The organism is Paracoccus onubensis, assembly GCF_003591515.1.
Classification (GTDB): domain Bacteria; phylum Pseudomonadota; class Alphaproteobacteria; order Rhodobacterales; family Rhodobacteraceae; genus Paracoccus; species Paracoccus onubensis.
The window spans coordinates 1-55,890 of sequence record NZ_QZCG01000004.1 but is presented as its reverse complement, the minus strand read 5'-3'; the positions used below and the strand labels follow the sequence as shown (position 1 = coordinate 55,890).

59 protein-coding genes and 1 tRNA gene (1 of these 60 only partly in view) are annotated in these 55,890 nt (G+C 58.2%); 29 read left to right on the top strand and 31 right to left on the bottom strand.

Annotation, left to right across the window (positions count from 1 at the left end):
* Positions 1 to 444, bottom strand: the 5' portion of a protein-coding gene (locus D3P04_RS06875; RefSeq protein ID WP_119747249.1) for an Hcp family type VI secretion system effector. 54 nt of this gene lie to the left of the window's left edge; only the first 444 of its 498 coding nucleotides appear in the window; it begins with the start codon at positions 442 to 444; the stop codon falls past the left edge of the window.
* A 337-nt stretch (positions 445 to 781) separates the two neighbouring features.
* On the opposite strand from D3P04_RS06875, the gene D3P04_RS06870 reads away from it, so the two are divergent.
* From D3P04_RS06870 to derI, 3 genes are read left to right on the top strand one after another with little or no spacing between them, the layout of a single operon-like run.
* Complete coding sequence (locus D3P04_RS06870; protein ID WP_119747247.1) at positions 782 to 1,546, top strand: DeoR/GlpR family DNA-binding transcription regulator; 765 nt, start codon at positions 782 to 784, stop codon at positions 1,544 to 1,546.
* Positions 1,547 to 1,550: 4 nt separating this feature from the next.
* Entirely contained in the window at positions 1,551 to 2,312 is a 762-nt protein-coding gene (locus D3P04_RS06865) for a triose-phosphate isomerase (protein WP_119747245.1), read from the top strand.
* Positions 2,313 to 2,323: 11 nt separating this feature from the next.
* A complete protein-coding gene (derI, locus tag D3P04_RS06860) occupies positions 2,324 to 2,785 on the top strand; it encodes a D-erythrulose-4-phosphate isomerase (RefSeq protein ID WP_119747243.1) in 462 nt (153 codons plus the stop codon).
* Positions 2,786 to 2,915: 130 nt separating this feature from the next.
* Here the strand turns inward: derI and D3P04_RS06855 are convergent, their stop codons facing one another.
* From D3P04_RS06855 to D3P04_RS06825, 7 genes are all read right to left on the bottom strand, one after another.
* Complete coding sequence (locus tag D3P04_RS06855; protein ID WP_119747241.1) at positions 2,916 to 3,581, bottom strand: YjbF family lipoprotein; 666 nt, start codon at positions 3,579 to 3,581, stop codon at positions 2,916 to 2,918.
* Positions 3,578 to 5,761: a YjbH domain-containing protein gene (locus D3P04_RS06850; protein ID WP_119747239.1), complete on the bottom strand. Its 2,184-nt coding sequence runs from the start codon at positions 5,759 to 5,761 to the stop codon at positions 3,578 to 3,580. The genes D3P04_RS06855 and D3P04_RS06850 overlap by 4 nt, the downstream gene beginning before the upstream one ends.
* 124 nt (positions 5,762 to 5,885) lie before the next feature.
* The gene (locus D3P04_RS06845) at positions 5,886 to 6,416 is read right to left on the bottom strand and encodes a COG3650 family protein (protein ID WP_119747237.1); all 531 of its coding nucleotides are present in this window, start codon (positions 6,414 to 6,416) and stop codon (positions 5,886 to 5,888) included.
* 144 nt (positions 6,417 to 6,560) lie between these two features.
* Entirely contained in the window at positions 6,561 to 6,983 is a 423-nt protein-coding gene (locus D3P04_RS06840) for an NUDIX hydrolase (protein ID WP_119747235.1), read from the bottom strand.
* A gap of 32 nt (positions 6,984 to 7,015) precedes the next feature.
* Positions 7,016 to 7,285, bottom strand: a complete 270-nt coding sequence (locus D3P04_RS06835) for an NfeD family protein (RefSeq protein ID WP_119747233.1) — start codon at positions 7,283 to 7,285, stop codon at positions 7,016 to 7,018.
* Entirely contained in the window at positions 7,282 to 8,181 is a 900-nt protein-coding gene (locus tag D3P04_RS06830) for an SPFH domain-containing protein (RefSeq protein WP_119747231.1), read from the bottom strand. Before D3P04_RS06830 ends, D3P04_RS06835 begins: the two co-directional genes overlap by 4 nt.
* A 31-nt stretch (positions 8,182 to 8,212) precedes the next feature.
* Complete coding sequence (locus D3P04_RS06825; protein WP_119747229.1) at positions 8,213 to 9,064, bottom strand: N-formylglutamate amidohydrolase; 852 nt, start codon at positions 9,062 to 9,064, stop codon at positions 8,213 to 8,215.
* Positions 9,065 to 9,240: 176 nt separating this feature from the next.
* Here D3P04_RS06825 and D3P04_RS06820 point away from each other — a divergent pair.
* The 3 genes from D3P04_RS06820 to D3P04_RS06810 all read left to right on the top strand — a co-directional run bounded on the left by D3P04_RS06820 (position 9,241) and on the right by D3P04_RS06810 (position 10,094).
* Positions 9,241 to 9,315: transfer RNA gene (locus D3P04_RS06820), tRNA-Val, on the top strand.
* 81 nt (positions 9,316 to 9,396) lie between these two features.
* A complete protein-coding gene (gene ykgO / locus D3P04_RS06815; protein ID WP_119747228.1) occupies positions 9,397 to 9,522 on the top strand; it encodes a type B 50S ribosomal protein L36 in 126 nt (41 codons plus the stop codon).
* A 68-nt stretch (positions 9,523 to 9,590) separates the two neighbouring features.
* A complete protein-coding gene (locus tag D3P04_RS06810; protein ID WP_119747226.1) occupies positions 9,591 to 10,094 on the top strand; it encodes a DUF1643 domain-containing protein in 504 nt (167 codons plus the stop codon).
* Positions 10,095 to 10,160: 66 nt separating this feature from the next.
* Here D3P04_RS06810 and D3P04_RS06805 read toward each other — a convergent pair whose 3' ends face one another.
* Both D3P04_RS06805 and D3P04_RS06800 read right to left on the bottom strand, forming a co-directional pair.
* Complete coding sequence (locus tag D3P04_RS06805; RefSeq protein WP_119747631.1) at positions 10,161 to 10,961, bottom strand: oxepin-CoA hydrolase, alternative type; 801 nt, start codon at positions 10,959 to 10,961, stop codon at positions 10,161 to 10,163.
* 46 nt (positions 10,962 to 11,007) lie between these two features.
* Positions 11,008 to 11,766, bottom strand: coding sequence for an IclR family transcriptional regulator (locus tag D3P04_RS06800; protein WP_182912761.1), 759 nt, complete (start codon positions 11,764 to 11,766; stop codon positions 11,008 to 11,010).
* A 187-nt stretch (positions 11,767 to 11,953) separates the two neighbouring features.
* Between D3P04_RS06800 and D3P04_RS06795 the strand changes: the two genes are divergently transcribed.
* The 8 genes from D3P04_RS06795 (at position 11,954) to D3P04_RS06760 (ending at position 20,380) form a co-directional block, all read left to right on the top strand.
* A complete protein-coding gene (locus D3P04_RS06795) occupies positions 11,954 to 13,198 on the top strand; it encodes a CaiB/BaiF CoA transferase family protein (protein ID WP_119747222.1) in 1,245 nt (414 codons plus the stop codon).
* A 3-nt stretch (positions 13,199 to 13,201) separates the two neighbouring features.
* Positions 13,202 to 14,377, top strand: a complete 1,176-nt coding sequence (locus D3P04_RS06790; protein ID WP_119747220.1) for an acyl-CoA dehydrogenase family protein — start codon at positions 13,202 to 13,204, stop codon at positions 14,375 to 14,377.
* A 28-nt stretch (positions 14,378 to 14,405) separates the two neighbouring features.
* Positions 14,406 to 15,689, top strand: a complete 1,284-nt coding sequence (locus D3P04_RS06785) for an acetyl-CoA hydrolase/transferase family protein (protein ID WP_119747218.1) — start codon at positions 14,406 to 14,408, stop codon at positions 15,687 to 15,689.
* Between the two features lie 10 nt (positions 15,690 to 15,699).
* Complete coding sequence (locus D3P04_RS06780) at positions 15,700 to 16,854, top strand: CaiB/BaiF CoA transferase family protein (protein WP_232844915.1); 1,155 nt, start codon at positions 15,700 to 15,702, stop codon at positions 16,852 to 16,854.
* A 68-nt stretch (positions 16,855 to 16,922) separates the two neighbouring features.
* A complete protein-coding gene (locus D3P04_RS06775) occupies positions 16,923 to 17,489 on the top strand; it encodes a TRAP transporter small permease (protein ID WP_119747216.1) in 567 nt (188 codons plus the stop codon).
* 5 nt (positions 17,490 to 17,494) lie between these two features.
* Positions 17,495 to 18,778, top strand: a complete 1,284-nt coding sequence (locus tag D3P04_RS06770) for a TRAP transporter large permease (protein ID WP_119747214.1) — start codon at positions 17,495 to 17,497, stop codon at positions 18,776 to 18,778.
* Positions 18,779 to 18,813: 35 nt separating this feature from the next.
* Positions 18,814 to 19,854 carry a TRAP transporter substrate-binding protein gene (locus tag D3P04_RS06765; protein WP_119747212.1) on the top strand — a complete coding sequence of 347 codons (1,041 nt, stop codon included), beginning with the start codon at positions 18,814 to 18,816 and terminating at the stop codon, positions 19,852 to 19,854.
* A gap of 52 nt (positions 19,855 to 19,906) precedes the next feature.
* Complete coding sequence (locus tag D3P04_RS06760; RefSeq protein ID WP_119747210.1) at positions 19,907 to 20,380, top strand: MaoC family dehydratase; 474 nt, start codon at positions 19,907 to 19,909, stop codon at positions 20,378 to 20,380.
* 13 nt (positions 20,381 to 20,393) lie between these two features.
* Here the strand turns inward: D3P04_RS06760 and D3P04_RS06755 are convergent, their stop codons facing one another.
* Positions 20,394 to 22,547 (bottom strand): malate synthase G, encoded by a 2,154-nt coding sequence (locus D3P04_RS06755; RefSeq protein ID WP_119747208.1) that lies wholly within the window; start codon positions 22,545 to 22,547, stop codon positions 20,394 to 20,396.
* A gap of 260 nt (positions 22,548 to 22,807) precedes the next feature.
* On the opposite strand from D3P04_RS06755, the gene D3P04_RS06750 reads away from it, so the two are divergent.
* Positions 22,808 to 24,052, top strand: coding sequence for a glycerate kinase type-2 family protein (locus tag D3P04_RS06750; protein ID WP_119747627.1), 1,245 nt, complete (start codon positions 22,808 to 22,810; stop codon positions 24,050 to 24,052).
* A gap of 97 nt (positions 24,053 to 24,149) precedes the next feature.
* On the opposite strand, the gene D3P04_RS06745 is transcribed toward D3P04_RS06750, so the two are convergent.
* From D3P04_RS06745 to radA, 8 genes are all read right to left on the bottom strand, one after another.
* The gene (locus D3P04_RS06745; RefSeq protein ID WP_119747206.1) at positions 24,150 to 24,746 is read right to left on the bottom strand and encodes an Isoquinoline 1-oxidoreductase subunit; all 597 of its coding nucleotides are present in this window, start codon (positions 24,744 to 24,746) and stop codon (positions 24,150 to 24,152) included.
* 14 nt (positions 24,747 to 24,760) lie between these two features.
* Entirely contained in the window at positions 24,761 to 26,899 is a 2,139-nt protein-coding gene (locus D3P04_RS06740) for a xanthine dehydrogenase family protein molybdopterin-binding subunit (RefSeq protein WP_119747204.1), read from the bottom strand.
* A gap of 3 nt (positions 26,900 to 26,902) precedes the next feature.
* Positions 26,903 to 27,364 carry a (2Fe-2S)-binding protein gene (locus D3P04_RS06735; protein WP_119747202.1) on the bottom strand — a complete coding sequence of 154 codons (462 nt, stop codon included), beginning with the start codon at positions 27,362 to 27,364 and terminating at the stop codon, positions 26,903 to 26,905.
* 102 nt (positions 27,365 to 27,466) lie between these two features.
* On the bottom strand, positions 27,467 to 28,336 hold the full coding sequence (yghU, locus tag D3P04_RS06730) for a glutathione-dependent disulfide-bond oxidoreductase (protein ID WP_119747200.1): 870 nt from the start codon (positions 28,334 to 28,336) through the stop codon (positions 27,467 to 27,469).
* Between the two features lie 79 nt (positions 28,337 to 28,415).
* A complete protein-coding gene (locus D3P04_RS06725; RefSeq protein WP_119747625.1) occupies positions 28,416 to 30,011 on the bottom strand; it encodes a peptide chain release factor 3 in 1,596 nt (531 codons plus the stop codon).
* A 165-nt stretch (positions 30,012 to 30,176) separates the two neighbouring features.
* Positions 30,177 to 31,667: an amidophosphoribosyltransferase gene (gene purF, locus D3P04_RS06720; RefSeq protein ID WP_119747198.1), complete on the bottom strand. Its 1,491-nt coding sequence runs from the start codon at positions 31,665 to 31,667 to the stop codon at positions 30,177 to 30,179.
* Positions 31,668 to 31,801: 134 nt separating this feature from the next.
* Positions 31,802 to 32,476, bottom strand: coding sequence for a CvpA family protein (locus D3P04_RS06715; protein WP_119747196.1), 675 nt, complete (start codon positions 32,474 to 32,476; stop codon positions 31,802 to 31,804).
* A gap of 41 nt (positions 32,477 to 32,517) precedes the next feature.
* Entirely contained in the window at positions 32,518 to 33,882 is a 1,365-nt protein-coding gene (gene radA / locus D3P04_RS06710; protein WP_119747194.1) for a DNA repair protein RadA, read from the bottom strand.
* 135 nt (positions 33,883 to 34,017) lie between these two features.
* On the opposite strand from radA, the gene D3P04_RS06705 reads away from it, so the two are divergent.
* From D3P04_RS06705 to D3P04_RS06695, 3 genes are read left to right on the top strand one after another with little or no spacing between them, the layout of a single operon-like run.
* Entirely contained in the window at positions 34,018 to 35,319 is a 1,302-nt protein-coding gene (locus D3P04_RS06705; protein WP_119747623.1) for a lipoprotein-releasing ABC transporter permease subunit, read from the top strand.
* On the top strand, positions 35,312 to 35,983 hold the full coding sequence (locus D3P04_RS06700) for an ABC transporter ATP-binding protein (protein ID WP_119747192.1): 672 nt from the start codon (positions 35,312 to 35,314) through the stop codon (positions 35,981 to 35,983). Before D3P04_RS06705 ends, D3P04_RS06700 begins: the two co-directional genes overlap by 8 nt.
* Before the next feature lie 11 nt (positions 35,984 to 35,994).
* Entirely contained in the window at positions 35,995 to 36,498 is a 504-nt protein-coding gene (locus D3P04_RS06695) for a phosphatase PAP2 family protein (RefSeq protein ID WP_232844914.1), read from the top strand.
* 172 nt (positions 36,499 to 36,670) lie between these two features.
* Here D3P04_RS06695 and D3P04_RS06690 read toward each other — a convergent pair whose 3' ends face one another.
* The 4 genes from D3P04_RS06690 to D3P04_RS06675 all read right to left on the bottom strand — a co-directional run bounded on the left by D3P04_RS06690 (position 36,671) and on the right by D3P04_RS06675 (position 40,491).
* A complete protein-coding gene (locus tag D3P04_RS06690; protein ID WP_119747188.1) occupies positions 36,671 to 36,874 on the bottom strand; it encodes a hypothetical protein in 204 nt (67 codons plus the stop codon).
* 403 nt (positions 36,875 to 37,277) lie between these two features.
* A complete protein-coding gene (locus tag D3P04_RS06685) occupies positions 37,278 to 37,721 on the bottom strand; it encodes a hypothetical protein (protein ID WP_119747187.1) in 444 nt (147 codons plus the stop codon).
* A 169-nt stretch (positions 37,722 to 37,890) separates the two neighbouring features.
* Complete coding sequence (locus D3P04_RS06680; protein WP_147391903.1) at positions 37,891 to 38,421, bottom strand: hypothetical protein; 531 nt, start codon at positions 38,419 to 38,421, stop codon at positions 37,891 to 37,893.
* Between the two features lie 843 nt (positions 38,422 to 39,264).
* The gene (locus tag D3P04_RS06675; RefSeq protein ID WP_119747183.1) at positions 39,265 to 40,491 is read right to left on the bottom strand and encodes a Hint domain-containing protein; all 1,227 of its coding nucleotides are present in this window, start codon (positions 40,489 to 40,491) and stop codon (positions 39,265 to 39,267) included.
* An 865-nt stretch (positions 40,492 to 41,356) separates the two neighbouring features.
* Between D3P04_RS06675 and D3P04_RS06670 the strand changes: the two genes are divergently transcribed.
* From D3P04_RS06670 to D3P04_RS06645, 7 genes are all read left to right on the top strand, one after another.
* On the top strand, positions 41,357 to 41,797 hold the full coding sequence (locus tag D3P04_RS06670; RefSeq protein WP_147391902.1) for a hypothetical protein: 441 nt from the start codon (positions 41,357 to 41,359) through the stop codon (positions 41,795 to 41,797).
* A gap of 512 nt (positions 41,798 to 42,309) precedes the next feature.
* Positions 42,310 to 43,290 (top strand): TerC family protein, encoded by a 981-nt coding sequence (locus D3P04_RS06665; RefSeq protein WP_119747179.1) that lies wholly within the window; start codon positions 42,310 to 42,312, stop codon positions 43,288 to 43,290.
* 43 nt (positions 43,291 to 43,333) lie between these two features.
* Positions 43,334 to 43,474: a hypothetical protein gene (locus D3P04_RS23300; RefSeq protein WP_182912759.1), complete on the top strand. Its 141-nt coding sequence runs from the start codon at positions 43,334 to 43,336 to the stop codon at positions 43,472 to 43,474.
* 591 nt (positions 43,475 to 44,065) lie between these two features.
* Positions 44,066 to 44,992 carry a phage Gp37/Gp68 family protein gene (locus D3P04_RS06660; RefSeq protein ID WP_119747177.1) on the top strand — a complete coding sequence of 309 codons (927 nt, stop codon included), beginning with the start codon at positions 44,066 to 44,068 and terminating at the stop codon, positions 44,990 to 44,992.
* Positions 44,985 to 45,695 carry a hypothetical protein gene (locus D3P04_RS06655; protein WP_182912758.1) on the top strand — a complete coding sequence of 237 codons (711 nt, stop codon included), beginning with the start codon at positions 44,985 to 44,987 and terminating at the stop codon, positions 45,693 to 45,695. The genes D3P04_RS06660 and D3P04_RS06655 overlap by 8 nt, the downstream gene beginning before the upstream one ends.
* On the top strand, positions 45,692 to 46,048 hold the full coding sequence (locus D3P04_RS06650) for a hypothetical protein (RefSeq protein WP_119747173.1): 357 nt from the start codon (positions 45,692 to 45,694) through the stop codon (positions 46,046 to 46,048). The genes D3P04_RS06655 and D3P04_RS06650 overlap by 4 nt, the downstream gene beginning before the upstream one ends.
* 23 nt (positions 46,049 to 46,071) lie before the next feature.
* The gene (locus D3P04_RS06645; protein WP_119747171.1) at positions 46,072 to 46,515 is read left to right on the top strand and encodes a hypothetical protein; all 444 of its coding nucleotides are present in this window, start codon (positions 46,072 to 46,074) and stop codon (positions 46,513 to 46,515) included.
* A gap of 48 nt (positions 46,516 to 46,563) precedes the next feature.
* Here D3P04_RS06645 and D3P04_RS06640 read toward each other — a convergent pair whose 3' ends face one another.
* Positions 46,564 to 46,761 (bottom strand): hypothetical protein, encoded by a 198-nt coding sequence (locus D3P04_RS06640; protein ID WP_147391901.1) that lies wholly within the window; start codon positions 46,759 to 46,761, stop codon positions 46,564 to 46,566.
* A 374-nt stretch (positions 46,762 to 47,135) separates the two neighbouring features.
* Positions 47,136 to 47,873 (bottom strand): hypothetical protein, encoded by a 738-nt coding sequence (locus D3P04_RS23070; protein ID WP_147391900.1) that lies wholly within the window; start codon positions 47,871 to 47,873, stop codon positions 47,136 to 47,138.
* Between the two features lie 523 nt (positions 47,874 to 48,396).
* On the opposite strand from D3P04_RS23070, the gene D3P04_RS06630 reads away from it, so the two are divergent.
* Genes D3P04_RS06630 through D3P04_RS06615 form a run of 4 tightly spaced genes read left to right on the top strand, consistent with a single transcriptional unit; the run spans position 48,397 to position 51,795 of the window.
* Positions 48,397 to 49,239, top strand: a complete 843-nt coding sequence (locus tag D3P04_RS06630) for a class I SAM-dependent methyltransferase (protein ID WP_147391899.1) — start codon at positions 48,397 to 48,399, stop codon at positions 49,237 to 49,239.
* Complete coding sequence (locus D3P04_RS06625) at positions 49,236 to 50,774, top strand: hypothetical protein (protein WP_119747165.1); 1,539 nt, start codon at positions 49,236 to 49,238, stop codon at positions 50,772 to 50,774. The genes D3P04_RS06630 and D3P04_RS06625 overlap by 4 nt, the downstream gene beginning before the upstream one ends.
* Positions 50,771 to 51,475 carry a hypothetical protein gene (locus D3P04_RS06620; protein WP_147391898.1) on the top strand — a complete coding sequence of 235 codons (705 nt, stop codon included), beginning with the start codon at positions 50,771 to 50,773 and terminating at the stop codon, positions 51,473 to 51,475. The genes D3P04_RS06625 and D3P04_RS06620 overlap by 4 nt, the downstream gene beginning before the upstream one ends.
* Positions 51,475 to 51,795, top strand: a complete 321-nt coding sequence (locus D3P04_RS06615) for a hypothetical protein (RefSeq protein ID WP_119747161.1) — start codon at positions 51,475 to 51,477, stop codon at positions 51,793 to 51,795. Before D3P04_RS06620 ends, D3P04_RS06615 begins: the two co-directional genes overlap by 1 nt.
* 220 nt (positions 51,796 to 52,015) lie before the next feature.
* On the opposite strand, the gene D3P04_RS23295 is transcribed toward D3P04_RS06615, so the two are convergent.
* The 6 genes from D3P04_RS23295 to D3P04_RS06590 all read right to left on the bottom strand — a co-directional run bounded on the left by D3P04_RS23295 (position 52,016) and on the right by D3P04_RS06590 (position 55,298).
* Positions 52,016 to 52,156 (bottom strand): hypothetical protein, encoded by a 141-nt coding sequence (locus tag D3P04_RS23295; protein WP_182912757.1) that lies wholly within the window; start codon positions 52,154 to 52,156, stop codon positions 52,016 to 52,018.
* A 267-nt stretch (positions 52,157 to 52,423) separates the two neighbouring features.
* Positions 52,424 to 52,780, bottom strand: coding sequence for a hypothetical protein (locus D3P04_RS06610; RefSeq protein WP_147391897.1), 357 nt, complete (start codon positions 52,778 to 52,780; stop codon positions 52,424 to 52,426).
* The gene (locus D3P04_RS06605) at positions 52,777 to 53,427 is read right to left on the bottom strand and encodes a lysozyme family protein (protein ID WP_119747157.1); all 651 of its coding nucleotides are present in this window, start codon (positions 53,425 to 53,427) and stop codon (positions 52,777 to 52,779) included. The genes D3P04_RS06610 and D3P04_RS06605 overlap by 4 nt, the downstream gene beginning before the upstream one ends.
* Before the next feature lie 88 nt (positions 53,428 to 53,515).
* Positions 53,516 to 53,782 (bottom strand): hypothetical protein, encoded by a 267-nt coding sequence (locus tag D3P04_RS06600; protein WP_119747155.1) that lies wholly within the window; start codon positions 53,780 to 53,782, stop codon positions 53,516 to 53,518.
* The gene (locus D3P04_RS06595) at positions 53,779 to 55,020 is read right to left on the bottom strand and encodes a hypothetical protein (RefSeq protein ID WP_147391896.1); all 1,242 of its coding nucleotides are present in this window, start codon (positions 55,018 to 55,020) and stop codon (positions 53,779 to 53,781) included. Before D3P04_RS06595 ends, D3P04_RS06600 begins: the two co-directional genes overlap by 4 nt.
* A gap of 56 nt (positions 55,021 to 55,076) precedes the next feature.
* Positions 55,077 to 55,298 (bottom strand): hypothetical protein, encoded by a 222-nt coding sequence (locus tag D3P04_RS06590; protein ID WP_119747151.1) that lies wholly within the window; start codon positions 55,296 to 55,298, stop codon positions 55,077 to 55,079.
* Positions 55,299 to 55,890: the final 592 nt, after the last annotated feature.

Sequence of the window (55,890 nt, the reverse complement as noted above, 5' to 3'; positions counted from 1 at the left end):
GCCGGCCGCCCCTGAATCTTCCTGCAAGGTATAGAGCACTTCGAATTTGCGGAAATTCAGCGTCAGGGTTTCTTGAATGCGATCCAGACCATCCTTGGCGCCACCGGTATTGTAGCTGGTGATCATGATGTTTTCCATCTTGATCCGGAAATACTCGACCGGTGCAGCCCCGCCCGATTTGCGGACGATCAACTCGCCATTCTCTATATGCTCGCCCGAGGTGGCGCGCTTGATCAGGTCATTGGTGGCCAGATCGACATATTTGGTCAGGGTAATGTCCTGCACATTGACCTTGCCGCCGCCGCCACCCGAGCCGATATGCGTCGTGCCGGACTGGGTCAGACCCCAGTTCCATGCCAGAACATCGATCTCGTCGCGGTGCTTGTCGTCCTGCGATTCACCTTTGATGTTATTCGAGAGCTTCAGAAAAATATCGACAGCCATGAAAATCTTCCCCGAGTTATGGCATATGATGAAAGCCGCCCGATCATCATCAGAGTCTTATCGTCCAGACAGCCTGCGAGGAAGCTATCATGTTTTGTCGCCTGCATCCATCTTGACGTTAGGGCAACTACGGGCATTTTTTGCGCTATTTCCCGCGAATGTATAGATATTGAAGTTGTGCCGCGTCGTCGGGATGCTGCGGCGTTGAAGTTGTTTCGGCAGGCCCGCTTGTCAGGCGAATTCAAATATCACAGTTTGATTAACAAAATCACATAATTTATGTTGAATTATGATGTTTTTGTGTTACAAACCGGCGGCACCACATAGGAGGCGGTTGTTGAAACGCGACGGACGCAGGCAGGCGATCATGGATTTTCTGATCGAGGCGCGGGCTGTCGGGCTGGATGAACTTGCCGATCGTTTCGGCGTCTCCAAAATGACCATTCACCGGGATCTGGACGATCTTGAACAGGCGGGCCTGCTGCGGAAGATGCGCGGCGGAGCCACCATCGAAACCGGCACCAGATTCGAAAGCGATTTCCGGATTCGCGAATTGCAGGATGCCGATGCCAAAGCCCGGATGGCGACCGCTGCGCTCGATCTGATCGAGCCGGGGATGACGGTGATGATCAATGACGGATCGATGGCGGCGGTTCTGGGCGCGCGGCTGCCCGAGAAAGCACCTCTGACGGTGATCACCAACAATGCCGCGGTCATCGACAGGTTGAAGGGTCTGCCCCGCATGACCCTGATTGCCCTGGGGGGCGAGTACAGCGCCAAATTCAACGGGTTTTTCGGAGTTGTTACGGAAACGGCATTGTCACGCTTGCGCGCCGATCTGGCCTTCATATCGACTCCTGCCGTGGCAGGGTTGCAGGCATTCCATATGGACGACGCGGCGGTACAGGCCAAACGCGCCATGATCGGGGCGGCGGGACGCTCCGTCCTGCTTGTCAATCATCGCAGATTTGGCCGTCCGGCGTTGCATCTGCTTGCCGATCTGGCCGAATTCGATGCCATCATTACCGATGCATCGCCGTCGGTCGAGAGCCGCGATGCAATCGCCGGGGCAGGGCTGCAAGTGACTATTGCAAAGGATTAGGAAAATGGCGGATTTCTGGGTTGGCACAAGCTGGAAAATGAACAAGACACTAGCCGAGGCAAGCAGCTTTGCGGAAGCCCTGGCGGCGGCGGATGCCGACCGGGATCCTCGTATCCAGAGATTTGTTATTCCCCCGTTCACCGCCATTCGCGAGGTCAAGTCGCTATTGGCGCAAACCAGCGTCAAGGTCGGAGCGCAGAATATGCATTGGGCCGATGAGGGCGCATGGACGGGCGAGGTTTCGCCGCGGATGCTGACCGATTGCGGGATGGATATCGTCGAACTCGGGCATTCCGAGCGGCGCGAGCATTTCGGAGAAACCGATGAAACCGTCGGCCTCAAGGCCGAAGCTGCCATCCGGCATGGCCTTATCCCGCTGATCTGTATCGGAGAAACCCTGGCCCAGCGGCAAGAGGGCCGTGCCAGCGAGGTGCTTGAGGCGCAAACGCGTGCGGCGCTTGGGAAACTGTCACCCGAACAGACATCCGCCGGGATCCTGCTGGCTTACGAGCCGGTCTGGGCGATTGGCGAAAACGGCATTCCCGCGACCTCGGATTATGCCGATGCAAGACAGGCCGAGATCGTCTCGGTCGCCCGCGAGGTTCTGGGCCGCCGGGTGCCCTGTCTCTATGGCGGCTCGGTCAATCCGGGAAATTGCGAGGAACTGATCGCCTGCCCGCATATCGACGGGCTGTTCATCGGGCGCTCGGCATGGAAGGTCGAAGGTTATCTCGACATTCTCGCCCGTTGCGCCGCCACATTATAAAGGAGAAAGACATGAAGCTTGCAATCGCAGGAGACAGCGCCGGTGAAGGTCTCGCCAAACTGTTGGCCGATCATCTGAAGGACAAGCACGAGGTGGCCGAGATCTCGCGCACCGATGCCGGCGCCGATCCGTTCTATGCCAATCTGTCCGACCGCGTGGCAAGTGAGGTTCTGTCGGGGGTCTATGACCGCGCCATTCTGGTCTGCGGCACCGGCATCGGCGTCTGCATCTCGGCCAACAAGGTGCCGGGTATCCGGGCCGCCTTGACCCATGATACCTACTCCGCCGAGCGCGCGGCGCTCTCTAACAACGCCCAGATCATTACTATGGGCGCACGGGTCATAGGGCCGGAACTCGCCAAGGCAATTGCCGACGCGTGGCTGGCGGAGACGATGAATTTCGACGCGAATGGCCGCTCGGCGGGTAATGTTGACGCGATAGATCAGGTTGACGCGAAATATAACAAAGCCTGACAACGGGGATAGTTTGCCGCATGTGATCCTTCAGTGACGAAAAGGTGGGGTCGAAGCGCCTCACCTTTTCTCGTGACGGTTAATGCGGCATGATTTGTGGATTTTGCATCCGGGCGCGATGCCGGCTTTGTCAGGGCCGCAATGTCTGGATGGTCACATATCCCAATGCCGGGCCAAGCCATTGGCGCGAGACCGGGATCTGCCCGCCTTGCACCATGAAGCTGTTCTGGAAGCTGATGCCGTGGCCTTCGCAGCTTTCAGCCATGACCGAAGGATTGGGCCCCGCTGCCACGGTGCAATTGAAATCGATCGGACGCTCCAGCCCGTCGCCGCTGTAGTAATGCATGACACGCCTTGCGCTGCCCGTACGGCTGGCCCGGATCAATGCCTCGGTTCCCGGTTCTGCGACCGACAGGTCGTTGCCCAATCCGCGCGTTCCCGTCACCATGCCCCCCCGCATGATCAACGCCTCTTCTGCGGGCGTCATATAGGTGCGCATTCCCCCGTTTTCCTGAGTCAATGCCATGACCTGCGTCCGGCCAAGGGATTCGAATCCGACCATGATCAACGGCCCCGGATTGACCCGCAATGCCTCGGCGGCCATCTGTTCCGGGGTTTTCGGAGGCGCTGCCGGTTCGTTATTCGCTGCGCGCCGGGCCGCGACCGCTTGCGCCGTGGTCTTGGCCGCGATCGCGAAAGGGCTGGCGTTCTGGTCATCGCCCTGATTGCCGCAAGCCGACACTATCACGGCTGCCGCACAGGCGAGGGCGGTATTTCTGATCGCTGTCTTGCTCATCTCCAGAACCTTCCCCAGCCTTCATAGAGTTTCACGGAATGGCTGTCGCGAACCTTTTCGTAAAGCCGGCCATTCACATCGACCCGCGCACCGCCATCGCGTGACAGCGACCGCAAGGTGCTGCTTGCGCGTTGACGCGAGGGCTGGCCAGTCGCCCAGGAAATCGGGATCGACATGGTGATACCCTTGTCAAAGGAACCTTCGCCGAATTCGTCTTCGCTCAGGTCGGTTTTCGTGGCGAATGCCCCGATCCGCCAGCCATTGGCGAATTCGCGCGTCAGACTGATCGTGGCGCCCTTGTCCCCGGCAAGATACTGGCCGACATCAAGCTGCGCCGTGAAGCCCTGTGCGAAACCTTCGGTGAATTCGTAATAGGCCGAGATATGGCCGGTGGTGACCTCGTAATCGCGGAAGCCGAACACATCCTCGAAATCGCGTTTGCGGACCCGGTTGATCTCGATACCGAGCGCCAGAGGCGAATTGACAGGCTTCCACAGCGCTTCAGCCGAGACGCCGCCATAGGCGCGTTCCAGAAGACCGGCGGTGACGCGGGTATAGATCGTGTCGCTGGGCCGCGCATACCATGCCAGCGTGAGTTCCGGGATGGTCGGGCTGTCGCTGCGATACATCCGCGAATCCGAGCGAACGCGTGGGACACCTTCCGGTGAAGTTTCAAGGCTTGGATCGGCCTCGTATTCCTCGGGCGTGTAATGCTCGCCGCGCTGTCCCGGGATGCCCGGACCTTTCTGGTCAATGCTGCCAAATGCGCGTTGCCGCAATGCGCCAGTCAGGATCAGCCCCGGCATGAATTCATAGCTTGCCCGTGCCTCGGCGCCGACTTCATAGCGCAGCGGCTCGCCGGGATCGAACAGGCCCAGATCGAAATAGGGGCCGATGCTCCAGCGGAAGCGCGGATACAGATCGTCGGACATCACCAGATCGCCCGGATAGGGACGGGCGTCGGTCAGCACAGCCGCATCGGCGATCTTGCCCGCCTGCGTATTCTCCAGCCGTTCGACATCGGCGCGGTTCAGCGTCACCGAGGAGGTCGGTACCCCGTCCGCGGAAGACGTGATGACCAATGTCTCGACCGAGGGCGGCAGCGCCCGGGTCATCAGCCGCGCAGTCCGGCCGATCGCTTCGGCCTGTTGAATATAACGCTTGTTCTGGATGCGCACTTCGGCCCGGTTTGCGGAAAGCGCCATGGATTCCAGAACCTGCCCTTCCTTGGCAAGCGCATCGCCAAGTGCCGTCTGAATGGCCGGCTGCGCTGTCGGATCCTGGGCCCACTGGCCCGACCAGCCTTCGGGATCGGCACTGACAGCCGGACGAGGGCGAACCGGGGCAGGGGCCTTTTCCAACCCGGAAGGATAGGGGGACCTGCGCGGGTTCAGCGAGAACGAGAATTGCGCACCGAAGGTCTCGCCGCCAAGCGAATAAAGCCCCACCTCGTAATTCTCACCAAAGCGGTAATAGGCGGCGAGATTCAGATGACCCGGATCACCGTCTTTGCCGTTCCGGGTTTCGCGCATGTAGTCGTCGTTGGAATATTCGGCGGCAAGGCTCAGCTTGTCGTTGACCTGCCACGAGATGGACGCGAATGGTTTTGCGCTGCCGGTGAACCAATCGTCGATCTGGGGCTTGCCGCCCTGATCGCCGTCTTCCAGCAGCGGGCGGGTCTTGCCTGCAAGACGCCCCCAGCCCAGACCGGCCGAGGCGCGGATCGTCGGCGTGATGTTCTTGGTTGCGACGATATATTCGCCCGAATAGACGCCGGTGCCCATGAAATCCTGCAAGCCGATCGCAACGGCAGGACGCCAGCCCGATTCATCCAGTGCCTGAAAGCGCAGATCGAAGGAACGGTCCCAGATATGGCCCAGATCGTTGTGGTCGTTGATCCCTTCGACGCGCGAATAGCGCAGCACCGTCGTCAGTCGCGGCATTGCCTGAAACACGATATTGTTGCGCTGCGAATAATCCGACCATGACAATGTCGCGCCAAGCGTCCCGTCGGGCAGAGCCTCTGCAGTGGGCGTTTCGATCCCGCCGGGCAAGCCATAGGTTGACATGTTGCGCGCAATCATCGGCTCGGCGATGGCAGTGCCCGTGACCGACCCCACCAGAAAGGCAGTAGGCAGGGTGGTCGCCATCAGGCGGCTGGTCAGACGGGAGCGTCGCATGGGCGGCATCCTTGGTAACAATGTTTCAACGCATATTAACGGGATCGGAGCAGTGGAACAGCCCATATGTTCCGATTTCGCGGCCGCGGATGTTTCCGTGCCACATCGACGGATTTATCCCCGTTCAGCCCTGAGCGGTTTCGGCTGGCGCGGCACAGCCCTGATGGGTCTTTCCTCCGACGGTGAGCGACGCGCTCATCGGGAATTTCTCGCCCGACATGCTGTCGGTGCAGTCGGTGCCGCGAACCGTCAGCTTGAAGACCAGCCCGTCCAGCGTGCCGACATATTCCACGCCCTGCGCGAAGAACAACCGGTTCACATTGACCTGCCGGCCGCTTTGGTTTTCGGGCGTTTTGTAGATCGCGGTGCTGCCGCTGGCATCGACGCTCCAGAACGGTTCATTCCCGCGGGCGGCGAATGCCTGCGTGTTCAGGGTCTCGGCATTGGCATTGGTGGCGGGAACGGCTTCGCCCGCACCCGTTTCGATCGGCACTTCAAGCGGCGATACCGCAGGCGGGCGCGGCTTGGCCGGGTCTTCCGGCTGGGTTTCCTCGGCCCCCATCCCAAGCCCTTGCCGTAAATCGGACCTTGCCGCCTCGTCACAGGCGGCGAGCGGGGGGAGCAGCAGGGCAAGAAGGGCAAAACGCGGATTCATGGGCTGGGCCTCTGGTTGAATGGATCACTGTCTTTGCAAGGGTTAACAATCGCGGGCCTCCGGGGCAAGCGCCGCGCCGGATTTTGGCGGGCTGTTGCCAGCGCGATCTTCCGGATTCCTGAACCCGCCTTGCCCTGCGCATTCCTAGGCGGAGGTCAGCATCTTCTTGACCCGTTGCCTGAAATGGGGAACGGCTTGGGGATGAGTAAGGAATTCCTCGATCGGCATCATTTGCCATTCCTGCCCCTCGTCGCCGAAACGGATCGCGGCGATCTCGACAGGGGTCAGGTCGCCCCGGAACAGCCACGAAAATTCACCCGGCCGTTGAAATGAAGGAAACCGGCGCCCGGTCAGCCGCGCCGGCGGCAGCGATATTCCAAACTCTTCCTGCAATTCCCGCAGGGCGCATTCGATCGGCGTTTCCTGTCCTTCCCGCCCGCCGCCCGGCAGATCCCAATGGGCTGGAAACGGGATATGTATGAAATCGTCCCGCAGATAGGTCAGTAAGCATCCACCTTCGGTCAGTACCAGCTTGGCGCCGTGGAAATAGGTTTCTTCGTCGTGCAAATGCTTGCTCCTGCCTTGACTGGCGGATCGGGTCAATCGTTGATGTCACGATCCCAGATCCGCACCTGACCCTTTCTGACGCCCGCGAATCTGCGCAGAAGTAACCAGACGAGCCCTGATACGATCGCGGCGACGACCAGCGTCACGGGCAGCCCCGCAGTCCAGAAACCGCTGAGCAAGAGCAATCCCATGATCCCAAGGGCTGCCGCGATGCCCATGAAAATCCAGCCCGGCGCGAACAGCTCGAATATCGCCAGGATCAGGGCCGCGACAATCCATAACCAGCCGTTCATCCAGGTCATTTTGCCCGTCCCTTCAGCAGATTGAAGGCTTCGGTGAAGGAATCGAGGGCCGCAGCGGGCAGGATAACGGTTTGCTTGCCATTACCCTTGCCGACCTCTGTCAGTGCATCCACCTGCCTGATCGCGATCTGATATTGGGCGGCTTCGAGACCGTTTGCGGCGATGGCCTCGGCGATGGCGGATGTCGCATAGGCCTCCGCTTCCGCCAGAATGCGCTTGGCCTTGGCCTGTTGCTCGGCGGCGTAAAGATCACCATCGGCGGCCAGCTCGACGGCGCGGCGTTTGCCCTCCGCCTCGGTCACCTGCGCACGGCGGGCTCGTTCCGCGTTAAGCTGCTGAAGCATGGCGGCGCGTGTCGCTTCATCCAGATTGACGTCCAGAATCTCGGCCCGTGTCACTTCGATTCCCCAATCATCGACCACGTTGACCACCGATTCCCGGATACGCTCGATCAGTTGCGCCCGGTTCGACTGGACCTGATCCAGTTCGACAGTGCCGATTTCCGAACGCACGATACCGGCGACCGTTGTCGCAATGGCGGCATCAATATCGCGGATGCGGTACACGGTCTTTTCCGGTTCGATGATGCGATAGAAAACCGAGGTTTCGACCTCGACCAGCACGTTATCGGCGGTGATCGCATCCTGCCGATGCGTGGGAAGCTGACGTTCGAGGATCGAGATCTTGTGCCGCACCCGGTCAATGAACGGGACGATGAAATTGATCCCGGGGCCAAGAACAGATCGCAGACGGCCAAATCGTTCGACGACATATTTCTCGGATTGAGGAACGATGCGGACCGCCGAGCTGATTGCCAGAAAAAGGACGATCGCCAGAACGACCAGAGCGAGGTTCTGACCAAGAAGCTTGCCCAAGATCTCCAGGATATCCTGCATGTTCAAAGCCTTTCTTTATATTTTTCGGTACCTATTCAGCGGCAATGCTTTCATCGGAATTCATGCCGGCGTCGAATGCCGACAATTTGCGGATGATGTTGCCCAACCGGTCTGCGAATATGTCAAAGCAGGGCAGCGGGCTGATCGTCGTTTCGTCCATATACAGGGAGCGGTCGATTTCGACCTGCACGACATGAATATTCCGTCCGGGACGCCCATAGGTCGAACAGATATAGGCTCCCGAGAAAGGGGAATTCCGCCGAACGGTCCAGCCTTCCGACTCGATGGTGTCCGCGACTATATCCAGCACCCGAGCCGAGGCCGACAGGCCATAACGGTTCCCCAGAACGAATTCCGGCCGGTGCCCATGCAGATGAGACAACGCATCCCGCGGCATCGAATGCATGTCGATCAGGATCGCCTGTCCGAATTTCGCGCGCGCTTCTGCGATCAATGCGCTCAGCGTCTGGTGATAGGGACGCCAATAGGCATCGATCCGGCTCTCGGCTTCGGCGCGGCTAAGCGGGCGGTTGTGAATGATCCGGCCTTGCGCGACCACACGGGGGATGACGCCAAGTCCCGCAAGGGTTCGCTGATTCAGCGGATGACGCGGAACGCCGCGCACGACCAGCGGATCGATTTCGTCGGGACCGCGATTCAGGTCGATCAGGCAGCGCGGCATTCGTGCTGATAGCGTGACGGCACCGTATTCGCGGGCACAGTCGATCAACCGGTCGACAAAGGCGTCCTCGGATGAGCGCAGGACCTTCTTCGGCAGTGAGGTGCTATCCAGAAACCAGTCGGGATATTCCTTGCCGGAATGCGGAGATGCGAATATCACGCCGCTCAGCCAGTGATCGGGGCGCTTCAAAATAAACGGCATGTCAGACTTGGTCACAAGGCGTTTCCCAATCTCGTAAGCACGATTCGGTTATAATCCACTATGTAGGTGTTCCAATAGGTCTTGAAACCCGCTTGCGCCCTATGTATAGACGCTCGCACCGAGGCGGTCACGCCTGCAATTCCCAAAAGGAATGGCGGCAGAATCACCAAGGGAACGGGCGGTTAGCTCAGCGGTAGAGCACTACGTTGACATCGTAGTGGCCACTGGTTCGATCCCAGTACCGCCCACCATTATTTCGCCGCCCCCGGCCGAAACCGGGGGCATTTCGTTTTCCTGGCGGCTGCGACGCGCCGCGATGAAGGAGAAGACCGATGAAGGTTCGTAACTCGCTCCGCTCGCTCAAGAGCCGGCATCGCGACTGCCAGGTCGTGCGCCGCAAGGGCCGTGTTTATGTGATCAACAAGACCAATCGCCGTTTCAAGGCCCGTCAGGGCTGATCGGCGGGATCACCGCAGGTACGAAATGACCCGCCCGATCCGGCGGGTTTTTTCATTTTCGAATAGTCATGATCATACGGCATCATCAGAATGAGGGAACGCGCTCCTGCGCCATGTTTTCGGATTGCGGCGGATACCGGTATTCGCTGACCCGGGAATGGGGGCCGGGTGACCGGCTGCTTTACGTGATGCTGAATCCGTCGCGGGCGGATGAGCGGCAGAACGATCCTACGGTTGAAAGATGTGAGCGTCGGGCCCGCGCAATGGGTTTCGACGCGTTCCGCGTCGCGAATATTTTCGCGTGGCGCGCCACCCGTCCCGAAGAGTTGAAGCGGGCCGCCGATCCGGTCGGTCCCGAAAATGATGCCGTGCTGCTTGAGGGGGCCGCCTGGGCGGATCGGGTGTTATGCGCCTGGGGTGCTCATGGCGCGCATCTGGGCCGGGGCGCCAAGGTCGAGCGGTTGCTGCGTCAGAACGGCGGCTGCCTGTGGCATCTGGGCCTGACGAAAGACCGGGCGCCGCGCCACCCGCTTTACGTGGCCTATGCCAGATTTCCGGTACCCTGGCTTTGACGGCAGGGCGGCGCAGGATGCCGAATCACTTATGCCGGATCGAGCACCGCTTCCACGAAGCGGCAATCAGCGGCGAAAATCCGGCTTGCGCTTTTCCAGGAAAGCGGCCAGCCCTTCGGCGGCCTCTTTCCCGAAACGCGCCGTATTGATCCCTCTTGCCTCAAGATCCAGCTGTGTCGCCAGTTCGTTGCAAGAGGCCGCTCCGATTTCCGTCTTGATGACGGCCATGGCATTCGTTGGCCCATTGGCCAGTTTCGCGGCCAGATCTTTCGCCGCCGCAAGTGCCCCATCCGCAGGAACGATTCGATTCACGATCCCGCATGAATGCAGCCGCGCCGCGTCAACGGGCTCGCCCGTCAGGCACATCTCGGTGACAAGCTGTCGCGGCAGGCCATCGCACAGGAAATGTGTCAGCCCGCCATCGGGGGAGAGGCCGATCTTGACATAAGCCGCTGTGAATTTCGCATTCTCGGCGGCTACGATCATGTCGCAGGAAAGCGCCAGCGACAGACCTGCTCCGGCGGCGCCTCCTTCGACGGCGGCAATCACTGGCTTGCGACAATTGCGTATGGCCAGAATCATCGTGTTGAGCGCGTCGGTGCCCTGCGTCGCGTCGGCCATGCTGCCCTGCGCGCTTTTCTGCAAATTCGCGATATTCCCGCCGGAAGAGAAAAACCCATGAAGCCCGGTCATCACAATGGCCCGGATATCGCTGTTTTCACCGGCATCAAGCATTTGAGCGCGGATCGCTTCATATACGGGGCGGCTGATCGAATTGCGGGTCCGGGGACCGTCAAGGGAAAGGATCAGGACATCATTGTCGCGCTCTGCGCGGATTTCGGTGACAGGGGCGGCGGATGTGGTCATGGGATGATCCTTTCCTTCAGGGATGATTTTCATGCGTCATGCCCGGTCATTCATTTTCTGGTGCCTGATCGTCAGAGCAATGCTGCCTGACCGCTTCAATCAGCCTGGCCGCAAGAATATCCAATGAAGCTTCTATCCGGAACAGGGGACCGGCGATGGTTGCCGCCAGCATCCGCCCCTTGATCGATAGCGGAACAGCGACGCCTCCAAGATCCGGACTGTATGAGGATGCGCTCATGAACCATCCTCTTTGAAGCGATTGCTCGATCAGGATCTCGACCTCCTCGGCGGACATGGGCGTGCCGGATCCGTAGCGCCGGTATTCCGCCTGCCGCAACATCGCCGCACGCCGTCTTGCGGGCATCTGGGACAGGATGGCTTGACCGGTCGCCGTCGCATGAAGCGGCACACGTTTTCCGGGTTCGGCCGTATAACGGATGGCATGCGGGGATTCGATGACCGACAGAAAGACCGCATGCATCCCCGCCGGTCCCGCAAGCCATACGGTCTCACTGCTCAGCGCGGCAAGTTCACGCAGCAGTTCCTGCAAACTGTCCGCCAGCGGTTCTGCCTGCGCGATATCCTGCGCAAGCACCTGCAGGCGTGGGGTCGGATAAAAGCCCTGACGGGGCCGCGGTTCATAAAGGAAGCCCCGCTCTGACAGCGTGACGATCAGGTTGAAGGTGCTGGATTTGGGCCAGCCGAAATGATCGGCGAGTTCGGCCAGCGTGGCGGGCCTTCCCTGTGCGGCAAAAAACTCCAGCAGATCAAGGACATTTGCAGCTTGTTTCACGATTGTCGGCATGTCGCGGCATTCTTGGCTGACAGGATGAATCACTGCACCGCTTTCGGCACCCACCCGGATTGAGGGCATGAAATTGCCCGGGAGCAATACTTGACAGAACGGAAAGCTGAAGTCTAGGGTTCATGATAATGAACTTAATGTTCAAATATATGAACTAAAATCAGCGGTAGGGAGGAAGGCATTCGACATGGGGCCACTTGACGGACTTCGCGTCATTGATCTGACTTCGGTTCTGATGGGGCCCTATGCGACGCTGACGCTTGGCGATTTCGGTGCCGATGTCATCAAGGTGGAAAGCCCGGAAGGTGATGTCGTCCGCCAGATCGGCCCGTCCCGACACGATGATATGGGACCGATCTTTCTTCATGCGAACCGCTCGAAACGATCCATCATCCTGAACCTCAAGACCACCGATGGCCGCGCCGCCCTGCTGCGGCTTTGCGAGGATGCCGATATCCTGGTCTATAATATCCGGGCGCGGGCGATGGCGCGGCTTGGGCTGTCATACGAGGACATCTCGGCGGTCAACCCGAAGATCATCTATGCCGGGATGTTCGGTTACGGTCAGACCGGGCCATATGCCGATCGTCCTGCCTATGATGATCTGATACAGGGGGCCAGCGGGCTGCCTTATCTGTTTTCCCGCGTGAACGATGGTCAGCCGCGCTATGTGCCCTCGGCCATCGTGGATCGGATCGTCGGGCTTGCCGCGGTCAATGCGATCCTTGCCGCGATGGTCGAGCGGAATCGCAGCGGGCAGGGGCAGCGGGTCGATATTCCGATGCTGGAAACGATGGTCAACCTGACCATGGGCGATCATATGGGCGGCCTGACCTATGATCCGCCGCTGGATCGGGGCGGATACCGCCGCCAGTTATCGGTGGACCGGCGGCCATACCGGACGAAAGACGGTTTCGTCTGTGCGCTGGTTTACAATGACGGGCATTGGCGGCGGTTTTTCCAGGCGATCGGACGGCCGGAGATGCCCGAAGCCGATCCCCGATATCGTAGCTTTGCAGCCCGTATGGCCCATATCGACGAGGTTTATGCCGAATTAAGCCGGATATTCGAAACCCGTAAGACTGCGGAATGGATGGCGCTTCTGGAGAAGGCCGATATTCCGGCGATGCCGATGCATGATTTCGAAGGGATGCTGAACGATCCCCATCTGACCCAAACCGGATTTTTCGAAATGATCGACCACCCGACCGAGGGTCGTATCCGGCAGATGGCCGTTCCCGCCTATTGGAGCAGGACACCGGCCAGCCCCGGCCGTCCGGCGCCGAAACCGGGTGAGCACGGGACGGAAATTCTGTGTGCTGCCGGATTTTCCGAGGAAGAAATTAACGGGATGCTGCGTACGGGCGCATTGGTGGCACCCGCCCATGCCCAAAATGCCAAAGAGCAAGACCGCCACCGGAAAAGAGAGTGACGCATGGATTTTTCCTTGACCGAAGAACAGGATTCCATCCGTGACGCAGTCGCGGCGATCTGCAACAGGTTCGATGACAGCTACTGGCTGAAGCTGGATGCATCGGGCGAATATCCGCATGAATTATATACGGCGCTCGCGAAAGACGGCTGGCTGGGGATCTGTACGCAGGAAGCCTATGGCGGCTCGGGTCTTGGGATCAGCGAAGCGGCGATCATGATGCGGACCATCGCTGAATCCGGTGCGGGGATGTCCGGCGCTTCCGCGGTTCATATCAATATCTTCGGCCTCAACCCCGTGGCGGTTTTCGGAACCGAGGATCAGAAACAGCGCATGATCCGCCCGATGGCAGAAGGTAAGGAAAAAGCCTGTTTCGCCGTGACCGAACCGAATACCGGCCTGAACACAACGCAGCTTAAATTGCGGGCCGTTCGTCAGGATGGCGGATATCTGGTCAATGGTCAGAAGGTCTGGATCTCGACGGCGCAGGAGGCCGACAGGATCCTGCTGCTGGCGCGCACGACGCCTTTGGACGAGGTCAAAAAGCCGACCCACGGGCTGAGCTTATTCTATACCCGTTATGACCGCGCGCGTATCAGGACCGTCGAAATCGAGAAAATGGGGCGCAAGGCCGTCGATTCGAATGAATTGTTCTTCGAGGATTTTTTCATTCCTGAGGAAGACCTGATCGGCGAAGAGGGTCGCGGTTTCGAATATATCCTTCACGGCATGAACCCCGAGCGCATCCTGATCGCAGCGGAAGCGGTCGGGCTTGGCATGGCCGCCATCAACCGCGCCGCCCGCTACGCCAATGAACGGATCGTCTTCAATCGCCCCATCGGGCAGAATCAGGGAATTCAGCATCCTCTGGCGAAATGCTGGGCCCAGCTAGAGGCCGCATGGCTGATGGTGATGTCGGCGGCGTGGAAATACGATCACGATGCGCCGCTTCCGGCGGTCGGCGCGGCTGCCAATGCCGCGAAATACCTTGCCGGAGAAGCGAGTTTCGAAGCTTGCCAGACGGCCGTGATGACGCATGGGGGCTATGGATATGCCAAGGAATATCACGTCGAAAGATATCTGCGCGAAGCCTTCGTGCCCCGGATCGCCCCGGTAAGCCCGCAACTTTGCCTGTCCTATCTGGCCGAGCGTGTGCTTGGCTTGCCGAAATCCTACTGACCGGGATCGACCTGGGAGGAGGGTCACAATGCCGGAAAACGCTGAACCTGTCGACGCGGCATCGCTGGACCTTGCCGAGTTTCTGAAGCCGGGCGATCATGTGCTGATCGCTCAGGGCGCCGGGGAACCGCTGACACTGTCCCGGCTTGCTGCCATGGCTGCGCGAACGGTGCCTGATCTGACATTCTGCGTCGGCACGATGATTTCGGATTCGTTGCAGGCATGCGGCGGTAATGCGTCATTTGAAAGCTATGGCAGAATGGGGGAACTTGCGGCGCTTCCCCGTGACAAGGTCAGGATATTTCCGGGACATTATTCCGAATATACGCGCAATCTACACAGCGGGAAGATGAAGGCGGATGTCGTGCTGATCCAGCTTTCCTTGCCGGATAAATGCGGGCGGCCCTGTCTGGGCATGGGAGATCTGTATCTTTTCGATGTTGCGCGCCGCGCCCGTCTGGTGATCGCCGAGATCAATCCGGCGACTCCGCGCGTTCCGGGCACGGGATGGCCCGACGATATTCCAATTCATCTTCGCGTGGCCGCGGCAGCCGCTCCGCCATCCTTGCCATCGGGCCAGCCCGGCCCGCGCGAGACGCGTATCGCTGCGCTTGTCGCCGGCCTGATTCCGGATCGTGCCGTGCTGCAGCTCGGCATCGGCAAGCTGCCGCTTGCCATCATCCGGGCGCTGAAAGGGCACCGTGATCTTGGTCTGCATAGCGGGGCATTGCCTGACGGGATACCGGAACTGATAGAATGCGATGCCCTGACCAATTCCTTCAAGGAGACGGACACCGGCCGGTCGGTCACTTCCATGATCATGGGCGGCCCCGGAGTCTGGGCCTGGGCGGACGGGAATGACGATATTGCCATATGCCGAACGGATTACACGCATGACACAAGGGTTATCGCCGGGCTGTCGCGTTTCACGGCGATCAACTCGGCTGTCGAGGTCGATCTGCTTGGACAGATCAATTCCGAACGAGCCGGAAATGGCGGGTCTATTATCGGCGGCATCGGTGGTCAGCTTGATTTCACGCGCGGCGCACAGATGTCGGAAGAGGGCCGCGCGATTATCGCCCTGCCTGCGACGACTTCCCGGATGACGGTTTCGCGAATCGTGCCGCGCGTGGCGGAAGTGACGATTTCCAAGGCGGATGCCGATACGGTCGTGACGGAATACGGCATTGCGGAACTGCGCGGGCAGGCGATCGATGAACGGGCAAGGCGGATGATCTCCATTGCCGCGCCGGAATTTCGCGAAGAGCTTTGCCGGGAATGGCATGACAGGGGACGGCATCTCTATGGATAGGCAGGGGCCTTTGAAGGGATTACGCATCGTCGAGATGGAGGGCATCGGGCCGCCGCCTTTTGCCGCGATGCTGTTATCGGATATGGGCGCCGAAGTGATCCGGATCGCGCGCATTGCCGATTCCGGACTTGGGATCGACAGACCGGATGAGCTCGATCTGCCGGCGCGCGGCAGGCAATCTTTGGCGATGGATCTGAAGAATCCGCAGGCGGTGGAATGTCTGCTTGACCTGATTGCATCGGCGGATGGGCTGATCGAAGGGTTCCGCCCCGGCGTCATGGAAAGGTTGGGCCTGGGGCCGGATATTTGCCTTGGGCGTAATCCACGCCTGATTTATGGGCGCCTGACCGGATGGGGGCAGGACGGGCCCATGGCGCCGCGCGCCGGTCATGACGTGAATTACCTTGCGATTACCGGGCTGCTGGACATGATCGGCCGTGAAAGGGAGCCACCGACCATTCCCGCGAATTTTCTTGCCGATTATGCCGGTGGCAGCCTGATGATGGTGATCGGCATGCTGGCGGCATTACTGCATGCGAAATCAACCGGGCAGGGGCAGATCATCGACTCGGCGATGGTCGACGGTGCTGCCTTGCTGGCAACCGCCATGGCCGGGTTTCGGGCCGCCGGGATGCATGACGGCCCGCGCGGAACGAATCTGCTTGATGGCGGCTTGCCTCAGTATTCGGTCTATGAATGTGCGGATGGGAAATATCTGTCCGTCGGTGCGCTGGAGCGTAAATTTCAGCTGATCCTGCTGGAAGGGCTTGGGCTGTGTGACGAAGACGCGCCGCTGCAAGGATCAAAGGAGGATCGGCAGCGGGCGCGGAGGGCGATCGGCCAGCGGATCAGACAGCGCAGCCGGGATGAATGGATCACGCATTTCGAAGGGAAAGATGCCTGTGTCGCGCCGGTCCTGACCTTCGAAGAGGCCACGCGGCATTCGCATAACCAGGCGCGCGGCACCTTCGTCGACATCGGCGGCGTCACGCAACCGGCCCCGGCTCCGCGGTTCTCTGCGACACCGCTGGCGATGCCGGTTCCCCCGGAGCGGCCCGGAGCAAGTGGAAGGGCGGTGTTGGAAGCCTGGGGGATAGATGCCGATCGCATCAAGGCTCTCGTGGAGGCGGGGGCGGTTCTGGATGGTGAACGGCCGGGGAAATGAGACCGGATCAACCGGTATGCGCAACCGCCGGATGCTGACGATAAAGGCCAGAAACGGGAGGATAGGCAATGACGACGACACCGGAGGATAACGCGGGGACGCGGTTTCTGTCGGCGACTGAAAGATTGTTTGCGCTTTTTTCCGGAATTGCGATCGGTGTCATCATGCTGACCGTGGTGGCGGATGTTTCGATGCGCTACCTGCTTCGGCAGCCGCTGGCATGGTCCTATGACATGATCGGCACTTACCTGATGGTCGCAGGTTTCTTTCTGGCATTGTCGGATACGTTGCGACATCACGGTCATATCGCAATCGACATGTTCACTGACAAATTGCCGCGCCCCATGCTGCACATATCGCAGGGTGTCGGCTATGCGCTGGCGGTTGCTATCCTGACGATCATCGCATTGCAGGCTGGGCATCGCATGATCGTCGCATGGCGGGGCGGAGACTTGATCAGCGCAAGTGTCTCATGGCCGACCTGGCCGTCTTATTTCCTGGCCTTTATCGGAACCGCCCTGATCGCATTGCGCTGCCTGATCCGGGCAGCTCTGCATTTTCGTTCATGCCTGACCGGAAAGGACTGGCCCGGCCTGCTTTATTCCCCTCATGAAGATCAGCCGGAAAAGGAATAGCTATAATGACGGTTACACTCGTTCTGCTGCTGTTGTTCCTGTTCCTGCTGACTGGTCTGCCGGTCGCGCTTGCGATGGCGATCTCCGGGGCGGCCGGGCTTTATATCCTTGGTGGATGGAGCTTCGTTCAGGGCATCCTGCGCACCACTCCGATTTCCACCGCCAGTTCATACGAGATCATCACGATCCCGATGTTCATCCTGATGGCCGAATTCGTGATCCTGTCCGGCGTCGCGAAAGACCTGTTCAGGGCCGCCGCCATATGGGTCGGGCGGCTGCGCGGCGGTCTGGCGATGGCGACCGCGATTGCCGGGGCGGGGTTCGGCGCGATTTCCGGTTCCAGCACGGCGGCCGCGGCAACGCTTGCCTCGACTTCGCTTCCGTCGATGATGGAGCAGGGTTACGACCCGAAGCTTGCCGGGGGCGCGGTTGCGATTTCGGGAACGCTGGCCATGCTGATCCCGCCATCGATCGCGTTGATCCTCTATGGCATCATTGCCGATCTGCCGATCGGGGAATTGCTGATCGGGGGCGTCATCCCGGGCATTATCGTGACCCTCGCGATCATCCTGACGATTGCGGTCCTGCTGCATTTCAATCCTGCCGCGGCGCCGGTCGGGCGGGCCTATACCATGCGCGAGAAATTCGCGTCGCTTAAGCATGTCGGGCCGATGTTGCTGTTGTTCCTGGCGGTGACCGGCGCGATCTATACCGGGCTTGCGACCCCGACCGAGGCGTCAGGGATCGGCGCCTTCGTCGCGATGCTTCTGGCCGGCTATGAGCGCAAACTGAATATGGAAACCCTGCTGACGGCGCTGCGAAATACCGCGCATACGACCGCGATGATCCTGTTCATCATCCTTGGCGCGCATATCTTCGGCTATTTTCTGACGCTCTCGCGGGTCACGAATGATCTGGCAAGCTGGGTCGGCGGGCTGGGCTTTGCCCCCATGGCGATCATGGCGCTGATCCTGATCGGTTATCTGATCCTTGGTTTCTTCATGGATCAGATCGCCATTCTGATCCTGACGGTGCCGGTCATTCTGCCGGTCGTCTTGCAGCTTGGTTACGATCCGATCTGGTTTGGGGTCATGGTCATCGTCACTGCCGAGGTCGGGATGGTGACGCCGCCGATGGGGATGAATGTCTTCGTCGTCGCCCGTTATACGAAACGCCCACTTGGAGAACTGTTCAGAGGGGTGATGCCGCATGTCTGGGCGCATCTGATCGTGTTGCTGCTATTGCTGCTGTTTCCCGGGCTGATCCTGTGGCTGCCATCGACGATGTGACGGTCAGAGGAACATAAATTCAACAGGAGGAGGAAATGAAAATGCATCACGGAAAATTCGCGTCTGCGGTGACGCTATCGGCGCTGCTGGCTTGTCCGTCTCTGGCGTCGGCGGAAACCCTGCGGGTCGCAGACAGTTTCCCGGTCGGCCATTACATCGCCGAAAACATGACCAAGGTCTGGATGGAGAAAGTCACGGAACTGACCGGGGGAGAGGTCGAGTTCGAATATTATCCGGCCGAGCAATTGGGAAAGTCGAAGGATCTTCTGTCGCTTGCCCAGACCAATACCGTGGATATCGGTTATGTCGGAGTGTCCTATATCGCCGATAAACTTCCGCTTTCGGCGGTTGGTGAACTGCCCGAGGCATTCAATAAATCCTGTCAGGGAACCGAGGCTTATTGGTCGATAGCCAAACCGGGCGGGATTCTTGATCAAGCCGAGCTTGCACCGCAGGGAGTCCGCATGCTGCTGGTCATGGTCCTGTCACCCTACCAGATCATGACCGCAAAGAAGGAAATCTCCGGTGTCGACAGTTTCGGTGGTCTCAAACTTCGTGCGACCGGGGGGACCAAGGAGATCGCGGTCGAACTGATGGGCGCGACACCGGTCACGATCCCGGCCCCTGAAACCCGCGAGGCTCTGACCCGTGGCACCATCGACGGTGTGCTGTTCCCGCATTCGAGCGTTCTTCCCTATGAGCTGGAACCCGCGCTGGCCTATGGGACCGAAGATATGAATTTCGGCTCTTTCGTCGCCAGCTATGTCATCAGCGAAGATCGCTGGAACCGGCTTGATCCCACGGTGCAGCAAGCCATGACCGACGCCGCCGAAGAGGTGATCCGCTCGGCCTGCAAGATCAGCGAAGAGCTGGATCTGGAAGACAAGCAGACCATGGCGGATGCCGGAGTCGAATTCATCTCCTTTTCCGACGACGACAAGGCCGAGATAAACGAGCGGATGGGAACCATTGGCGAGAAATGGGCGGAAGAGCTTGATGCCCGCGGATTGCAGGGAACCGAGGTGCTCGAGGCATTCCGCAACGCCCTGGCCGAACAGAACGGCGCGCCAGAATGAGCTGCGATCATCACAAGATCCGCGGTCAGGCTGTTAGAAAAAAGGAAATCGAATGAAACTGGTTGGTGAAGGGTTTCACTGGGACGAATTGACGGTCGGGGACAGGTTTCGGACCTTTGGCAGGACGATCACCGAAACCGATATCGTGAATTTCGTCAATTCGGCGGGAATGCTGGAATCGCTTTTCGTCGATGCCGAATATCGTGCCGCCCATTCCGCGATTCCGGGGCGGCCCTCACCCGCGGCCCTGACGCTGTCTCTTGCGGAAGGGCTGGTGCTGAACGCGACGGCGCAGGGCACCGGGCTGGCATTCCTGCATATGGAAATGAATGTCGAAGCTCCGGTTCTGCAAGGTGACACGATCCATGTCGAGATCGAAGTCACCGAAATCCGTCCGGCGAAGAAAGGCGGTCGCGGGCTGGTGCGCACCCGCAACCGGATCGTGAATCAACGCGGCGAGACGGTTATCACCTACACGCCGCTACGCCTGATGGCGGGCAGAGGGGATGGCAGAGACGCTTCGTAAGCCGGGATAAGCCTTACCTGAGCGCCTTCGCTTCCTTGCGCCGCGCGTGCAGGGCAGGTTCGGTATAGCCCGAGGGCTGGCGCGCGCCCTCGAAAATCAGGTCGCGTGCTGCCGCAAATGCCGGGCCGTCGAAATCCGGCGCCATGGGAATATAGGCTGGATCGCCTTTGTTCTGGCGGTCCACCTTGGCGGCCATGCGACGCAGCGCGTCCTCGACCTCGTCCTGGGACACAAGGCCATGTTCCAGCCAGTTCGCCATATATTGGGCACTGATCCGGCAGGTCGCGCGATCCTCCATCAGGGCCACGTCGTCGATATCCGGCACTTTCGAGCAGCCGATGCCCTGATCGACCCAGCGCACGACATAGCCCAGGATACCCTGACAACTATTCTCGACCTCGCGCAGAATTTCGTCGCGCGCAGGCCGGTGATTGCCCATCAGGGCAGGGGTCAGCAACTGATCCAGTTCCGGCATCGAATTGCCCGCCAGTTCCTCTTGCCGTGCGGTTACATCGATCTGATGGTAATGCAGTGCGTGCAGCGTTGCGGCGGTCGGGCTGGGCACCCATGCGGTATTCGCACCGGCTTGCGGGTGGCCGATCTTGCTGTCCAGCATTTCGGCCATCGCGTCAGGCTTGGCCCACATGCCCTTGCCGATTTGCCCTCTGCCGCGCATCCCGCAAGCAAGCCCGGTCAGCACATTGCGATCCTCATAGGCGTTCAGCCAGCCCGCGGCCTTCATGTCGTCGCGCCCGACAAAGGGGCCGGCCTGCATGGAGGTGTGGATTTCGTCCCCGGTACGATCAAGGAAGCCGGTATTGATGAACACGACCCGGTTGCGGATTGCGTGAATGCAGGCCGCAAGATTTGCCGAGGTGCGGCGCTCTTCATCCATCAGCCCAAGTTTCACGGTATTTGCGGGCAGGCCCAGAACGGCCTCGACGCGGGTAAAGACACGATCGGTAAAGCCTGCCTCATCCGGCCCGTGCAGCTTCGGTTTGACCACATAGACCGATCCCAGGCGGCTGTTCCTCGGACCTTCAGTTTTCCCAAGATCATGCAATGCGCAGGCAACCGTGACAATGGCGTCCAGCAGCCCTTCGGGGGTTTCCTTGCCATTGAGCCGCACGATATCGGTGGTCATCAGCAACCCGACATTGCGGACCAGCATCAATGCGCGCCCGGGCAAGGTCAGTTTGCTGCCGTCCGGCGCCTCGATCTCGCGATCTCCGGCCAGCCTGCGGGTCATTGTCTTGCCGGCCTTTTCGAAAGTCTCGGCCAGATCGCCCTTCATCAGCCCCAGCCAGTTGGCATAGACGCCGATCTTGTCTTCGGAATCGACGGCAGCGACGCTGTCCTCGCAATCCTGAATCGCTGTCAAAGCCGCCTCGACGATGATATCGCGCAGACCAGATGGCGAAGCTGCGCCAATCGGATGGTCAGAGTTGATCACCAGCTCAACATGCAGCCCGTGATGGCGCAGCACAAAGGCGGTATCCTTGCCGTCCTGTCTGGTGCCAAGGAAGGCCGAAGCATTCGCCAAAGCGATTTCTGCGCCGTCCACGGTTGCGTGAAGCCCGTCCTGGTCGGCGCGATAATTCGTGACGGCGGCATGGCTGCCCGAGATCAGCGGAAATGTCTTGTCCAGAAATTCCGCGGCCTTCGCGACAACGGCATCACGGCGGGCGGGATCGATTCCCTTGGCGGCCGGGGGCGGCCCCATGACATCGGTGCCGTAGAACGCATCGTAAAGCGAGCCCCAACGTGCATTTGCGGCATTCAACGCGAACCGGGCATTGCTGACGGGAACGACAAGCTGCGGCCCCGCGATATTTGCAATCTCGGGATCGACCGCGCCGTTATCGACACTGAAGGGCGCAGGCTGCGGGGCGAGATAACCGATATCGGTCAGAAATCCGCGATAGGCGGCGGAGTCCCATGGCTGGTTTCCACGCTCTTTGTGCCAGTTGTCGATTGCGGCTTGCAATTCATCGCGCCGGTTCAGCAAGATCTGGTTCTCGTCGGCGAATTCATCCAGCAGGCCGGCATATCCCGACCAGAACCGGTCCGCATCGACGTTGGTGCCGGGCAGGACCTGCTCTTCAATGAATTTCACGAAGTCCGACGCGACTTCCAGGCCATGACGCTGATGATATGTGCCTTGCATGGTGACAGACCTTCCATCTCGAATCCAGTCATTGCCTTCCGCCGGATTGCTCTGCCGGAGAAAGGATTCGAGGCTCGGTATACCATTGCAGACCGAAACTCTAGCCCGAACAATTCATAGTTCCGCGATGGCTGAAGGAATGGAGGCAGGCAGCTTGGCAATATCCGGAAATTGGTGCAGCTTGGCGCGACATGTCGTGAAATTTGCAGAAGAAGGATGGCAGCTATGGCAACCGGGCCGGGAAGAAGATGGATGACGCCATGAAAGCGGTGCAACCGGCCGAATTGCTGCGCAAAATGTTCGACCGGGCCGTCGAGATGGCCGATCCGATGCGCAGCCTTGCACAGCATTTGCCCGACCGCCCGGCGACGGGCAGGGTGCTGGTGATCGGGGCGGGGAAAGCAAGCGCCCGTATGGCCGAGGCGGTAGAGGCCGTCTGGGGGCCCTGCGAGGGGCTGATCATCACGCGTTACGGTTACGAAAGGCCGCTTCAGGGGATCGAGCTCGTCTCTGCAGCGCATCCCGTTCCCGATGCCGCGGGCGTTGCCGCGACAGGGCGGATGCTGGATATGCTTCAGACAGTGGGGGAAGGCGATTTCGTTCTTGCGCTGATTTCCGGAGGCGCATCCGCCTTGCTATGCGCCCCGGCGGGGGAGATTACACTGGCCGAGAAACAGGCGGTCAATCAGGCGTTGCTGGCGTCCGGCGCTCCGATTGGTGAAATGAACATCGTCCGCAAACATCTGAGCCGTGTGAAAGGCGGACAGCTTGCCGCCGCCGCTTGGCCTGCCCGCATGCTGGCATTGATGATCTCGGACGTGCCGGGGGACGATCCGGCGCTGATCGGTTCCGGCCCCACAGTAGGAGATCCGAACGGCCCCGAGGCCGCGCAGGATCTGCTTGATCGATGGAATATCGCCGTGCCTGCATCGGTCAAGGCCGCGCTGACCGGATCGAACCGGGTCATCCCGCCTGAAGACGCAAGACTGGGCGCGGTGATCAACCGGGTTTATGCCGCCCCGCGGATGTCCCTTGAAGCTGCTGCAGAACTTGGCCGAACTGCGGGATATGAGGTTCAGCTTCTGGGCGATGCAATCGAGGGGGAAGCGCGCGAAATCGCCCGCGCTCATGCCGAGATGGCCTTGCAATCCACAGGCCCGAAGATCCTGCTTTCCGGCGGAGAACTTACCGTTACCCGACGCGGAAACGGGATCGGTGGGCCGAATGCCGAATATGCGCTTGCCTTGGCGCTGGCACTCGATGGGGCAAAGGGGATCCACGCCATGGCCTGCGATACTGACGGCGTAGACGGTGCGGCGGAAATTGCCGGGGCATGGATCGGGCCGCAAATGCTTGAACAGGCGCGCAAGGCGGGACGCGATCCGGGCAAGGCGCTGGACACGAATGATGCGCATGGGTTCTTCGAGGCTGTCGGCGGGCAGGTGATTACCGGCCCGACCCTGACGAATGTCAATGATTTCCGCGCGATCCTGATCGATCCCTGAACCCGAACAAGCAGGGCAGGGATTTCACAGGCTCGGGGCAGCGATCCGTCGCCCGGACGTGATGCGCCGGGCCGGCCGACTGGTCCGCCGTGTTATCTCACGAGGGACAGGCCGCGCCGGTGTCGATCCATGCGCGTGTCAGTTCACCGAACAGATCCTGTGAGCCCGGCGCAGGGGTGCGCCCCGCTCCCGGCTCCCATCCCCAGCCGACAAGTCCGTCCTCGGCCATATGCTCGTGCAATTCTTCCAGACTGCGCCCGCCATTCCGCTCGGGATCCTTGAGCTGAGCGCAGATTTCGCCAAGAGACAGGTCAACCCACGCCATTTCCACCGGCGCAAGGGACCAGGGTTCGTGGCCTGGGATGCTTTCGATGCCGCCGACACCGGTCGTCTCGAAATTCTCCGGGCCGTGGCAGGTCGTGCAATTCATGCCCGCCGCGCCGAAATCGGCGTCGCCACGGATCACCGGAGGTTCGTGCGGATGCATGTCGTCGCCCTGTGTGGGGCTGTCCTTGGGATGGCAGTTCAGGCAGCGCGGATGGGTCAGAACCTTGCCCATCTCTTCGAAAAGCGCCGCCGATCGTTCGGTTTCGTTCTCGATATTCTCGAAATCGGCAGGCATGCGCAGATCCTGCGCGGCAAGCGGCGCGGCGAGCGCAAGGGTCATTGCAACGGAAAGACTGAAACGTGTCATGCGGGTCTCCTTCCTCATGCAACCGGAATGATGGGCAGGCGGCGCAACGCGGTGCCGGTCATGCGCCGCCATCCGTTTGCAATTGCAGGAGCAATGGGTGGAGTGCCCGGTTCTCCCACCCCTGTAGGTTCGGCTGTCGAGGGAAGGATCGCCACCTCGATGGAGGGCATTTCGGAAATGCGCAGGATGCGGTAGCTGTCCCAGTTCCGTTGCCGGATCAGCCCGCCTTCGTCAAACGTAACCTCGCTGTGAAGCGCGGCAGAGATGCCATAGCCGATCCCGCCTTCCATCTGTGCGCGGATGACATTGGGATTGACCGCCGTCCCGCAATCGACCGCACACCAGACGCGGCGGGCATGGGGGACGCCGCCCCGATCCTCGATCTCGGCAATCTGGGCGACATAGGTGCCGAAGGATTTCACTACCGCGACTCCATAGCCGAAGTCGCCTGACTGATCGGCCATCTCGGCAACGCGCGTGAGCACCGCCTTTTCGCGGGCCTGTTCCTCGCCCAGCAGGGCCAGACGGCCTTCGACCGGATCCTTGCCGGATTTTTCCAGCAATTCGTCGATAAAGCATTCCACGGCAAAGCCGGTATGCGTATGCCCGACCGAACGCCACCACAATGTCGGAACCGGCGAGTCCATCTTGGCCCAGCGAAGGCGATGATTGGCGGTCTTGTAGCGTAATTCGTTCGCGCCCTCGAATGCGGTGAAATCGGGTCCACCCTGCAGCATTTGCTCGAACGGTGTTCCGATGACGACTGATTGCGCGGCGATGCCGTGATCCCAGGCCTCGATGCCGCCCTGTTCATTGAGGGCCGCCCGTATGTGATGGACAGTCAGGGGGCGGTAGTAGCCGCCCTGCATGTCATCCTCGCGCGTCCACATCAGCTTGATGGCGCCCTTGCCGTTGGTTTTTGCGATCTCGGCCGCTTCGGCGGCAAGATGGCAATCGGGTGTCGCGCGGCGGCCAAAGCTTCCACCCGCAAGCATGGTATGAAGATCAACCTTATCGACACCAAGGATCTTGGCGAAGATGGCCTGATCGCCGGTCTGCATCTGGCTGCCCATCCAGATTTCGGCCTCGTCGTCGCGCAATTCGACCACGGCATCCAGCGGTTCCATCGGTCCATGGGCCAGATAGGGGAAGACATAGGTGGATTCGACGATTTCCGCGCCGGTCAATGCCGCGTCGACATCGCCGGATTTCTCGACCTCCCATTCCCCTCCGGCCTTGGCGGCAGAGGTCCATTCGGCAATCATCGTTTCGGTCGAACGGGTTTCGGCTTCGCTTTCATCCCATTCCACGGTCAGAGCATCGCGCCCCTTCAACGCGGCGAATGTATTGTCGGCATAGACGGCAACGCCTGACGGGATCTGCGCCACCTTGCGCACGCCCTGCACCTGCATCGCGGCGCTGTCGTCGTAGCTGGCGACCCTGGCGCCGAATTTCGGCGGATGGGCGACCACCACGGTCAGCATCCCGTCGCGATAGACATCCAGCGTGAACAGAGCCGAGCCATCGGTTTTGGCGCTGCTGTCCACCTTTGGCAGATCGGTGCCGATCAGGGTGAAGTCGCCGGGATCCTTGACGGGAGGATCTTCGGGCGCGGTTTGCCGCGCGGCGGCCTCGGCCAGTTCACCGAAACTTGCGGATTGATCGCCCGCTTTGACGATACCCTTCTCGACGGTGATCTGATCGACGGGCACACCGAAACGTTCGGCAGCGGCGGCGACAAGCATCGCCCGCGCCCCGGCACCGGCCTTGCGCATCTGCATGAAACTGTTGGCCATGGCGGTCGAACCGCCGGTGCCCTGCATACCCATTGCGAGATTGGCATAAAGTTCGACATCGGCGGGCGCGGCGGCGGCGCGCATCTGTGACCAGTCTGCGTCCATCTCTTCGGCCACAAGTGTGGTCAGGCCGGTATATGGGCCCTGTCCGAATTCGATATGCTTGATCAGTACGGTAACGGTATTGTCGGGGGCGACGCGGATGAAGGCATTCGCCGACATTTCATCCGAACCGCCGGGGAGTTCATTAAAAAACGCGGCCGCACCGGATTTCTGCTGCGCCCGGGCAAGGCCGGGCAGGGCGACGGCAATGATCAGCCCGGTCAGGAAACGGCGGCGGGAGGTCTGGATATTCATCACTCAGCCCTCCAGCGTTTTGGCGGCGTCATGGATCGCTTGCCGGATGCGGACATAAGTCGCGCAGCGGCAGATATTCCCGGCCATGGCGTTGTCGATATCCTCGTCACTCGGAGAGGCGATCTGTTGCAACAGAGAGGTTGCCGTCATGATCTGGCCGGATTGGCAATACCCGCATTGTGGTACGTCAATCGCGCGCCATGCCGCCTGAACCGCGTCGGCCTCGGGGCCTTCAAGACCTTCGATCGTGGTGATATCCGAGCCTTCGGCCATCGAGATGGGCGTGACACAGGATCGGCGCGTCATACCGTCCAGATGGATCGTGCAGGCCCCGCATTGGGCGATCCCGCAGCCGAATTTCGTGCCGGTCAGGCGCAACTCGTCTCGCAGAACCCAAAGAAGCGGTGTGCCGGGATTGACATCGACACTGCGCTCTTCGCCGTTGACTGTAAAGCTGATCGGCATGCTGGCTCTCCCTTTGGCTGGCACCCAAAGGTTAACGCGGATTCAAGCCGATTACGAGAAGAGAGCGCGGGATTGCCGGCCTGTCCGGCAATCCTGAATATATCAGCCCTTTTTTGCCGGGGCCGGCGGAAGTTTGTCGAAATCCGAGGCATCATGGCGTTCGGGAAGCTGTTCCCATGCCTCGCCGGTCCTGCGATTGACGATCCTGCCGCGCCGCACGGCGGGCCGTTCGGCGATCTTGTCTGCCCAGCGGCGCAGATGCGTGTATTCCGAGACATTGAGGAATTCGCCCGCATCATATTGCTGGCCCATGACAAGATTGCCGTACCATGGCCAGATCACCATATCGGCGATACTGTATTCGTCGCCGCCGATAAAGGGACGCTCTGCCAATGTGTTATCCAGCAGATGCATCTGCCGCTTTGCTTCCATGGTAAAGCGGTTGATCGGATATTCCATCGGATAGGGGGCATAGGCGTAGAAATGCCCGAACCCGCCGCCGAGATAGGGCGCCGAGCCTTGCAGCCAGAACAGCCAGTTCATCGCCTCGGTTCTCGCGGCGTGATCCCTGGGCAGGAAACGCCCGAATTTCTCGGCCAGATACAGCAGGATATGCCCGGACTCGAACACGCGAACCGGCTTTTCGCCCGAACGGTCGATCATTGCCGGGATCTTCGAGTTGGGATTGGCACCGACAAAGCCCGACGAAAACTGATCGCTTTCCCCGATATCGATCAGCCAAGCGTCATATTCTGCACCGGTTTCACCGGCGGCAAGAAGCTCCTCGAACATGATCGTGACCTTCTGGCCATTGGGCGTGGCCAGCGAGTATAGCTGATATGGATGTTTGCCGACCGGCAATTCCCGCTCGAACTGAGCACCGGATGTCGGGCGGTTCACCCCGGCCCATGTCCCGCCGTTCTCGGTATCATATGTCCAGACTCGGGGCGGCTGATATTGCTTTTGGTTCATGATGAATCCTCCTGCGCGTTGACCGAGGCATAACCGAACCCGACCGGCAAGTGCAATTCGGAACCCTGTGCCGCAGGTTTCAGACCATCATTTCCTTGGTCGCGGAAAGCGTCAGATCGGGATAATCGCGCTCGACCCGGTCAATATCCCATTGCAGCCGGGTCAGGTAAACCTGATCGCCGTCGTGATCATGGGCCATATGCCCCTTATTGGCATTGATGAACGCATCGACTTTTTCTTTCGGTCCCTGCACCCAGCGGGCAGAGGTGAACTGAGACGATTCGAAGCGGACCGGAATACCGTATTCAATCTCGATCCTGCTGGCGAGAACCTCGAATTGCAATGCCCCGACCACGCCGACGATGAATCCCGAGCCGATGGCGGGCTTGAAGACCTTGGCCGCGCCCTCTTCGGCGAACTGCATGAGCGCCTTTTCCAGATGCTTGGCCTTCATCGGATCGGCCGCGCGGACCGATTGCAGCAATTCAGGCGCGAATGACGGAATACCGGTAAAGCGCAGCGCCTCGCCTTCGGTCAGGGCATCACCGATGCGGAGTTGCCCGTGGTTCGGGATGCCGATGATATCGCCTGCCCATGCCTCTTCCGCAAGCTCGCGATCAGAGGCAAGGAACAGAACCGGATTCGATACCGCCATCGGCTTTTTCGTCCGCACATGAGTCAGCTTCATCCCGCGGAGAAAATGGCCCGAGGCCATCCGCACGAATGCCACGCGGTCGCGATGCTTTGGGTCCATATTCGCCTGAACCTTGAAGACGAAGCCGGTCACGGCTTTCTCTTCGGGGGCGATTTCGCGCGATGCGGAGTTTTGCGGCTGCGGAGCCGGGCCATATGTGCTGATGCCCTTCATCAATTCGCGCACGCCAAAGCTGTTGATCGCGCTGCCAAACCAGATCGGGGTCAGATGGCCTTCCAGAAGGGACCGCTGATCGAAGGCGGGCAAAAGTTCGCGCGCCATCTCGACTTCCTCGCGCAGCTTTGCCAGCAGATTTTCCGGCACATGCTGCGCCAGTTGCGGATCGTCAAGGCCGCTGATCTTTACCGATTCCGCGACACGATTCCGATCGGTGCGGTCCATCAGTTCCAGCCGGTCGTTCAGCATGTCGTAGCAGCCAAGAAATTCGCGCCCTACGCCGATGGGCCAGCTTGCCGGAGCCACGTCGATGGCCAGGTTCTCCTGAATTTCATCGATGATCTCGAATGTGTCGCGGCTTTCGCGGTCCATCTTGTTGCAGAAGGTCAGGATGGGCAGATCGCGCAACCGGCAGACCTCGAACAGCTTACGGGTCTGGCTTTCGACACCCTTTGCCCCATCGATCACCATGATGGCGGCATCGACGGCGGTCAGGGTGCGATAGGTATCCTCGGAGAAATCGCTGTGACCGGGGGTGTCGACCAGATTGAAGCGATGCCCGTCGAAATCAAATGACATGGCCGAGGCGGAAACGGAGATGCCGCGATCCTGCTCCATCTTCATGAAGTCCGACCGCGTCCGCCGCGCTTCGCCCTTGGCACGAACCTGTCCTGCCATCTGGATGGCGCCGCCGTAAAGCAGGAATTTCTCGGTCAGCGTGGTCTTGCCCGCATCGGGATGCGAGATGATCGCGAAGGTGCGACGACGGGCGATTTCGGGCGGGAGTTCGGGGCGGTTATTCATGATGTGGCCATGTAGCGCGTGGAACTGCAGGGCGCAATCACCCTTCAACCGCATCCTTTCGTGACCAACCGTTTCGCCCCCACTTCTTCTTTGCGGCAAGTACCTCGGGGTCCGGGGCAGCGCCCCGGCCAGAGCAGGACGAAAGGTCGGGAACGACCGAAAATCCTATTCCGCCGCCTCGTTCACTGTCGATTCCGAGCCGGGTTTCATCTGGAAGCCGCGCTCAAGCTGATCGAAGGGCGCGACCGGATAATCACCCGAGAAACACGCGTCGCAATATTGTGGGCATTTGCCATTGCGCCCCTTCGCTTCGCCGACTGCACGGTAAAGACCGTTCAGCGAAACAAAAGCAAGCGAATCGACCCCGATCCATTCGCGCATTTCCTCAGGAGTCATCTGCGCGGCCAGAAGCTTGTCCCGGTCGGGCGTATCCACACCATAAAAACAGGGCCATGCGGTCGGGGGCGAGGCGATGCGGAAATGCACTTCGGCCGCGCCTGCATCGATGATCATGTCCTTGATCTTGCGGCTGGTGGTGCCGCGAACGACGCTGTCATCGACCAGAATGACCCGTTTGTCGCGGATCAGGGCGCGGTTCACGTTCAGCTTCAGTCGCACGCCCATATTGCGGATCTGATCGGTCGGTTCGATGAAGGTCCGGCCCATATACTGGTTGCGGATGATCCCCATGCCGTAGGGGATGCCCGATTCCTGTGCGAAACCGATGGCGGCGGGGGTGCCGCTGTCGGGGACGGGGCAGACCAGATCCGCCTCTACCGGGGATTCGCGGGCAAGTTCCACGCCGATCTGGCGCCGGGTTTCATAGACCGAGCGACCGCCGATGATCGAATCGGGGCGCGAGAAATAGACATGTTCGAAAATACAGAAACGGCCTTGCGACGGGCCGAAGGGGCGCGATGTCTCTACCTTGCCCTTGGAGATCACGACCATCTCGCCGGGATCGATCTCCCGCACGAATTCGGCGCCGATAATATCCAGAGCGCAGGTTTCCGAGGCCAGAACGAAGCCGTCATCACTCAGTTTGCCCAGAACCAGCGGGCGAACGCCAAGCGGGTCGCGGACACCGATCAGCTTGGTCCGGGTCATGGCGATGACGCTGAACGCGCCCTCGACGCGCCGCAATGCGTCTTTCATCCGTTCGGGAATATTGCGCTGGATCGAGCGGGCCATCAGGTGGATGATGCATTCGCTGTCCGACGAGGACTGGAAGATCGAGCCTCGCTCGATCAATTCGCGGCGCAACGCGGCGGCGTTGGTGATATTGCCGTTATGCGCAATCGCGCAGCCGCCCATCGAAAACTCGCCGAAAAACGGCTGAACATCGCGAATGGCGGTATTCGCCTTGGTACCGGCGGTTGAATAACGCACATGGCCGATGGCAAGCGGGCCGGGCAGGGTCGCCATCACATCGGTTTTCGTGAAGTTGTCACGAACATAGCCGAATCTGTGGGCGCTGTTGAAACCCTGTTCGGAATCATGCGCGACGATTCCCCCGGCTTCCTGCCCGCGATGCTGAAGGGCGTGAAGGCCAAGCGCCACGAAGTTGGAAGCGTCGGCCACGCCGATGGCACCGAAGATTCCGCATTCCTCGTGCAGGCGGTCTGAATCGAACGGATGGGCCAGGAATGGTTGCATGGGCGATCCTGAATGGCGACGGGCTATCCCCCGCTATGTAGTGCGGCAAATAGTGAAAGTCACGCCCTCGCAACCCCGCGAGGGCAGATTTCATTCATCAATCCGTCATAAAGCGTAACCCTGGCCCGTTCGGATCAGTTCGATGCCGGCGGAATCGGTGCCGGCTCAGCCTGTTCCGGCGCCGTTTCTGCCGGTGCGGTCTCGGCCGGCGCGGTTTCTGCTGGCGGGGTCTGAGTCGCGTCGACCTCTTCACCGGTTGCGGTGCAATCGCCGACCAGCTGTTCATAACGGCGAACCAGCCAGCCGGGCGCGTCGTCGGGGATTTGCTCGTTCATTTCACCGCTCAGACGCGCAAAGACCTGTGCCGAGCGCGAGTTATCGACCATCGGCGACTGCGCCGTGGAAATGACGCGCTCATAGACGATGAAGGCGATGGCCACGATCAGGATGCCGCGTGCGGCTCCGAACAGGAAGCCCATTCCCTGATCGATCCCGCCCAGCGCCGATCGCTGGACCACCGAGGAAAACAGTGGGGTGATGATCGAGAAAACGACCAGAGCAAGCGCAAACACCACCGCGAAACCCGCGATTGTGGCCAGTTCGCAACTATCGCCAAGAAACCTGTCAAGCACCGGCAGTTGCGCGATCATCGGGCGCAGGGTTGCCGCGAAGAGAAAGGCCAGAACAGCGGCGGCGATCCATCCCAATATGGCAAGCGATTCGCGGACGAAGCCGCGCGACCATGCCAGAATCGCGGAAAGAATGATGACCACGGCGACAACCGCATCAATAATCGTAAAGCCGTCCATGTCGTTCTCCCGCGCGGGTTAGCGCTGTATTTTCAGGCGATTCAGCCGGCGCCGAAAAGCTCGCCCACAAATCCTGTCAAATCGGCAATGCGCATCACGCTTATGCCGTCTAATCCCTCGACCTTTTGGCCTTCGGGTATAATCGCCTGTGAAAAACCAAGTTTTTGCGCCTCTTTCAACCTGTTTTCCACTCCGGCGACCGGCCGGAGGGCGCCAGACAGGCTGATTTCGCCGAAAAGGACCGCCTCCGGCGGAAATGCGCTGTCCTCTCGCGCCGAAAGAAGCGCGCCTGCAATGGCAAGATCGGCAGCCGGCTCGTTCACCCGCATCCCGCCGGCGACGTTCAGGAAAACATCAAGCCCCGCAAAGGGGATGCCGCAGCGGGCTTCGAGTACCGCGATAATGGTTGAAACCCTGCCGGAATCGAGCCCCACGACCGTACGCCGCGGTGAGGCAAGGGTAGAGGGGGCGACAAGTGCCTGTATCTCGGTCAGGACCGGGCGGGTTCCCTCGATTCCGGCGAAGACGGCGCTGCCGGGGACGGGCTGGCCGCGCTCAGAGAGAAAGAGCGCTGAAGGGTTGGCGACCTCGGCCAATCCGGCGCCGGTCATTTCGAACACGCCGATCTCATCGGCGGGACCAAAGCGGTTCTTGACGCTACGCAGGATGCGGAACTGATGCCCGCGTTCTCCTTCGAAATACAATACGGTATCCACCATATGCTCGACCACGCGAGGGCCGGCGATCTGGCCGTCTTTCGTCACATGGCCGACGAGAATCACCGCGACGCCCCGGCGCTTGGCGAAGGTGACCAGTTCATGGGCGGCGGCGCGAACCTGTGCCACGCTGCCCGGCGCCGCCTCGACATGATCAGCCCAGAGCGTCTGGACGGAATCGATGATCGCCAGATCGGGGCGCTCCTGATCAAGCGTGGTCAGGATGTCGCGCAGGTTGGTTTCCGCCCCCAACCGCATGGGCGCATCGCTCAGCCCAAGCCTGCGCGCGCGCATGCGGACCTGCGCACTGGCTTCTTCACCGCTGATATAGACCGCGTTCAACCCCACCCGAGCGAAGGCGGCGGCGGCCTGCAGAAGCAGCGTCGATTTGCCGATTCCCGGATCGCCGCCGACCAGTATCGCCGAACCCGGCACCAATCCGCCGCCAAGAACCCGATCGAGTTCTGCCATCCTGGATTGCGCACGGGGCAGTGCCGGTTCGTCCGATGTCAGTCCCGCCAGGGCAATGCTGCGCCCCTTGGCGGCACCCAATCCGCGTCCCGGCCCCCGCGAGAGCGGGGCTTCTTCGATAATGGTGTTCCATGCACCACAAGCATCGCAGCGCCCGGCCCATTTCTTGTGAGCGGCGCCGCAGGCAGTGCAGGTGAAGGCGGAAGAGGATTTGACCATATGTCGCTTCTCGCACCTGATGGCGGGTGCCGCAATACAGGTATTTGGACAAAGAAGAAGACCTCACGGCATTGTCGGCTTGATCTTTTCAGGCTGCGGGGTCAGGGTCTGCGCGCAAATTCAGAGGCTTCACGCATGTCCAGCCCCTCGGCTTTTTCGAGATACGAATTCCTGATCGCCTGGCGATATCTGCGCGCGCGCCGCGCCGAAGGCGGTGTCAGCGTCATGACATGGATCAGCCTGATCGGTATTGCCCTGGGGGTCATGGCGCTGATTGCCACTTTGGCGGTGCGGGCGGGATTCCGGGCCGAATTCGTGGACACGATTCTGGGCGCGAATGCGCATACCACCGTTTACATGGCTCCGCAGCGGGTCGAGAACGAATTTACCGACGATGTTTATGTCGTTCCGGGGCGGATCAAGGATTACGACGCAATGGCCGCCCGTCTTGCGGAACTGCCGGGGGTCGAGCGGACCACGCCGGTCATACGCGGACAGGTGATGGCGACGGCGCATGACTCCTCGAACGTGGCCGAAATCTTTGGGGTCACGCCCGATGCGCTCAGGGCGATGCCGCGGATTGTCGATCCCGAGACATCGCAGGGCAATATCGAGGATCTGGACAAGGGTGTTGCCATCGGCGCGGGGATTCAGCGTGAATTGAATCTGAATATTGGTGACAAGATCAAGCTGATCGCGCCCGAAGGCGCGAAGACCCCGGTGGGCACAACGCCCCGGGTCAAGTCTTACGACGTCGTATATGTCTTCAGCGCCGGTCGTTACGATATCGACCAGACGCGGATATATATGTCCATGGCCGAGGCGCAGGATTATTTCAATCGCGAAGGCGTTGCCGACGAGATAGAGGTGTTCGTATCCGATCCCGAAAAGGTGGATGACTGGACATTGCCGCTTCTTCAGGCCGCGGGCGAGGGGGCACAGATCTGGAATTGGCGGGATTCATCGGGCAGTTTTCTGGCCGCGCTCGATATGGAGGACGATGTGATGTTCGTCATCCTTTCGGTTCTGGTGCTGATCGCCTCGATGAATATCACCTCGGGCCTGATCATGCTGGTCAAGAACAAGGGCCGCGATATTGGTATTCTGCGAACCATGGGCCTGACCGAAGGGGCGGTGTTGAGGGTGTTCTTTCTTTGCGGCGCCTTTACCGGGATTATCGGAACGATCGCCGGGGTGATCCTTGGTGTGCTTCTGGCGCTTAATGTCGAAAATATCATGGCGGGGCTGAATGCGCTGACGAATGGCGGCGCATGGCAGCCCGAAGTGCGGGGCATCTATCATCTGCCTGCCGAATTGCGGGCGTGGGATATCTTTCGTGCCGTCGGCCTGTCACTTGCGCTATCCTTTATTGTCACGATTTTCCCGGCGCGACGGGCGGCGCGGATGAATCCGGTGGAGGCTCTGCGTTATGAGTGACGTTCTGAGACTTGCGGGAGTTTCTAAAACCTATGGCAAGGACGGCCCCGCGCCGGTAGAGGTGCTGCACGGGCTGGAACTGAATGTCGCCCGTGGAGAGGTGGTGGCGCTTGTCGCACCCTCGGGGGCGGGAAAATCCACGCTTCTGCATATTGCCGGGTTGCTGGATACGCCGGATTCAGGGCTGGTGGAGTTGAACGGGCGCGATATGCACGGGCTTCCCGATCGTGCCCGAACCGAGGCACGCCGGCGCGAGTTGGGCTTTGTCTATCAGTTCCACCATCTGCTGCCCGAATTCAGTGCCGCGGAAAATATCATCCTGCCTCAGCTTGCCAATGGCGTCGGGGCGGGGATGGCGGCAAAGCGGGCTGCAGAATTGCTGGACCGCGTCGGCATGGCTCATCGCGCCGATCATCGCCCGGCACAGCTGTCCGGCGGCGAGCAGCAGCGGGTGGCGTTTTGCCGGGCGCTCGCCAATGAGCCATCATTGCTTCTGGCCGATGAACCGACGGGCAACCTGGATCCCGAAACCTCTGACCGGGTCTTCGAGGTGCTGATGGGGCTGGTGCGTGAAACCGGCCTGTCGGCACTGATCGCTACGCATAACCATGCCTTGGCGGAGCGAATGGACCGGGTTATCAGACTGGGAGAGGATATTTCCTGACGGGAGACCGGATGATGAGGGCAATCATTCTGGCGGGGCTATGCGGCATGACGTCATTGCCGGTCGCGGCCGACCCGTTCGAGGATTTCGGCACGGCGATGAAATATGGCTTGCCTGCGGCAGCGGCGATTTGCGCGGCCCGTGATGACCGGCTTGAAGATTTTGCGGTTCGCGGAATATTGCAGGCTGCGGTTGTTCTTGCCCTGAAATCCTGGACGGATGGTACGCCGATGGCCCGCCGCCCTTCTGGTGAAGGCAAGGGCTTCCCCTCGGGTCATTCAGCGGCAGCGGCGTTCGGAGCCGCGGATCTGGCGGGAAAATGCTTCCGGGATGATCGTTTCGCAGGAGCAGCGGCATATGGCGCAGCCGGACTTACCGCTGCAAGCCGGGTTCACGCGGGCGAACACACGGTGGAGCAGGTCATGACCGGCGCCTTGATCGGGTTCAGTTTCGGTGCTGCAAGTTTCGGAATTGGAAGTGAAGGCGCGGCGTTCAGTATCGGAATGAAATTCTGAATAGGGCAGGGTGCATCTGCGCGCGTCAAGGTGGCGGCGATGATCGGTAAAGAAAAGCCCGCCAATGAAGGCGGGCCATTGTCATATGACAATCAAGAGCATGATCTTCTTAACGTAAATACGTTATCGGTGCTGTCGATACCGGCAGGAATAACCTGCCATGGATATCGGATCAGCTATCATCGTCATCCGCAGCAACGGCAGCAACCACACCCAGCAAAAGCAGGGCTGGAACAACCAGACCAGCGTTCGAGGATGCGGGTTCTTCTTCGACGATAATGGGTTCAGGCTCGACAACAGGAGCAACATAGCCACCGGCCAGCGCCGAAGTAGCTGACAGGCCGATAACAGCGGTCAGGGTTGCAAACTTGGTCATCAGAAAGCTCCATTACGTTTTCTACTGATACTTACAGTTAGAACGCGAACCGGGCTCATGTATAGAAACATTTGATTTCGACCCGAAAAGTGGCGAACAAGCGCTTAAGCCGTATTGGCGAAAGGGGCTTATGCTGCCGATTGAACGTGAAATACGCCAACATCAATCATATGCGCCGCTGTCAGCGACCTCCCGCCAGATCCGCCGATGTTGTCCCGTTCGGTACGGTTTTCAATACGATTCTCGGCATGCTGAAAGCTGACTTCGAAGGTCGTAGCGACCATTAATAAATACTGGTGCCAATGATGGCCGGGATTGCCCGGTCCAGAAGGAAAAAAATTGCCGAGATAAGCTTGAGACCCGGGAAAAGTCCCAGGAGGATGAGGGCGATGCTGCTCATGGGTCAGTCGTCGGTGTCGAATTCGATCATGCGGCCGTCGGCGGCGAATTCGGCATCGAATTCGCGACCATCGGCAAGACGGCCCTCGATTTCGATTCGTCCGTCGCTCTCGAACTCGATTTTCTCGAAACGGGCATCGGCGGGCCAGGATTCGTTTTCCATGATCTCGGCAGGGATAAGAGCGCGGATATCCGCCGGGGCAAAGAGATCATTCCCCCGAGCCTCGATATCCTCGATCACATCATCGCCATTGAGATCAATCTCGACGACCGAGCCGCCGGGCAGGGTGCCGTTTACGCGGCGGCCATATTCGGCATGCGGTTTTTCGCGGATCTCAATATTGGTCAGGTCAAGATCGACGACTGCCTGCGGCAGATCTTCGGCGAAACCGATGCCCGGACTGGCGAGGCAGGCCGCGAGAATAACGATCCGGAATGCGTATCTCATGCACTTCACTTTCAAGCCGACGAATTTGGCAGGGGCTGCGATTTAAATGCCCGCGCATTTGGCGAACTGTACAGCCTATCCACGCCCTTTGCGATGCGTGCAGCTTAATCCGTCAGCGGAACGTCTGCAACAATACCTGTCACCATGGGCTGGACAACGGGCAGGTTTCTCAGACGCAATCCATTGTCTTGTGTTCGTTCACCATTTCTTCGACAAGCATCATAACCGTCTCGTCAAAGCGGCTGTTAAGCTGGGTTTGCCTGATTTTCGCGAACTGAACCATGATAGCGGCCCGTATGTTGCGCGGATGAATGATCGTGCGGGTGACGAGGCGCGAGCGGAAGCGGTCCATTGATATCACTGTCGCCTGCATCATGGCTTCCAGTGTTTCGGATCGTGCGGATACGGATATGGTCGTCGGCCTGTCGAACTGTTCGATTTTTACCCGAACGGATTGAGCCTTTCGATTACGAATGAATCCGATATTCCAGCCCAGCCCTATCCCCGGCTCCCGGGCTGGGTCGATACGCGAAACGTGACCTCCGTTCCGCATTACCCTATGAGCCAGCCAGTCGAAATCCGTGATCCTGTCAAAAAACGCCTCGACCGGAACGTCCGTGTCCAAAGGTCCTGTAAGTTTCAATGGAAAAAACCGGGCGCCCCGTGGCCCTGAGAGATGACGGGAGGCTGTCGGATTCACATACCGGTATTGTACTCCTGGAGACGTATTCAACCATGTTGTCAGCATAACTTACGTCCATCCGATATGATGTTCTGGAGAGGCAAAAAAACTAAGTAACGGGGGGTAATGCTGGATTTTTTTAATCTGCAAAGCCGGAATACATCCGGTTGCCTGCGAATATTTTTCCTGGGATGCCGTCAGAACAACATGATCCAGAAAAATACCATCACTGCCAAAGCGCTCGTCCCCAGCCCAATTCGAAGAAGAATGCTGTTTCCACCCACCCGATTCCAGAATTGCGCCCCGGGATCGCTTTCTGCATATGAATGACGATACGCCGACGAAATTGACGGTCCTCGGAAGTTTTGCTCTCTTTCCCGAATATACGTGGTGGAATCTTCCTCCGTATGTAGAATATGTGTCATGTGTTTCCCTCCCATATTTGTTTTGCCGTTACCTCGGTCGTGACAACGAAGGGGAACAGTTTTTGCCCATTCCGAGGGGGGTACGGATCTGATTGAACACCGCTTGCAGGTATCCTATTACCCTCATTCTTCCGCTGGGTCCGGAATGTCGGATGGGTAATGAAATCCGACGACCGGCAAGCTATCGCTTGTGCGACACAGACCCAGTTGTTTTTCGCAACCTACACGCATTACACTTCCCTCCAGCATTCGAACACTTAGGTGAATCGCTCGAATGCATCCTTCGTTGCACCGAAATGAAGGCTTGGCGGTCGGAGTGTGGCACCACCCTGACCGCCTTTCCCGCCAAGATATTTCCCGGGAATGAGGCCCGGACATAGCGGGATCGCCGTATGAGATGCCCGAATTACACCTTCGGGCATCACCAATCGTTGGTTTACGACACCAGCGGCTTGCCGTGCTGCAGATGGCGCATCGCAAGCTTGCGGGCCTTGCGGCCCGAGGGCAGTTCACGTGCTGCCGACGGAACGGTTTCCGCATCCCTGAGCTGCGGGAAAAGCGAGAAGATTTCCTCGCGGGCCGCAATACTCACGGATTTCAGTGCCTGCGGACCGGTATAAAGCGATTCCGTTTCGGCACCATTCGAATACACCACCTCATGCTGATCAAACAGAAAATGGAAATATTCGACCTCGGAAACCTCCGCGATATCAATTCCGTCCAGTTGGCAGAGTTGCTTGGCCGCAACCAGGACTTCCATCGTTCCAAACATGCGCTGTGCGATTTTCGAACGCACCAGAACGCGGTGCTGCGGGGAAACCAGCAAATCCGATGACGGCGTGTTTTCCCCAAGAGCACCAGCCCTGATCCGGACTGGACGAAGGCTCGGATTACCTTCGAGCACGGAAGAACTCAAAGATGTCGAACCGATCCAACGGATTTCCTGAATACCATGATCACGGGTAATAATCCGGTCCCCGACGCTCAGATGTTCTACGGCAACCGGACCGTTTTCCGTTTCGATCAGCGATCCGCGAACGAAGCAGACGACGGTATGTTCGTCGTCGCCCAGAAGCTTGGTGCCGGCAGGGTCGGTTGTGGAGGTTATGATCGCCGTATCCATGATATACTGGCTGAGATCGGCGGCACTGCCCAGAATAGGTCCCAGAAGTCCGGTCGGATCGAGATCGGCCAGAGTATCCGTCAGTTCCGAAACGGGGACCTCGATCGTGATCAGGTTATTCGATCCCGGCAGGTTGACCTGCAGAGACGCCATGATCCGATCATCGCTCAACGGCTCGTCGGTGATCGCGTACACGTTCCCGTTTTCATCAGCGAAATAATCCACGTCGATCGGGTTGACCGATACGCTGACGCCTAGCCCCAGCAAGTTATCAGTCATGCTGCCAAGCGTGAGGCCAGCGTTTTCGATCACACCCGTGCCGACATAGGTCCCCGGAGTAGCGGTTCCGTTGGTCACCGGGGCAAGATAATCGCCCTGTTCCAACGTGGCGGCATCACCATCGTCCTGCACATTATATTGGCTGATTTCGTCGGAACTGCCGAAATTGTTTAATACGGAAGTCGGAGGGATTTCCACGATCGTCAGATCGAGTTCATCCAACGCGAGCACTGCGCCCGCGAGCTGAGTCATATAGGCCATGAAGGCATCCTTTTTCGTTAGCACCGAAGTACGCCCCAGGAAGGACGGCAAAATACAGCACAGGCGCGCAAGTTGGCACACTCACGCAAGCTAACGTCACAGGAAACAATCAATCGGAAATATTGCAATCAACCCGGAAGCGCCACCATGCAACGGAAATACGGCAGATTTGTCAATAGGAAATGGTTAATGAAATCTGATTTTCACTTTTTACGGGATTTTCGAAGAAAGTGAAAGAATAGGATAGGTTATGATCGCTATAAAAAACAATAAAATGGATGTTGTATTTTAGAAAATATTGTCTCGAGACCTGTTACCTTCGCTTCCTATACTCTGAAAATTGACCTGTTCCTCTGATGTCAGGGATACCCAAGGCTATTAGGTTATAGTGGTCGGATGAGCGGGAAATATCATCACCCGTTTTTTCGCTCGGAGAGCAGCGCAGAAAACGAGAAAGAAAACCCAGGATCCTCGCTTGTCGATGACCGCTGGAATTTACTCCGTGACCCCATAGCATTCGGCCGCAAAAGAGCAGCGCGTAGCATAAAACAAGGTAAAACCGCTGCTCATATCTATACTTCTTGATTTTCGGACCTGATGCAAAGATGACGAAGATGCATCAGGGACCATGCCGCAATCCCTGCACCACCAACGCATATTGTTTGTTCCCGGCGATCTGTGGCGCTGCGTTTCAGAGCCAATGGGGGGCCGTCAAATCGCCAAAACTCATGCTGTGTTCCGTCATAACTATGCGGTTTCCATGCGGGCGAGGGCTGTGTGATGACTGATCGCTCGATTCTTTTCAGCAGCCCGATGCTTTGCGCCCTTCTCGAAGGCAGCAAGACGCAGATGCGGCGGCTTCTGGGTGCGGGAGATGTGGCAGGGCCTGTCAGTCGGGGATTACCAGCCGACGAAAGATCGGGGTTGCGACCTGCGCTATGCGGCGACCGACCCTCCTGCATGCGCCGACAAAAATGTGCGGGGCTATCCGTGGCGTCCCTCAATCTTCATGCCTCGCTGGGTCAGCCGCCTGACGCGGGTCCTCACCGATGTTCGCGCACGGCGGTTGCAGGAGAACAGCGAGGGAGATGTGATTGCGGAGGGCGCGAAAGAAGGTGCGCATCCGATCCATGAGGGATGCGGGAACCATGACGGCGGTGCAGTTCCATATCCGTCTGCCCGCTGCATTGAGCGCCTTTCGGCCAGCCTGAACGCAAGGCGCGGATTCGGCTGGTCCTCCAATCCTCAGGTCGCGGCAATCGCCTTCGCCGCCCACCGCAGGAACATCGATAAGGTGGCAGCGTGACGGCTGAGTTGTTCGAAGTCGGAATACCCGCGCCGACAGCCGTAAAAGCTTCGTGGCGGACCACCTTCTACCCGTCTCATTGCCGATAACGGAAAGCTTCAAGCCGCGGATATTGTCCGGCAGGGATTGCTAATACCGCGCTGGCCGGAAGATTGCGCGGCCTGCCCGCATTGGCGGGGGTGAGTTCTGTCTCGACATCTTGAATGATCTGCGAGTTAGGAACTTTCCGGAAGTTCTTCTTAGGAACTGAGCTTAGCTCATATGCAGCGGCCATGAAGAATCTGTCGATCGGTCGTAGACGTGATCGCTTCATCCATCAAAAAATAGTTTGGACCCGTTGAACTCAGTGAATTTGTTGCTATCTGACAGGCTGCGGACCGGGCCCCTCTGACGGGAGATTATCTACCGTGATGTCGGCCGCATCGGAACGATCCGATGCCGTGGTGGTCCGACGCTTGCCGCTAATTCCTGGCTGTTCCGATTGATATCAGTAATCGAGAGGAGCGAATCCCATGGAATTTCTTTTTGCCGATTGGCTCGGCACCCCCGCGTGGTTCTGGCTGGCCTTCCTTGGTCTGGTGGTCGCACTGACCGCATTTGACCTTGGTATTCTCCACAAGGAGGATCGCGAGATGGGAATTGTGGAGAGCCTGAAGCTGTCCGCTTTTTACATCAGTATCGCGCTGCTGTTTGGTCTGTGGATCTGGTATGCCCGCGGGCCCGAGCCGGGGATGCAATATTTTACAGGCTTCTTCATCGAGAAGGCGCTGTCGATTGACAACGTATTCGTGATCAGCCTCATCTTCTCTTATTTCGCCATTCCCCAGAAGTACCAGTACAGGGCGCTCCTCTGGGGTATCATGGCCGTGATTGTGCTGCGTGGCCTCATGATCGCCGGCGGTGCCGCGCTCGTGAACCAGGCTTATTGGGTCATATACCTCTTCGCGGCTTTCCTCATCTTTACCGGCGTGAAGATGTTCTTCGCGGGTGACGAACCAATGGACGTGGCCAACAACCCTGCTGTTCGATTTATCTCGAAGCACATGCCGGTGACGCAGGAGCAGCACGATCAGCGTTTCTTCGTGAAGATCGCCAACCCAAAAACGGGCAAGCTGGTAACAACAGCTACGCCGCTGTTTCTGGCTTTGGTGGTGATCAATTTGGCCGACCTCGTCTTCGCGGTGGACAGCGTGCCAGCGATTTTCGCGATCACGACGGATACTTTTATCGTCTATACGTCTAACATCATGGCGATCCTGGGTCTGCGGGCGCTCTACTTCGCGCTTGCCGCAATGGTACACCGCTTCCACTATCTGAAATATGCGCTTGCCGCAGTGCTGGTGTTCATCGGAACCAAGATCTTCGTCGCCGATTTCGTGCTGAGCGGTGACAAGTTTCCGCCCGTGTTAAGTCTTGGGGTTACTTTCGGCTTGATCGCGGCCGGTATAATCTATTCGCTTTGGAAGACCCATCGCGCCGAGACGCTCAACTAGACCGGCATCTTCTCCGTGCCGGTGCTCTGCGCGGTACATCGTCATGAGCGGGATGCAGGCCGGGATTATCGCCCCGGTCTGCGCTTCTGGCTGGACGATCTCGCGATCCGGGCAGGAACAGCGCCAGCGGTTTCGGAAAAGGCCGATGATGCCGGATCACGTCAGCCCCGCGATAGATGGCTGACGTGATCCGAAGTGGCGGAGTTGTTGCGACATGCAGAACCGCATGTTCGCCGGTTCATTCTGTTGTCAATCTACGCAGGGCGCAGGGCGAGTGCTGTCATGGACTTGATTTGGACGTGTGTTGATCTGGATCAACGTTTTATCCGTTTTCGGGCGGACGGTCAGGCCGAGACGAACAAACGTCGGGGGCGGGTGAAAATTCCCCGACAGCTATACGGCCATCACATGGGCCGTCATGAAGGGCTTTGGCTTGGAACAGGCGGCGGAGTATTTCGATACGACATCGGAGACGATTCGTAAGCACTATTGGCATTACAGTCCGCACGGTCAGCAAGAGGCTGTCGAAACCATCGAAAGGAGCAGATAACTGTGCAAAACTTGGGCGCAATGTCAGCTAAGTACTGGTGCTGCTGGACAGGATTGAACTGTCGACCTCTCCCTTACCAAGTGTCAGCATCCCACGCAGAATAAGAGAAAACCCGCAAAAAAGCGGTTTCTTGAATGGCCGTGTTCTCGGTTTGTGCAGGGAATCCGGGTTCACGCAGGTTCATCGAACCAAAAAGCACTCCCCTAGTTTGCGGGAGGCGGTGTGATGGCCGAGAACAGCAAGATCGAGTGGACCCATCACACGTTCAACCCATGGATCGGCTGCCAGAAGGTCGGGCCGGGCTGCGACCATTGCTATGCTGAGGCGTGGGACGCGCGCGGGCTCCAGCAGCGCGAGACGCGCTGGGGGCCGCACGCCGCCCGAACGCGCACCAGCGCGGCCAACTGGCGCAAGCCGCTGGCATGGGACCGCGCCGCTGCCGTCGCCGGCGAGCGCCGGCGCGTGTTCTGTGCGAGCCTCGCGGATGTGTTCGACAATCACGCCTCGATCCTGCCGGAATGGCGGGCCGATCTGTGGGAGTTGATCGCCCAGACGCCGAATCTGGACTGGATGCTGCTGACCAAGCGTCCGGGCAACATCGGAAACATGCTGCCGGTCCCGTTTGACTTTGAACGGCTGTATCCGAATGTCTGGCTCGGCTGCACCGTGGTCAATCAGGAGGAAGCCGACCGGGACGTTCCGAAGTTGCTGGCGGTGCCGGCGGCGATTCGGTTTCTGTCCATGGAGCCGCTGCTGGGGCCGGTGGATCTGCGACATTGGATCGGTGTTGAACCTGTCCTGCCGGGAGCATCCACTCATTTAAGTGCGGACGGGTACGAGCGACAGGACATTGGCGGTGGAATCATCGACGGTTTGGACCTCGTGATCGTCGGAGGCGAGAGCGGACCCGGAGCGCGGCCGATGCACCCGGAGTGGGTACGGTCCCTGCGCGACCAGTGCTATGCGGCGGGCGTGTCGTTCCATTTCAAGCAATGGGGCGAGTGGGTTACCGCAAAGGGTCTGCCGGGGCATCTGCCCATCGGCCATGTCTTTGACGATGGCTATCAGATGATCCGTCTCGGCAAGAAGGCCACCGGCCGTCAGCTTGACGGTCGGACGTGGGATGAAATGCCGGAGGTGCATCATGGCTGATAAGAATCTTCTTTTCAGCGGCCCGATGGTCCGCGCCCTTCTCGACGGCCGCAAGACACAGACGCGGCGGGTGTTGAAGCTGCCCACCAAGACCCATAATGACGGCCCGATATACGAGCACCCTAAAATGGGCGGCTGGGCTGCGGGCACGATTGGCGGTAAAGGCTGCTATCTCGATCCCGCCAAGACGATCCCCGCTCCGGAACGTACCTGCATCTGGCATCAGACCACAGGCACCACGATGCTGCCATCCTATGCCCCCGGCGACCGCCTCTGGGTGCGGGAGGCGTTCAGCTATGACAGCCTCGATGTTGACCGCGAAGGGGTCCTGCCTCCCTGGTATTGGGCGGATGGGAACCCAAGCAGCGGCGATTTCACCCGTCCCAAGCCATCCATCCACATGCCCCGCTGGGCCAGCCGCCTGACGCTGATCGTCACCGATGTGCGCGTGCAGCGGTTGCAGGAGATCAACGAGGCGGATGCGGTGGCCGAGGGAATAGAGGGCGATGGCCAAGGGGCCTGGCGCTGTTACCTGCCGGAGCCCAAGAATCAGACGCATTGGTCCTGCCCTCGCGAAAGCTTCCGCACCCTCTGGGACAGCCTGAACGCCAAACGCGGATATGGCTGGGACGTCAATCCTTGGGTCTGCGCCGTCACCTTCACCGTTCACCGCATGAACATCGATCAGATGGAGGCGGCATGACCTTTCAGAAAAAAGCGAATGCATGGGCGGTTGCATGCTTTGGCGAAGAGATTGCCAGGGACAAGGCAGAGCGGGCGCACCGCTTCCTAGAGGAAGCTCTTGAATTGGTCCAAGCGGGCGGATGCACCGCATCTGAGGCGCACCAACTGGTGGACTACGTCTTTGGCCGTCCAGAGGGTGATGTGGCCGTGGAGATAGGCGACGTGATGAACACCGTTGCCATGTTCGGCACCGCCTATGACATCGACATCGAAGCGGCTGCTGCAATTGGCCTGAATAGGTGTTGGGCCAACATCGAAAAGACGCGGGCGAAAAGGGCGGCTAAGCCCTCCTTCTCGCCACTTCCCGAATAGTCCAGCTAACCCCGGAGGCCAGAATGGCACTTCCCTATGCATCCTCGACGGCCGGCCAAGCGCGAGAGAAGGAAATCCGCGACACGCTCCGGAGCGTTGGCGCGTCGGCTGTCGGTTTCATGGTCGATGACGATGCAGATCAGATCATGGCGCAGTTCCGCCTGCATGGGCGTGAGGTGACGATTCCCGTCCGCGTCGGCGCCTATGCCGAGGCGTGGCTCCGCGAGAACAAGAAGGGGCCACGGACCAAAGAGGCCGATCATGCCGCCAAAGGCAGGAAGATCGCAGAAAGCGCTGCCTGGGCGATCATGGCTGACTGGATCAAGGCACAGGCTGCGATGATGGCAGCCGGTTTCCTCAATACCGATACTGCGTTCCTGCCGCATATCCATTTGCCTGACGGCAGGAGGGTAGGGGACGCGATAACGACGACAAACGGTCCGCTGCGCTTGCCACCGCCAGACTAGATCGCATGCTTCGAAAGGCCTGAACTATCCGAGCCGCGATTGAGCGGGCTATGTGGCTGCGGTAAAACTTAGGTCTACATCAATGTCGTCATGAGTAAGGCCTTTCGCCTCGGCATGACTTTCGATTAAGGCCGACCGGACTGTGTTGGCGGCATAGCTCATGCCCTCGTCATTGATGTCGTCAACCGTTCCGGTGTGGATGATTTTCCCATCGGACCGTCTTTTGGCCGTGTACTCATAACGCATCGCGTCTCTCCACCAATAGACCATCGATCACAGCACGCCTTCCCGATTCCCGCAAACGAATAATTCGAAAGATTGCGGATTGCCTATAGGCTTGAACTGATCATTACTGTCCTTATGAAAGCGAATCATGACGACAAGACATTCACCCTGATCGGCCGGTACTGGTTCGGGATATTCCCAATCGAAAAACTGCCTAAGCAACTGGCGTTTTACCGCGGATAGCGAGACAAGTTTCCCAAGGCGAAGGGTGTTTATGGCGCAGCGATTGAGGCGCTAGAAGCTTTGGATTCCCGATCAATCAGTGAGGTCGCGTGATGGAGCCGCCTGCTTCAATTTCGATCGCGGGCCAAACGAAAGACCTAAAATCTGTGAAGCTATCGTTCGTTGCGTTTATCTAGATAGGATAAAATATTTTTCAAGTAAGTTTGAGATTCTTCTCTTAGATCTCGCCTCAACAAGATGAGATCTCTCCTGCTTATATCATCGTTTACAATCATATTTGCTAGTTTTCCGAACTTTCCGGTATCCCCGAAGATACTTAATGCTGGATGTCCGGAAAAAGGAAATGAAACAGCTAGAATTTCTGGAAAGTATATAGAAAAAAGATCCTTGTGCAATCGATCTTCAGTGATGCTAGAGTCGTATATCAGTAATCCTGAGTTAATAGTCTTTCTAGAAATTGTCTTTAATTCACAATTTCCGTAGGTCTTCTCTAGGTTTGAAGTGAATCTATCGTCAAATGGAGCGATTTTTGGGAATATAGAGAATTGTGGGGAGGCCAAAAAAACAAAATCATAATTAATTTTTTTTGAAAACAGAACCGCTCCATATCCACCCATTGAGCTTCCAAAGGCAGTTATCCTTGAATATTTCTTGGAGAACTCTGCTATTGCACGTCTTGCTTTATTGAGATCTGGAACAAGAAACCAGTTGTTATCTTTGCAGTGCACATGAAGTAAGGCTGTGTTTTTATGATAAATAGGGTAGCCGTGTTTCGGGAAATTTCCGTCACGGGTGCGCATGTGATCGAAGACTATTGATAAATTATCAGAATTTTCTTTGTAGCAAATGCAATTTAGATGGTCGGACCTATAAACTTCTATCGGTTTCATGGGAGTCAATTCCTGTAACTTAGAAGCTTTATGGCGTCTGCAAAATGATCCAGTAAAGCCATTATTTCCTGCAAGTGCATGACTTAGAATAAGCTGGAACGCATAGACGTTCAAGCACTCGAATCTGATGTTAGGGGGGGTGCTATTGGCGGTATTCCGCCACTGAGTTTCATTGGGTTCTGAGGTTGGCCGCCAAACATTGAGCGTTGTGGGCTGTTCTTCTCATCGTTTGTGTGATGTCGTGGTGGCATTATGTAGGTCACAACTGATCTTTGTATACAGAATCAAGGTGTAGCGGGAAATTCGACCGTACTCGACTTGATCCGGAAATCTGCAACAGCTCTGGCTTGAGCGCGGTTTCATGAGAGATGAACGCTGGGCCTGCGTGCCGATGTGGCTTGGTGCAGGTCACGACTGTGCGAGCCGTGGTGCTCAGACTTGCCTTTTGCATTACGCATGAAGTCTCTGTAAACGAGCAGTGCAGTACGCGTCTAACGATGGATATAGAGAAGAGAAGAGTGCCGTGGCAGACATTTCTGAAGAACCCACGAAGATCCGCGATGGCTGGGACGAGCTGAGCGACATGTACCAGGAAGTGCTCACTGCTGAGAGTTCTGGGCGCCACAGAATCAATCAGCGGCGAAGCGTTCTGCGGCTAGTTCCGAAAAACGGGGTTGGCGCCGAGATCGGCGTTTTTACCGGTCTGTTTGCCCCTGTTCTTGATGAAATTTGCAAGCCGACGAAGTTGTACCTCGTGGATCCGTGGGACAAGTTGCACGGGACACATTTTCCCGATTGGGGTGCGTATACCAATCAAGTGCGTGTTCCGACTGCTGGCGCGAAAAAGGCAGCAGAGCTTCGTGCGAGTTATATGAGCTGCATGGCAGAGGTGGTTACGGCGTTTTCGGGAGAATGGCTTAAGACCCAGAACAAGGGGGCATTGGACTGGGTATATCTGGACGCTAATCACAAGTTTGACGAGGTCTTGTCGGATCTGCGCGACATTGATGCTGTTCTGGCAGAGAACGGTATCATTCTGGGAGATGATGCCTGGGTACAGAAAACGGGTGAGATCAATGGCGTTTGCGAGGCTCTGTATACGTTCTGTCGGGAACAAAACTACTTGATCATTCATTTGGATGGACATGGTCAGTGGGCGATCAAAAGAACTCGTGACGTTATCAAGGTCGTTCCGGCGGATGCAGAACCCGCAAGTGAGCCGGAAACTATTGAGATGTCAAATGTAACAGGGATCGCTGATTCTACGAGCAATCGGGAGGCTGTCGAGACTTCTGACATTAAGCCTGCTGCCCAACCGGCAGGCTTTGTTGCCCGGTTGAGGGGTTTATTCAAGGTGTTTGAATGAAAAGGAATATCGTGTTGCATCTTGGTGCGCATCGTACCGGAACAACAGGCTTACAAACCTATCTCCATAAAAATGACCGGAAGCTCAAGGAAGGCGGCTGCGATCTTCTGTATCCTCCGAAATCGAGGGAAGTTGCATTCAATTATTTCGATCCGAAAGGGGAACTCGGAATTTATAGCGATGAGAATATCGTCGGCTACATGGAGGAGAACATCGCATCAGCAAAACTTTATCCTGATGCCGTTGGAAAGTTGAGGCGACTGGAAGATCTAATTGATCGGATCCATACCGTATATTTTTCGATTAGAAATCACGAAGATTACTGGAAATCTTCGATATCCTATTGCGTACAGAAAAATGGTCTTAAATTACCTGATGATGAGCAGTTGGATAAGATCGCTGAATCAGAGCGCGGCTGGTTAGAAGTCATTAAAGATATTAGGAAATTATTTCCGGACGGGGTCAATTTTCACGTTCGAGAGTTCAATTGGAAGACAGATAACCCAAAGCAGCAGTTGATTGCCATTTGCAAGTGGCCCTTGCTCAAAGAAACTACGCTTGAACGTAAGAAGCACAATCCAAGCGCTGATCGCGACACCCTGATCAGGACGCTATCCGAACGGGGCGCACATGACGCTGTAACGAGATTGACCGCTCATGATAGTTTTGAGCTCTTCTCCCCAACGCAGAAGCAGAAACTGTTCGATCTATATATGTCGGATATTGACAGAATTTCCGAACTCTCCGATGTACAGTTTCATTCTGACGCAACCTCGAAGCTACGCGAGGATTTGACACCCAGACAAGAAAAGAAAACGTCAGGAAAGGTTAAAGCCGGAGAAAAGGCGGCTGCCACGCAACTGGTATGCTTTCTACATATCGGTAAGACCGGAGGAACATTCCTAAAATCTCAGTTCTCTAGCAAGGAGGCAAGGGCTAGGAATATCATATTGTCTGGCCACAATATGACCCTACACAAGTCTCTGGAAGCCTATGGCCCGCAACGCCGATTGGCTTTTTTCTTCAGGGATCCGGAAGAGAGGTTCGTATCGAGTTTCTATTCGCGTTTGCGTCAGGGGCGTCCAACACACGATGTTAACTGGACTGCTGGTGAAGCTGCGGCTTACAGCTTCTTCGGAGATCCCAACTCACTTGCTGAAGCACTCTACGGACAAGATGAAAGATTGCAGTCAGCGGCGCGCTTCGCGTTTAGCAGTATTTTCCATCTTGCTCTGTCTCATGAGCATTACTTGGCCTCGCCTCAAGCTGTCGAGAATGAAGAACGGCTCGGAAACATTCTGATTTGCTGTGAAACGAAGAATATCGATTACCACTGGGAAAAAATCATAGGTATTCTCGACGCGGAGGAGATCACATCTGGAGTTGGGCGGACGAACAATTCTACCTCTCGCGGCAACGTAGAGCTGAGCGATATCGCAAGGTCGAATCTGGCAAAATTTTGGAAAAAAGAATTCGAAATCTTTGAAACCTGCAAAAAAGTAGCGAACCGGTTAGGATTTGACAGAGTAAGATGACTAGGAAAACAGCACATATCCATATCGGAACCGATGGGGCTGCCCCGAAGTTAGCAACTGCAGTGATGCGTGATCTGGCACGCCGAAATAGAGCTAAGGGCTTTCATTTTGTCGATGATGGTGAGTTTGGAAAGGTACTTAGGGGAGCCATTGGAGCAGCCGATCACAGTGCTGCGCGTGCATCTGTGATGGACTTAAGTGCTTCGTCCGATACGCTTCTTTTCTCAAGACCGAAGTTTATGTATGCAGGCCAGCCGCTGAATTTCCCCGGCGCCTTGGAAAAGTCCGTTTATAAGCTTACCTTCTTTCAGTCTATCTTGCAGGATTTTGATGTCATCCTCCATCTGCTCGTCACGGACCACGTCACATATTTAGCAAGTCATGCGGATGTTTTGGAAAAAACACACCCGACGGATGTTTTACCCTCTTGGTTGCCATTCGTGTCGGGTCTCCAGAAAAAACTGGCCGAAAACTGCGAAATGATTATATGGAACGCCGAGCATCCTGAGCAGGTGGCCGCAGAGCTTTATGCAAGCATATGCGGAGAGCCAGTCGAAAAGATTGATGTGACTGCCGCATTACAGGACGGGAATAAAAAACGCGCGGCTGAGCAAGTGGTTATTGATGCTGGGTGGGACCTAGAGCTCCTCGACGATCTGTATGAACAAGATCTAAAAGTTATACTTCACGGAGAAGGGTAATGAAGATTGAACTCAAAGACTCCAGAGATGGAGCGATTCTAGAAGTTCACGGCATTCCGGCCGAACAAGCGGAATCTGTTTCTGATATGCTAAAAGATCTTTCTAGCTATGTGCAGGATTATCTGCAGTGTCTGGAGAAACGGTTCGAACTGGCGACGGAAGGGAATGCCCCGCTATATTCTTCGGTTTCCGCACAGATTATAAAGTCTCGCGCATCCCTGGACGATGCCGGCCAGCAACTCGCGCTGGGATTAGCAGCAGCACGGGGAGAAATCAGCGCGACAGACCTCGGGTTCCCTGAGTTCGATAAGCCGGGTTGAGTGCTTTCGAGATGCATCCGCTTCGTTAGTGCTACGATCAAGGCGTTGGAAAAGCTGGCACGATAGATGAACTCATGAAAAAGCCCGCGCTGGTTCCGTGGCGCGGGCTTGATCGTAGCGTGAGTACCGAATGCAGGGAAGATATCGGGTCCGCCTGCGCGATCCAACCCGTAAGATTACCTATGCAGAATTACTCACGAAATAACCTCAGCCACTTTCATCAACGATAGCCAAAGTCTGGCCCATGCCCCATTGGGATACCCCAGCCAAACCACCAGTCCAGCCAGATGATGACAATGACGGTGCCACCTAGAATCCAAGGGATGGCATGGGCAACGCGCCCACGGAAGAACTTCTTCATAAACGCTCCGTTCTACCCACCCTGCTCAATCAACTCCGGCCCATCATCCTTGATTCTGAACCTCGCCACCAGATGATACTGTAGCTTCACGCGCACCATCTGCTCCAATTGACCTGCATATGAGTAAATCTACGTAGGTAACCTTACGCATAGCCCGGCTACCGCTAGATCGAATATAGGCGTGGCATTAACGACGAATATTTTAGGGTGAACATGTTGTTTCATGATCAAGCCCGCGCCTCCTCTTGTGCGCGGGCTTTTTTGTGCTCACAGCGCGCCGGCGTCCTTGAGTGCACGAGACAGCGCGTCGGCCTCGTTGGCGGCCCGGTATGCCTGCTGCCGCGTCCAAACGGTTCGGGTTTTCCCCATCAGCCGTTCCACGAGCGCCCAAAGTGACAAGATGGCGAACGCCAAGCCATAGACCGCTTCGGCGGCCACGTCCGCGGGAATGGGGAGGGGAACGCCGAACAGTGCCAGGGCAGCAAAGATCAGGGCGAATACCTGGGCGATGAAGCTGCGGTTAGTGAGGAAGACAGACCAACGGGGGCCAGCGCTGCCGGATTGCTCGGCCAGATCATTTGCCATGCGGACGGTCGCGGAAATTTCCTTGATGAGTCTGATCATGATGTCAGTCCAAGATAGGCCACCAGCGCGGCGGCGATTGCAATGATGACGGTAGCGATGGATGAGCTTTTCGCCGGTGCCGCCGGGGCAGGGACCGGGCCACTTCCCGTCTGATACCGCTCCCGTGCGATCGCCAGCGCCTGCTTGACCTCGGCGATGCTTGCATGGGCTGCATTGAGTCCGTCGCCCGCGTAATAGGATTGCCCGGCTTTGATCTTCCTGCTCGCGCCCTGCATGTCATGCGGCACCGGCAGGCTGGCCCATTCCTTCGCCAGACCAATCGCCATATCGTCGCTATCGATCTTGCCGTCGAGGAACCTTTGAAAGCCGCGCCCGGTCAGAAGGTGGCAGGCCATCGTATCCTGCGTAGCCGCGTCGAACTTTCGCGACGTATCAAAGCGCATCTGCGAAACGATGTCTTTCAGGGTGGTGCTGATGATCTGATATTTCCCGGCCGCTGTTGAAGCGAGGCCCTTGCTGCGCCACCAAGCCTGCCACTGCATGACCTGGGCAACGGTGTTGGCAGTCAATTTGTCCGGGCGCATGCTTATCGGAATACCGTTCCAGACGGTATCATAATCGCTGCGGCCCTCGTATTTCCCGATCAGATCAAGAACCGGTCCAGCACGATAGATGGTGAATGACACAGGAAGTCCCTCTCGCCTAAAGCAAGGGCGCACTTCCTATGCGTCCGATGGTTAGAAGATATCAGATGATGCCGCCTCGGCAAAGGCATCATCTTGGCGGATGCGTCTTATCGTTCCAGTGGACCTGATGTCCGCGTCCCAGCAGGATCTTTATGTCCCGGTTCTGCTCGAGCATCATGTCCTTCAGGTCATCGAGGGCATCTCGCGTGTCGGCGCGTTCCCTATCGATGCGCTGTTCAAGGCGGGTCACGTCTTCCGCATTTTTCTTCACCTTGCCCTCCAATCTGGCAAGCCAAAATATGCCACCGATCGCGGCGCCGATCATACTGACCAGTTCTCCGAGCGAATAATTCACGGCTTCGGCCCCCCATAGTATATTTCCAGCGTTACCGTTCCGGCTTCAGAACCCCGGACACGTTGCGTTGGCTGGTCGTAATGCAGGTTGTCGGGAAGGAAGGTCGCACCTTCTGGGCGCGGGATATACCGGCACCGCGGCAAAGCAAGGGGATCACCGCTATTGCTGTCCAGTTTGGCTTGGCTGGCCACCATGTTCGCCACGTCCGCGCGTTCCCGATCAAGCCAGCCGATCTCGCTGATGACGATCGGGAAGTTACCCCAGCGCTTCCGCAGGAACTCGAAATCGGAGCGGATCAACAGGGTATGCTCGTCACCGGTGATATCGGCCAGATCGGCCTCGCCCTGACAGAACAGGCACGCCGCGACGGTAGAACCTTCCGGCGCTTTGGCTAGCACCCCATCAACTTGCTTGAGCAGGTTTTCCCAGGCCTCGCCGCCGGTTTCGGACCCGGGTTCATGATACCACACATCGCCCGGTTGACTTCGGCCGCCGCCCGAGTAACCGCACGCGGCGTAAACAAGCACCTCGTCATCGCGCAGCCCGTCGCAGAAGGTCCGGGCGAATGCCCCGGCCGGGCCGCCGCCCACGTTGCCGGACAGATGTACAACCGGGTCGCACATGAGCATCGGAACGCCCAGACCCTCGCCGTCCAGAAACGCGCCGCGTGTCGACTGCTGTGACGATGGGATCACGATTGCGCGTGGTTCGGGCGTGTCGTTCGCCACCCGGTCAGATGCATCGCCGGGGCCGACCCAATTCGACTGCGAATAGACAAAGACGATCCGCCATTTCTTTTTGAGCAGTTCGGTAATGCTGTAGACGCGCATGTAATCGGACTCGATCACCGCACCTGCGTTCACATACATCCGCGCGCGGGTGTAATCGCCAGTTGCGGTCAACTGCCGCGAGTAGTTCCCAATATCGGAAAAACCTGAACCGTTCGTTGCCGTGTTCGGGAATTGGAATCCGACGAATTGATTTCCAGCCGAGCGGGCCGACACGCCGAACAGCACTCCGTATGCATCACCGGTCACGGCAGGTTCCAGCATGTCAATTCCGGATACGCTCGTGGCCGTGTTGGACCCGTCCCACTTGGCCAGACCGTCGGAAAAGTTCAGACCCTCTGCCGCATCCCAGCCGTCAGCGGTTTCGAACTCGCCGGCAAGTTGTGGAATCAGATTGGGAGGCAGTGATTGCGGTTGCTCCGGCCACGTATCGCCCGAAAGCGTTGGCATAGGGACCGCAGGTTGCACCGGAACCAGAGGCCATTGCCCGAATACGAAAGTGGCATTCACAGGACATAGACCCCGATAATCGCAGTCGGGTTTTGCCTCGGCTTGAATGTGAACGTTCCGCCTTCTGCAACAAGCACTGCCTGATTGAAGGCTGGGATGATAAGCCCGTGATCTTCACCCGGCGGGCACATCTCGACTGTGCCCGTGCCCCTGTTCTGGACGTAGGCACCTTCCGGCACGACGATCTCGATATCTTCGGAAATGGTGTACAGCGCCATAGGAAGCTCCTCTTGCTCGAATGCAAGGGCGCACTTCCTATGTGCCCGGTGACCCAAACATACCAGATGTTGGGGGTGGTCGTCCAATGAGAATGAACGTTAAATCTCGTGCGAGGTTAGCAAGAGCATGTGAGTCAAGGAATGCTCGACGGATTAAGCAGTGAGCCAGGCACTCTTGCAGATTCGCTGGTAATCAGGCAACTGACCGCGTGTCGCCTTAATATGGAGATCGGAATGAGCTTGGATAATAATTCCCCTGCGCAACGACGTTCCCCATTCAAACGTCTAGTCCTGCCAGAATACCCGGATGTACCGCTTAGCGGCGCAACACTCTACGATCTCGCCGTACGGTTTGGGAACGCTGGTCAGCTTGATCACACCACTGCAAATGGCAATAGGATCAGATGTTCGGATACGTCACACACTCTATCGATGAAGCGAACTCGAGTTTATTTTAGTGGCAAGTGAGAACGGCGGTGCGAAATTAGTCCACGGAAGCGGCGGCTTGGTGCTGCTGCGGGCGGTGTAAAAGTCGTCCACCTTTTCCCTTTCTGTAGTTGCAGGGAGGGCGGGAGGATCTACAGCGTGGAAC

Excerpts from the sequence above, each read along its gene's own strand:
- D3P04_RS06715 (WP_119747196.1), bottom strand. The coding sequence starts at position 32,476 with ATGGACGGCTTTACGATTATTGATGCGGTTGTCGCCGTGGTCATCATT.
- D3P04_RS06790 (WP_119747220.1), top strand. The coding sequence starts at position 13,202 with ATGGATTTTTCCTTGACCGAAGAACAGGATTCCATCCGTGACGCAGTC.
- D3P04_RS06835 (WP_119747233.1), bottom strand. The coding sequence starts at position 7,285 with ATGACCTGGATGAACGGCTGGTTATGGATTGTCGCGGCCCTGATCCTG.
- D3P04_RS23300 (WP_182912759.1), top strand. The coding sequence starts at position 43,334 with ATGAGCGGGATGCAGGCCGGGATTATCGCCCCGGTCTGCGCTTCTGGC.
- D3P04_RS06805 (WP_119747631.1), bottom strand. The coding sequence starts at position 10,961 with ATGACCACATCCGCCGCCCCTGTCACCGAAATCCGCGCAGAGCGCGAC.
- D3P04_RS06745 (WP_119747206.1), bottom strand. The coding sequence starts at position 24,746 with ATGACACGTTTCAGTCTTTCCGTTGCAATGACCCTTGCGCTCGCCGCG.
- D3P04_RS06845 (WP_119747237.1), bottom strand. The coding sequence starts at position 6,416 with ATGAATCCGCGTTTTGCCCTTCTTGCCCTGCTGCTCCCCCCGCTCGCC.
- D3P04_RS06785 (WP_119747218.1), top strand. The coding sequence starts at position 14,406 with ATGCCGGAAAACGCTGAACCTGTCGACGCGGCATCGCTGGACCTTGCC.
- D3P04_RS06640 (WP_147391901.1), bottom strand. The coding sequence starts at position 46,761 with ATGCGTTATGAGTACACGGCCAAAAGACGGTCCGATGGGAAAATCATC.
- D3P04_RS06795 (WP_119747222.1), top strand. The coding sequence starts at position 11,954 with ATGGGGCCACTTGACGGACTTCGCGTCATTGATCTGACTTCGGTTCTG.
- D3P04_RS06740 (WP_119747204.1), bottom strand. The coding sequence starts at position 26,899 with ATGAATATCCAGACCTCCCGCCGCCGTTTCCTGACCGGGCTGATCATT.
- yghU (WP_119747200.1), bottom strand. The coding sequence starts at position 28,336 with ATGAACCAAAAGCAATATCAGCCGCCCCGAGTCTGGACATATGATACC.
- D3P04_RS06620 (WP_147391898.1), top strand. The coding sequence starts at position 50,771 with ATGACTAGGAAAACAGCACATATCCATATCGGAACCGATGGGGCTGCC.
- D3P04_RS06665 (WP_119747179.1), top strand. The coding sequence starts at position 42,310 with ATGGAATTTCTTTTTGCCGATTGGCTCGGCACCCCCGCGTGGTTCTGG.
- D3P04_RS06660 (WP_119747177.1), top strand. The coding sequence starts at position 44,066 with ATGGCCGAGAACAGCAAGATCGAGTGGACCCATCACACGTTCAACCCA.
- D3P04_RS06800 (WP_182912761.1), bottom strand. The coding sequence starts at position 11,766 with ATGCCGACAATCGTGAAACAAGCTGCAAATGTCCTTGATCTGCTGGAG.
- ykgO (WP_119747228.1), top strand. The coding sequence starts at position 9,397 with ATGAAGGTTCGTAACTCGCTCCGCTCGCTCAAGAGCCGGCATCGCGAC.
- D3P04_RS06705 (WP_119747623.1), top strand. The coding sequence starts at position 34,018 with ATGTCCAGCCCCTCGGCTTTTTCGAGATACGAATTCCTGATCGCCTGG.
- D3P04_RS06595 (WP_147391896.1), bottom strand. The coding sequence starts at position 55,020 with ATGCCAACGCTTTCGGGCGATACGTGGCCGGAGCAACCGCAATCACTG.
- D3P04_RS06675 (WP_119747183.1), bottom strand. The coding sequence starts at position 40,491 with ATGGCCTATATGACTCAGCTCGCGGGCGCAGTGCTCGCGTTGGATGAA.
- D3P04_RS06850 (WP_119747239.1), bottom strand. The coding sequence starts at position 5,761 with ATGCGACGCTCCCGTCTGACCAGCCGCCTGATGGCGACCACCCTGCCT.
- D3P04_RS06810 (WP_119747226.1), top strand. The coding sequence starts at position 9,591 with ATGATCATACGGCATCATCAGAATGAGGGAACGCGCTCCTGCGCCATG.
- radA (WP_119747194.1), bottom strand. The coding sequence starts at position 33,882 with ATGGTCAAATCCTCTTCCGCCTTCACCTGCACTGCCTGCGGCGCCGCT.
- D3P04_RS06825 (WP_119747229.1), bottom strand. The coding sequence starts at position 9,064 with ATGCCGTTTATTTTGAAGCGCCCCGATCACTGGCTGAGCGGCGTGATA.
- D3P04_RS06770 (WP_119747214.1), top strand. The coding sequence starts at position 17,495 with ATGACGGTTACACTCGTTCTGCTGCTGTTGTTCCTGTTCCTGCTGACT.
- D3P04_RS06590 (WP_119747151.1), bottom strand. The coding sequence starts at position 55,298 with ATGGCGCTGTACACCATTTCCGAAGATATCGAGATCGTCGTGCCGGAA.
- purF (WP_119747198.1), bottom strand. The coding sequence starts at position 31,667 with ATGCAACCATTCCTGGCCCATCCGTTCGATTCAGACCGCCTGCACGAG.
- D3P04_RS06645 (WP_119747171.1), top strand. The coding sequence starts at position 46,072 with ATGGCACTTCCCTATGCATCCTCGACGGCCGGCCAAGCGCGAGAGAAG.
- D3P04_RS23295 (WP_182912757.1), bottom strand. The coding sequence starts at position 52,156 with ATGAAGAAGTTCTTCCGTGGGCGCGTTGCCCATGCCATCCCTTGGATT.
- derI (WP_119747243.1), top strand. The coding sequence starts at position 2,324 with ATGAAGCTTGCAATCGCAGGAGACAGCGCCGGTGAAGGTCTCGCCAAA.
- D3P04_RS06775 (WP_119747216.1), top strand. The coding sequence starts at position 16,923 with ATGACGACGACACCGGAGGATAACGCGGGGACGCGGTTTCTGTCGGCG.
- D3P04_RS06865 (WP_119747245.1), top strand. The coding sequence starts at position 1,551 with ATGGCGGATTTCTGGGTTGGCACAAGCTGGAAAATGAACAAGACACTA.
- D3P04_RS06725 (WP_119747625.1), bottom strand. The coding sequence starts at position 30,011 with ATGAATAACCGCCCCGAACTCCCGCCCGAAATCGCCCGTCGTCGCACC.
- D3P04_RS06690 (WP_119747188.1), bottom strand. The coding sequence starts at position 36,874 with ATGACCAAGTTTGCAACCCTGACCGCTGTTATCGGCCTGTCAGCTACT.
- D3P04_RS06655 (WP_182912758.1), top strand. The coding sequence starts at position 44,985 with ATGGCTGATAAGAATCTTCTTTTCAGCGGCCCGATGGTCCGCGCCCTT.
- D3P04_RS06700 (WP_119747192.1), top strand. The coding sequence starts at position 35,312 with ATGAGTGACGTTCTGAGACTTGCGGGAGTTTCTAAAACCTATGGCAAG.
- D3P04_RS06760 (WP_119747210.1), top strand. The coding sequence starts at position 19,907 with ATGAAACTGGTTGGTGAAGGGTTTCACTGGGACGAATTGACGGTCGGG.
- D3P04_RS06615 (WP_119747161.1), top strand. The coding sequence starts at position 51,475 with ATGAAGATTGAACTCAAAGACTCCAGAGATGGAGCGATTCTAGAAGTT.
- D3P04_RS06695 (WP_232844914.1), top strand. The coding sequence starts at position 35,995 with ATGATGAGGGCAATCATTCTGGCGGGGCTATGCGGCATGACGTCATTG.
- D3P04_RS06750 (WP_119747627.1), top strand. The coding sequence starts at position 22,808 with ATGAAAGCGGTGCAACCGGCCGAATTGCTGCGCAAAATGTTCGACCGG.
- D3P04_RS06830 (WP_119747231.1), bottom strand. The coding sequence starts at position 8,181 with ATGCAGGATATCCTGGAGATCTTGGGCAAGCTTCTTGGTCAGAACCTC.
- D3P04_RS06765 (WP_119747212.1), top strand. The coding sequence starts at position 18,814 with ATGAAAATGCATCACGGAAAATTCGCGTCTGCGGTGACGCTATCGGCG.
- D3P04_RS23070 (WP_147391900.1), bottom strand. The coding sequence starts at position 47,873 with ATGAAACCGATAGAAGTTTATAGGTCCGACCATCTAAATTGCATTTGC.
- D3P04_RS06610 (WP_147391897.1), bottom strand. The coding sequence starts at position 52,780 with ATGATCAGACTCATCAAGGAAATTTCCGCGACCGTCCGCATGGCAAAT.
- D3P04_RS06685 (WP_119747187.1), bottom strand. The coding sequence starts at position 37,721 with ATGAGATACGCATTCCGGATCGTTATTCTCGCGGCCTGCCTCGCCAGT.
- D3P04_RS06735 (WP_119747202.1), bottom strand. The coding sequence starts at position 27,364 with ATGCCGATCAGCTTTACAGTCAACGGCGAAGAGCGCAGTGTCGATGTC.
- D3P04_RS06650 (WP_119747173.1), top strand. The coding sequence starts at position 45,692 with ATGACCTTTCAGAAAAAAGCGAATGCATGGGCGGTTGCATGCTTTGGC.
- D3P04_RS06855 (WP_119747241.1), bottom strand. The coding sequence starts at position 3,581 with ATGAGCAAGACAGCGATCAGAAATACCGCCCTCGCCTGTGCGGCAGCC.
- D3P04_RS06625 (WP_119747165.1), top strand. The coding sequence starts at position 49,236 with ATGAAAAGGAATATCGTGTTGCATCTTGGTGCGCATCGTACCGGAACA.
- D3P04_RS06755 (WP_119747208.1), bottom strand. The coding sequence starts at position 22,547 with ATGCAAGGCACATATCATCAGCGTCATGGCCTGGAAGTCGCGTCGGAC.